This window comes from Bacillus cereus group sp. MYBK30-2, from assembly GCF_051915945.1.
GTDB lineage: Bacteria > Bacillota > Bacilli > Bacillales > Bacillaceae_G > Bacillus_A > Bacillus_A paramycoides.
Genome location: NZ_JBQAFR010000002.1, coordinates 230,687 through 288,357 on the forward strand (window position 1 = coordinate 230,687; position 57,671 = coordinate 288,357).

The window sequence follows — 57,671 nt, forward strand, 5'->3', positions numbered from 1 at the left end:
AGCCATGTGCCCTCATGCTTGCTTTTTTCGTCCGGCATTGTATATTTCCCTATTTTTTCTTGCGCCTCTACCTTCCCACTACCTTTCCCCTTTGTATTCTCATTACCTTTTTCCTGAGCACACCCACCAATAATTGATGCGGATAGAGCCGCTACCAAACAAAGCGTTACTATTTTTTTCATTTCTAAACCTCCTAATTTTCTCTACAACAATGTAAAGCTTCACATAGTGTGAAGCTCAAGCTTTTTTTCAATATAAAACAACATTTTTTACATCTGACATAATATTCCACACATCTAGCTTTTATATGATGTAACTTCTTAATAACGACCTAAATAAAAAATCGGTATGGACAATTGTCCATACCGATTTTTCATTATATAGCTACTACCTTTTTTCATTTCTATTACATATTAAACACTTAGTTTGCTGCTAACAAATCTTTTGCCATCTTTCTAAATTCTTGATTAAATGCATCGTTCATTCCATTTTGTACGTTTGAGAAAAGAATTACAAAAGTTCGTTTATCCCCATTAAAATTATTAAAAGTGTTCCAGCCAGCTAACACCCCGTGATTATGATTATAGTCTGGGTAAATGTAAAAACTAAATCCATATTTTCTAGCTGGTGATACAGTAAACATATCTGATAAGCTTTGTTTAGAAAGTAATTTACCATCTATAATTGCCTCATCTAACCTTTTCATATCATCAACCGTTGTATACATTTCACCACAACCATATAACCAACTCATTTTTAAGCGAGGCGTTGTTACTAACTCATTATTTTTTTTCGTATAACCTTCTGCTAAAAACATATCTCCAGGCAACGTTGCACCCATCCCAGATTCATGCATCCCAACAGGAGTAAAAATGTTTTCATTCACATATTCAGCGAGCGGTTTATTCGATATCTTTTCCACAATATACGCAAGCACCATATAATTATAGTCTGTATATCTCCATCCTGTACCGGCAGGAAATTCAAGCTTTTGAGATCCAATCCAAGTTACTAACTTTAAACGTGATGCTGCCTCAACTCTACCTTGTCCCTGCTCAGGTAATCCCGAAGTATGCGTTAGCAAATTTCTCAATGTAATATTTTTATCTGCTGGAAAGGACGGAATATATTTATTCACATTATCTTCTATATTTAATTTTCCTTTTTCTCTTAGCTGCAATATAGATATTGCAACTACTGTTTTTGTAATGGAACCGATGCGATATTTTGTTCTTGGCGTTGTAAAAATTTGATCTTTTACATTCGCATATCCATATCCTTTTCGTAAAACTACATTATTTTTATCAGCTACAAGGACCGTTCCATTAAATCCTTTATCTTTTAAATATTGATCTAGTTTTGCTGCTGCAATCTCATAACGTTTTTGCTGATTTGCATCGACTTTCGGTTTATCATTTTCAGTCTTATTCTCAAAATTTGAAAATGCCTTCAAATTATATTTCTTATCTATATTTGCATGTATGAGTGCAGCGACACTCCCACAAAAAATAGCAAAAATAAAGAAAGCAATTAGCCATTTCTTACACATATAGGGACCCTCTTTTATCCAGTTTCACGTTATACTTTTCCATTCTATTCTTATTCTATATCTATTAATCTCTAAACATTTTATAATTATACCATCTATCTAATATTCATCATATTAAACTAGATTCCTTTTTCTCACATTCAAATTTTGACTACTCTCTATTGTATTTCTTTTTTACAAAATTTCCACCTTACAATCGGATACATCTAACTTGAATTTCAATTTCTTATGTAACATTTGTTACACATTAGCAAAAGTGGAGGTGCAGATTTGAAAAATACTGATAAACGCAATCGTTTAGGCGATATGATGTTTCATTATCGAGTAACTAAAAATAACATGGTTTTAATTGAATATTGCGGAAAACTAATTATGACTTTAAAAGGAAATCACGCTGAAAAATTTTTGCACAAAATAAATCGAGCAAATAACGAAAACGAAAAACAACTTATTATGGCTAAAATTACCGGCAATTTCAAAAGAGGAAATGAACATAATTGAAATCGAATCTCATTTCTAAATTGATTATACAGCATATCAATTTAGAAATGTCAGTCACATGACATTTCTTTAGATTTTCTTCATAAAAAATTTACATTTTAATTTTTTCTTTTACATAAACTCACCGCTGCAATACTTAGTAATACAGCTATACTTAGCCATGCATATGTGTACCCTTTTCCATCTACAATATACCCAAAGAAAGCAGGCGTACAGATAATAGCAATTTGATTAAGCGTAAGCGCAAAACTCACTGTCAGGCCTACCGATTTCTCACTTGCAGACTCAGCTACTTCGACCATAAAAAGACTAAACCAACCGATTGCAAAGAACCCTAACATTCCACTTACTACAAATAATGCTCCAAGTGTCATTGTGTGAATACTCATTACAACAACTAAAATTAAGCAAAAAGAAATACATACACATATAAACAACGGTGTACGACGATCCCCTTTGTAATATGTATCACTTATTGTAGCTAATATAATTCGGCCTATCATTCCTGCAACTAGCATAATTGAAAATACTTGCCCCGCAAGAATAGGTGTGATCGATTTTTCAACAGCTAAAAATTTCATAAAATGTCCGACTAACACCATTTGCAATGAAATCATACAAACCCCTGTTATGAAAATTGGATACAGCTCTTTTTTACCTATCACTTTTTTTAACTGCGTCAAAAAAGAAAACCTTCCATTTTCTCGACTAGTCTGTTCACCGGCGTACGATTCCTTATAAAATAAAAAAAACAATAAGCCACCTACTATACATATAGTTGCAATAACATTTATCGTATAAGCTAAACTATATTTAATTGTAAACAAAGGGATTATTACTCCTGCTAATGCTCCGCCAATCGGTATACCTGCTTGCCTTATTCCCATAGCTAATCCGCGTATTTCTTTCGGAAACCATTTCAAGATTACTTTACTTCCCCCTGGCTGGGATACGCTATAAAAAGTCCCTATTAAAAGAAGGACAAATAATAGCCCAATAAATCCCCTTGCCGTATGAGCAAGTAAAAGTGCCCCTCCAAGTAATATAGAACTCGCTCCAATTAATATTCTTTCGTTATATCGATCAAGCATTCTTCCAACAAAAAGCATACAAAACAGCGGACCGATATTCACAGCACTTATTAACAAACCAACTTGCATATTCGAAAGTGCATATTTTTGTTTCCAAAACAACGCGAAAGCCCCAACACCATACGTTATAAGCGTGGATGTCGCCTGAACTACTGTTGCAAGAATTAGCATGATCCATTTATTAGAACTACTGTGTTTTTCAATTTTTTCTTCACTTAGCAACATTATCCCCCCCCATATCTCTTTCATTGTATGAAGGTTCTGATATCATGTAAAATAAACAATATTAATGAAATCCATCAAAAAAATTGATACCTTTTTCGGAGGGATTATAAATGGACATAAAAGATTTATCTGTTTTTTACGAAGTAGCGAAAGAAGGTAATATATCTCACGCTGCTAAAAACTTAAGCTATGTACAATCAGGTGTAACGATGCGCATAAAACAACTAGAAAGCGAATTAGGCGTACCATTATTTTATCGAAATGGCAAAGGCGTTATTTTAACTTCTAACGGGGAAATTTTATTAACATACGCAAAACAAATCATCCACTTAATGGATCAATCCATTAAAGCTGTCCAAAGTAACGGAACCGAGCCAAAAGGCACGTTAAAAATCGGATGTACAGAATCTACAACGGCCGTTCACATCCCTTCTATATTAACAACTTATTATGAAAAGTTTCCAGAAGTCGAATTCATTTTAGAAACACATACGACAGACCAATTAACTCAGCTCGTTTTAGAGCGAAAACTGGACGGGGCTCTTATCGCTGGAAATATTCAGCATACTGAACTTCATACAATTTTATTTCACGAGGAAGAATTAGTTCTCATTAGCAAGAACCCTTTATCTTCCCTTAAAGAGCTAGGCGAAATGAATTTACTCGCTTTTAGTCAAGGGTGTTATTACAGAAAACTATTAGAAAACTGGCTTCAAGAAGAAGGGATTTCACCTAAAAGAATACTAGAGTTTGGAACAATTGAAGCAATAATTGCCTGTGTAAAATCAGGTATGGGTACAGCTATTATGACGAAATCCATTATTCAAAATTACGAACATGATTTATCTTTAAATATATTACCAAATAACTTTAACAAGGTTCCTACTACCTTTATTACGCGAAAAGATATTTTTCACTCAGCTGCATTACAAAAATTTATGGAGATGATCAACAATGCGCGAAAAAAATACGTGGTATGAAACGAAGAACAAAAACTCTTATAAAAAGAATTGAAGACTCTACTAAAGCGTTTCCGTCCGCTTTCTATAACAGTGAATACTGGCATATGCCTTTACCAGTCTCACAAACTTTTATCGATTCTAATTTCTTGTTAATGCTTTTTCTGTCATTTTACTCACCGTCCATTTTATTTATATAATAGGAAGTGTTGTCTTCTGTAAGACGACACTTCCTTAAATACTTAAAAATTACATAATAAATTGTTCATTGCCTCTTCAAGTAATACGTTCGGTTTTAATACCTCGTTTTCCGTACGCCATCCTATAAATCCATCTGGCCTTATTACTACCGCTCCTCCATTTTCTATCCCATATAAATTTCTAAAATTATTACTTTGATCGATGAAATCACCAGTTAAACCAACCTGATACACTTTTATCTTTACTCCTAATCGAGATGAAACAACATTTGTAGCTTCAGTCCAAGCACTAGGCTCCGCTCCAGTAAGTAACACAAAGTTGCTACCGAATAGATCAAGTATAGAAACTTTCTTCCCTTCATACATCCCAAAAAAGTGTGGCGCACGTGTTCCCGGGCATCCATTCAAATCTACTATATCCATTCTATGCAGAGTATTACATTCGTCTATAATCGCCTTTGAACAATACTGATACCCAGCAGTAACAGCTAAACTATCCATATTACTCAAATTACTTTCATCTCTGCCCGCAGCACGAAATAATATACTACTCGCATGGTCCGTCGTTAATTTCGCAACAGGATATCTCTCTTCATGATACGTTGCTAACAATTTTGGGTTTGCTTTCCCTTTTAAAACAGCCGCTAATTTCCAAGCTAAATTATGCGCATCTTGTATTCCTGTATTTGAACCGAATCCTCCTGTTGGCGGCATAATATGTGCCGAGTCACCAACTAAAAAGATGCGATTGTCCTGAAATTTTACTGCTGTACTTTCACTCGCTTCCCACGGCAAAACACTTAATATTTCCGGCTTAATATCCATACTTCCAATTGCAGTTTGAATAATTTGTTTACAGCGTTCTATAGAGAAATCCTCTGGTCGTTCTCCTTTTACTGGATCATAAGCTACATGATAAATCCATTTATTTACGTTATCGACCGGAATAAGCGCACCAATTACTTCTGGATGTAGTATCATCGTAAAACCGAATGCGTCTCCTTTAATAAACTCACTCAAATCCGCTTCAAAATATATGTTCATATAATAACCACCGATTGTACCACGGCCCTTGGTTAAAATACCTAACTGTTCACGAATTTTACTTTTCGCCCCATCTGCTGCGATTACATAATCACATTGTATGATACTCTCTTTTTCTGTTTTTCGATCTCGAATAGTTGCTATTACTCCGTTTTCATTTTGTTCAAAAGAAACTAGTTCATGATAAAAAGATAGTTCTCCGCCTAATTTTTTCGCGTACTGTAACATCATCTCTTCTAAAGTAACTTGATAACAAGCAGTTTGTTTTGAGGGGCTAATCTCTTCCACTTTACGAACTAATTTTTCATTATTTTCAAACTGAATTGCCCTTATATGTTCCAACTCTTCATTATTTACTTCAGCTATCGTTTGAACCGCGATTCTCCCGTGACAATTCTCTAATGCTTTACCAGCTAATCTAATGCTTTTTTCTAGACCTAATTCTCGAAATAATTCCATTGTGCGAAATGTGATTCCACCCGCTTTCGGATGAATCGCAGTAGAAGGATGCCTTTCAATAAGCACATAATCAATGTTATGTTTTGCAAGAAATAATGCAGACGATAATCCTGATAATCCCCCTCCAACAATTAAAACTGGTACATGTTTCGATTTCATACATTTTCCCTCCACATATATTCTTCTGAGCTCAGTGACATAAATATAATCAAAAAAACAACAAAAATATAGACTTATATTTCATTTTGAATTATCATATAGATAGATTACGCCCCAAATTACTTTTATCCTTTAATACATATACAATTATAAAAATTGTATATGTATTAAAGGATAAAACAGAAGAACCTACTTTACGTCGAACTATTTTCTGACGTAGACATCGGAAATAATAAAAACATTATAAACGGTCGTAACCCTATAGGTCATATAGGGTTACGACCGTTTAATTGTTTCAGCAATACCTTCTCCTTTATAATTTTCACCGTCTATAGAAGACGCATTACTAGATCATTTTCTATTCTTTAAAACTTCATCCATTGTGGTATGTAAACCTTCTATTCCCTTTTCTATCCCCTATAATTTTCAACACATAAAATTTGATTCGTCTCGATTTTCTTTCTCAATATTGCATCGAATACATCAATCATGTAGCATTACCGTATCGATGTAATGGTTCATCATCTTAAACCTTTCGACTCATTATTGGAGGTAAAGTGATTTAAATGAATAAACAAGAACAATTAAATGTTATTAAAGAAGATTTTATTGATTGTCAAAAAGTATTAGTGGCAATTGGTGATGAAACACGTCAAGCTATTTTGTTAGTTTTAATGGAAACGGAATGTCAAACAGGATTACGTGTAGGAGAAATCACTAAACAAACACACCTTTCTCGACCAGCAGTATCACATCACCTTAAGATTTTACGAGAAGCCGGTATTATTTTAATGCGAAAAGAAGGTACAAAAAACTTTTATTATATTGATATACGTACAAAATTAGGTTTATTAAAAAATCTTGTATTAGATATTGAGAAGCTATTGCAAAACTTTTATTGAAAAAAGATACGGTATTCGGAGGTATAAGAAATGAAAGCAATGATAATTGATAAGTACGGAAAAGTCCCAATGCGTATGACAGAGATGCCCACTCCTGAAATAAATGAGTATGAGGTGCTCGCAGAAATTCATGCAGCTAGTATTAACCCAATTGATTTTAAAATACGCGATGGAAAAGTGAAGATGTTACTTAAGTATAAAATGCCTCTAACCCTCGGTAATGACTTTTCCGGTGTCATCGTAAAGGTTGGAGCAAAAGTGAATCATTTTAAAGTTGGTGATGAAATATATGCACGGCCAAGAAAAGATAAAATCGGTACTTTTGCGGAATATATAGCCATTCATGAGAATGATATAGCCTTAAAACCAAAAAATTTAAGTTTTGAAGAAGCTGCTTCGATTCCACTCGTTGGATTAACATCATACCAGGCCTTACATGACATCATTCAATTACAAAAAGGACAAAAAATTTTAATTCACGCTGGATCGGGTGGTGTTGGCACTTTTGCTATTCAGTTAGCAAAAATAATGGGTGCCCATGTTACAACAACTGCTAGTGAGGCTGGTGAGAATTTAGTAAAGTCTCTTGGTGCAGATGAAATTATTAATTACAAAACAGAAAAATTTGAAGATATACTAAAAAATTATGATGCGGTATTTGATACAATCGGAGGAACAACACTTGAAAAATCATTCGATATTATAAAGAGCGGAGGTAAAATTGTTTCCGTTTCAGGAATGCCGAATGCTCGATTCGGTAAAGAATTTGGTTCAGGATTTTTTAAAACACTCTTATTTTCATTAGCAAGCAATAAACTTACTTCACTCGAAAAAAAGCATAATGCTCAGTATTCATTTTTATTTATGAAGCCAAGTGGGGATCAATTACGTATAATTGCAAACTATATTGAATCTGGAAAAATCAAACCTGTAATCGATCGAGTTTTTCCTTTTGAAGATGCTCAAAAAGCAATGGAATATTCGGAGTCTGGAAGAGCAAAAGGAAAAATAATTATAAAAATCAAATAATAATTAAACAAAGCAAGTTTACTATGTAGTTATCTAAATAACGAATAGTAACAGAAACTCCATTTTGATCAATCTTTTGGAAAAATGGAGTTTTTGTATTTGCTGTTAAATAGACACAATGCAATGAAGTCCTTACAATAGATTTCAAGGGGAAATATCATATTATACTTTTCGTTAACTTTACAAAGAATACATAAGTACAAATACATAATTAAAAAATAAAAAAAAGGAGGAGATAAGATGACTAAAAATAATGAAGCTGGTTGGAATTTAGAAACTAGTTATGCTACATTACCACAATCATTTTATACAGAAATACCCCCAACTCCTGTGAGCTCACCGGAGTTAGTTAAACTAAACAATTCATTAACAATATCTCTTGGTTTTAATCCTGAGGAACTAAAAAAGGAAGCTGAAATTGCCATTCTCGCTGGTAATGCAATTCCAGAAGGAGCTCATCCACTAGCTCAAGCGTATGCTGGACACCAATTTGGCCATTTCAACATGTTAGGAGATGGTCGTGCTCTTTTAATCGGCGAACAAATTACTCCTTCAGGCGAACGTTTTGATATTCAGTTGAAAGGTTCTGGCCCTACTCCATATTCACGCCGTGGTGATGGCCGTGCTGCGCTCGGTCCTATGCTACGTGAGTATATTATTAGTGAAGCGATGTACGCACTTGATATTCCAACTACTCGCAGTTTAGCAGTAGTCTCAACTGGCGAACTAATCTATCGTGAAACAAAGTTACCTGGGGCGATTTTAACTAGGGTTGCAAGCAGTCATATACGTGTTGGAACATTCCAATACGCAGCAGCTCGCGGCTCAATCGAAGATCTCAAAGCTTTAGCTGATTATACGATAAAAAGACATTATCCAGAAGTTGAATCTCATGAAAATCCATACGTTTCATTATTACAAGAAGTTATTAAAAAACAAGCAAGCCTTATCGCAAAATGGCAGCTCGTCGGCTTCATTCACGGCGTAATGAACACTGACAATATAACGATTAGCGGTGAAACGATTGATTATGGTCCTTGTGCATTTATGGACAGTTATGACCAAGGAACAGTCTTTAGCTCTATTGACACACAAGGCCGCTATGCATATGGAAATCAACCATATATGGCTGCCTGGGATCTCGCTCGTTTAGCTGAATCTTTAATACCGGTATTACACGAAGATGAAGAAGATGCACTAAAAATTGCACAAGATGAAATTTCAAAATTTAGCGCGCAGTACGAAAACAATTGGTTCCTCGGCATGAAGAAGAAATTAGGACTATTTAGCAACGAAGAACAAGATCAACCACTTATTGAGAAACTTTTAAAAACGATGGAAAAACATAAAGCAGATTATACAAACACATTCCGTTCATTAACTGACAACACATTAGAAAGTGCACCTTTATTTGAAAGCCCTGAATTTAAAGAATGGTACGAGCTATGGCAATCTCGATTAGAAAGACAAAAAGAATCGAAAGATGATGCATACAAGTTGATGAAAAATAACAACCCAGTAATCATCCCTCGAAACCACCGAGTAGAAGAAGCACTAGAAGCAGCCGTTAAAGATGGAGACTATAGCGTAATGGAGAAACTTCTTCAAGCTTTATCAAATCCTTATGAATATTCTCCAGAACACGTGGATTACTGCACGCCTCCAGCGCCGACAAATCGCCCTTATAGGACTTTTTGTGGGACGTGATTGTAATTAAGAACACTGTTTCTAATTATATCAACTGTTAATAACAAACTTAAAAGGTGTTTTCAATATTGAAAACACCTTTTAAGTTAACTTATTTAATGTCCACCTTTAAATCAAAATTTTTCATTCTATATTTATCCACGTTCTGCTACTAAAAAATCTGGTCTTGCAGGTGCAGGCGTATCTCCATGAGCAGCATATTGTTTTGCGTCAAACTTTAATATTGAAAAATTTTCATGTGCCGCTTGTTTGGATTCAGCTAAGACACCTCCAATACTCAAAGATACAACACCAGCAACTGCTAATCCCATAATAGTTAATCCAATTTTTTTCATTATTTCAACGCTCCTTTGTCAAATATTCTTTTTCTTATTTCATAAGCCTTATAAAAATACTTTTCAGCCTGTTCTATATTGCCTTCTTTATGAAACTCTATTGCCAGCTTTTCAGCATATTCACAAATATATTCGGTTAAATTTTCTCTTTCAAAGTAAGAAAAACTTTCAAGCATAATATTTTCTATGTTTTCTGCTTTCAAACACTGACAAAATTCCTTTAGAATTAAAAAATGATATCTATATTCATCATTTTTTAATTCTTTGCAAACTCTCAACCCAATTTCAATTAACTCTTTTGCCTTTTCTATTTCTCCTAATTTATAATATTCTCCTGCCTCTATAAAAATAGCCTTATAATGATTTGGCATTTTTTTAGAAACCTCTGATAAGTGCCTAATAGCTAAAACTGAAAGGTTTTGACTCGCATACAATAATCCCAAATTATGTCTTGTTCTTAAAACTAGCGTTTCAGCATCATTTTTTTGCAATGTATTTAATGCTGAAACAATATACTCCTCCGCCCTTTCATGCTGTTTTAATTCTGAAAAAGATAAACCCAAAACATTTTCACATAGTGCTACATTCATTTCGTGCCCTGCATGTTTTGCAAAGATATCCTTTGCTTTCGAAGCATATTCAATAGCTGAATATGCTTGATATACTTGATATTTTAATGAAGAAACTCTGTAATTAAACTCTGCTTGTTCAATTTCATCTGGAATATGCTTTAGTAATCCTTCCGCCTTTTCAAAATAGTTACTGGCTTCACTATAATTTGTGAGAATTGTAGAATGTATGGCTTTAAACGAATAATAATAATACTCCAAAAATTCATTCTTCGGTTTAGGAAACGAATCTACTTTATCAAAAGAATTTTTTGAAATACCTATACCATCAATTAGCACTTTATATCGAAAATCTAAAAGATAATAGTGAAACGAAACATTTATATCTCCTTCGATAATATGACGCTTTTTATCAATCTCTTCCTTTAATTTTTTCGCTTCACTTACGCGTTGGGCTCTGATGTCTTGGTACCAATCATTCAGCATCTTGGTAATTAATTCATTACCCGTGATTTGTATATTCATTGAATCCCCTCTCCTTCTTTTTTAATTATTCTAAAAATAACACGATTCAATTATTTATATCCATATTTATATATATTTCTCAACAATTGATTAAAATTCAGCTTCTGAATTTATTTTTTGTCCACATTACAATCCTCTCTTATAACCTCTGAATATGAGTGTCCTTAAAATCCGTCTCATACTTCAATCCATACCCAAGCATTCGATCCATCCCAATATGTGCTATCCATATTAAACCGACCATTAAAATTGAATCCATCTTAAAATAGATCCCTATTAAAACAAGTAATATGGATATGATATATGTGTGAAATAGATTATAAATTTGTGCACCGACACGATTGTTTATCGTGTATGCTATCATTGCTAAATCAGGCGCCAAAAGTAATACGATAAATAATAACCAACTAAATCCACATAATGCATATATATAAATCGCAGCTAATAAAACGACCAATCCTTCAAGATGTATAATTCGTTTCTCCAAATTTCATCATCCCTTATCTTTTAGCTTAAAAACTTTATTTGGATTCAAAATATTTTGCGGATCAAGGGCTTTCTTTATTTTCTCCATTACCAATAATGCCGCCCCATGTTCTTCTTCTTGATACTTTAGTTTTCCTATCCCAACGCCATGCTCTCCCGTACACGTTCCACCACGTTTAAGAGCATACAGTACGATACTTTCGTTTATTTCGTCCGCCTTTTTCACTTCATCTTTATCGTTTGGATCAACCATTAAGAGCACGTGAAAATTCCCGTCTCCCACATGGCCAAGAATACCACCAACAAGACTAACTTTATCTAATGTCTCTTTCGCATGTTGTATTGCGCCAGCTAATTCAGAAATTGGTAAACAAACATCCGTACTCATTAGCTTTTTACCAGGATAACTATGAACGTAAGAGTATGCTAAATTATGTCTTGCATCCCATAATTTATTTCTCGCCGCTGTTTCAGTTTCAAAAGCAACTTCTCTACATTTATGATCAAAAACAATTTCTTTCGTAAATTCAATATCTTGTTTTAGCCCTGCTTCATTGCCATGAAACTCTATAAATAGCGTTGGTTCTTCTCTATAGTTTGTTTCGCTGTAATGGTTTACTTGTTTCATAGATAATTCATCAACAAGCTCGATTCTCGCAATTGGAATGCCAGCTTGCAATATATTTATAACAGCTTCTACTGCATCATTTATAGATGGAAACGACGCTCTCGCAGCCATAACATGTTCTGGTATACCGTATACTTTTAATGTTAACTCTGTAAAGCATCCAAGCGTACCTTCTGACCCTACAAAAATACCATTTAAATGATAACCTGATGATGACTTCGCCGCTAAATTGCCAGTATGTATCACTTGCCCATCGGCAAGAACTACTTCTAAATCACGAACTTGATCACGCATAACACCATATTTCACTGCTGTCGTTCCGCTCGCATTCGTAGCAGCCATTCCTCCTAATGTTGCATCTGCTCCAGGATCCACACTAAAAAACAGACCATACTTTTTCAATTCTTTATTAAGCTGAGAACGAGTCACTCCCGGTTGTACTTTCACAAGAAAATCTTTCTCTCTTATTTCAAGTATTTTGTTCATTAATGAAAAATCAACCGTAATCCCCTTTTCATAAGGAATTATATGCCCCTCTAAACTGGAGCCTACTCCAAATGGAACGACAGCCTTTCCATGCTGACTCGCTACTTTCATTATCTCTCTAACCTCTTCGGTCGTTTTTGGAAACACAACTACATCAGGTAAACTACTAGTATGGTAAGATTCATCTTTACTATGTAACTCTCTTACTGTCGTATTAACAACTACTCGATCTTCTGGAAGTACATCCTTTAATTCATTTACTAAATGTTCAATTGTTATTTCCATAACGAGCTCCCCTTTTATATTATTTACTTCACAATAATTATACCATTTTTATACAAAATAATCAGAATAGTAAGTTTACGTTACTTGTACATAAAAAAGAACTTGCAGCACACGCTACAAGTTCTTTTTTAACTACATTTTAAATGACTTCTTTATTAAAAGCATAAACCAAATTAATGTGAATGCCATCATCGAATGAGAGAATCCTACAATATAAGTTAATCCTTTAAAGTCCGCTCCATTTAGCTGAAGAAGTCCTCTCGCTGCCAGCGAACCTAACATTAAAGTTAATGCGATGTTATGTAAAACAAACCATTTATTAAATCCTTTCACTTCATGAAACGCGAATACTTTAGCTAATCCTAAAGCAATTAAAAAGAAGAAAAAGCCAAGCACAAGCGTGTGTGTGTGCAAAAGATTTAATAGTGTAGATCCTAAAATCCCTTTATATTTTCCATACTCTCTAGCGAATATTCCCGATAGTAAACCTATAATTAAATAAGTAAACGATGCATTATATAATTTCTTCATTATATACCTCCTTAAGTAGAATGTGTAGTGTGTCATATTTAGTAATAATGATAGTTATATAGTAAAAACTCCTAGTTTCCTAGGAGTCATTGTATAAGCATCTCACTCTTTCCAGTTAATTTTAATTATAAAATATCCTTTTATACAAAACAATCGAACTTTATGTGAACAAGTAGAACTCAATTAAAATAACTTGCACTTTTGTTTTGCACAATCCATACTAATTGTTATAACTTTTAAAGGTGGTGCAATAGATTGATAGTTCGTGAAACTGAACGCCTCATTCTTCGCTGGTTCGATGTTAAAGATGCTCCATTTATTCTCGAGTTAGTAAACGATCCTGCATGGATTCAGTTTATCGGTGATAAAGGGGTTAGAAACTTAGAAGATGCTAAAAATTATATTTTAAACGGTCCAGTCGATATGTATAACAAAATTGGCTTTGGCCTTTACTTAGTAGAACGAAAAGAAGATCTCACTCCACTTGGTATGTGTGGCCTTATTAAAAGAGATTCACTAGAAGATGTTGATATCGGCTTTGCCTTTTTAGAAAAATTCCGCTCAAAAGGGTATGGCTATGAATCAGCTGCTGCGGTAATGGAATACGGGAAAAATGAGCTGGGGCTTAAACGAATTGTAGCGATTACTTCTATAGATAATGCTAATTCAGGAAAGCTTTTAGAAAAAGTAGGATTGCGATTTGAGAAAATTATTTCAGGATCTGGAGAAGATTTAAAATTATTTGGGTATAACACGTAATAAAAAGGTCGCCATGAATGGCGACCTTTTTACTATTTCACTTCTACCGTATAATTCCCTAATCCTCCACCATATTGATATACATGTAAATAATACTTCCCTGGATACGTATAGTAGCTGCCTACTAATTTATTCCCTTGCGGCTGAGCATACGTAACATAATTATTTAAATCCGCTTCTGAATAAAGAACCCAGTTTACTCCGATATTATTTTCCTTCGTTACATTAAAATTTCTACTATTACTTATCCCTCTTTTTCACTATTATGATTTTAGCTTTATAAACGTAACTTCCGGTAACGATTGCATATGTTGAATGAATGTATTCTTTTCTTCTGCTGATATATTTTTTAGTTGCATTCCTACTTTATAGATTACGCCCTCCTCTTGCTGTAAAACATCAACTTCATATGAAAGGATTGGAATACCTTTCACTTGTAACGTTTCTAATATTTGTTGAACTGCTTCGTGTTTATTCATACACATTTGCACCGCTATGTTTTGCGGAAATAAAAATTGCACCTTAAAAATACGACTTACAATCTCTAAACCAATTAAAACGAGAATCGTCGCTCCAATCCCTACTACATACATACCTGCTCCAATTGCTAATCCAATTCCTGCAGTTGCCCATAAACCAGCCGCTGTCGTTAATCCTTTCACTGCCTGCTTTTGAATAATAATTGTGCCTGCACCTAGAAACCCCACTCCACTAACAACTTGTGCTGCAATACGACTCGGATCAAGAGACATATGATCTTCAAACATAATATCTGAAAAAGCATATTTCGAAACAACCATTATTAAAGCACTTCCTACCGCTACTAAGAAATGCGTTTTTAACCCTGCCTCTTTTGAACGAATTTCTCTTTCAATACCAATCATTGCTCCTAACAAACCAGCAACACCTATTCGTATAATAAAATCAATATCTAAACTCACGAGCACTTCCCCCTTTTATTCATTATAGAGAGATAAAACAAAAATTATCACATGTATCTATCCATCGATATAAAAGCATTTTATTAAAATATATTTAATATTCCAGTGAATTTATGTTAATATTTTAAATATTAACATAAAATAAAAAACAACCTACTTTTCATACGAAAAACTTTAATTTTTAAAGCCAAACTAATTTTCATTTAAAAACGGAATGTGGATTGCATGAAATGAGGTTGAGAAAGTCAGACAACGCTTTCATTTCATGCCGCAATTTTTGTGAAATAAAGCATAAATAAAAGGAGCTTACTAACAATGAACGTCTCTTTAATTACACCTACTACTGATTTACAAGAAGAATACTTAGAGTTTTATAACGAATGGAAAGATAGCGGTGAAACGATGATTCCATGGGTTATTTCAAAAGACCCTTCTAACTTCCCAGCTATGATTCAAGAATTACTCGATGCACATAACGGAATAAATATTCCTGAAACTTGGGTACCAGATTCTACTTATTGGCTCGTGACAGATGAAAATAGAGTTGTAGGAGTTGTTAATATACGTCATAGTTTAACTGATCATCTATTTAACGCTGGTGGTCATATCGGTTATGGCATTCGCCCTTCTGAAAGAAAAAAAGGTTATGCTACGAAGTTACTAGAGTTGTCACTAGAAAAAACGAAAGAATTAGACATCACGAAAGTACTTGTCGTTTGCGACGAAGTGAATACTGCTTCAGAGAAAACGATTTTACATAACGACGGTCTCCGTGATGAAGATTTTACTGAAGAAGATGGAAATGTTGTAAGAAGATATTGGATTGAGCTATGAATAACTCATCAAAAAAGAAACCAGAAAGTGATTAAACACTTTCTGGTTTCTTTTATACTACTTCTATTTCAAACTGTACTGTAATACCACTCGGATCTACTACCGTAAATCCATTTGTAGTTTCATTTATTTCATGTTGTTTTTCTATTAATCTTTCTTTTACTTCATCTAACGCTTCTTTATGCGGTAATACAATCGTATACACTTTTAGTCCAGTCGCATGTGCTGGTGGGTGCGGGTTATTTACCCCATTCCACGTATTCGCACCAATATGATGATGATAACCACCTGCCGAAATAAATAAGCAATCATCTTCACGCTGTTGTACTTCAAAACCTACTGTTTCTACATAAAACTCATGTGACTTTTCTACATCAGCTATTCGTAAATGTACGTGTCCAACGACAGTATCAGCAGGTAATCCATCAAACTCATAATTAACGAGCTTTGCTAGTTCTTTTAAATCAAGTGGCGTACTTCCTCCTGGTCCCTCTCCCCATTGATCTCGAGGACGGTCTGCATAAATCTCAATACCATTTCCCTCTAAATCTTGTAAATAAAACGCCTCACTATACGTATGATCACTTGCGCTATTAAATCTTGAAATTGGCAAAATTTCATTTGAATATGTATAACGCCCTTCTTGTTCAGCTGGACTATCAATTACCTTTTTATTGCGAATAACACCAAATAGTGCCGAAGCAAAAGCTGCACGAGTCGGAACTAAAAAGGCAACGTGATATATACCCGTCGTACGCGGTTCTTGCAGCACTGCATCTTCCAACTGCTCAAGAACCAGTAACGTATTCTTACCACCTTTTCCTGCTAAATATGCTTTATTCCCCTCTTGCTTAATTACTTCTAACCCTACTACATTCTCATAAAAAGCAATTTGACGCTCTAAATCTTTTACTTTAAATTCGACATGACCAATACGTGTTTTCGGATGAATTTGTACCATGAATAACTTCCTCTCCAGTTCCCCTTTAGTTTTTTATATAAGTTGATAGGCAATAGCCGCATTCAACAAATACACCTTAATTTTGTTTTTTTGTAGCATCAACTTTTAGCCATTTTTTTGATATGTCACTTAATGTTCCATCTTGCTCTAATTCTTTTAACGCTTTATTTATATCTTCTAACTTTTCGCTCTTTTTTGCAAATGGAAATGCAATCTCTCCCCATTCAAGTGGACCAAATCCAACTTTCACATTATCTAGTTTCGCCTTTGTTATTGTTGTTTCCACTTGAACTTTATCATTATAATAAGCATCGACGCGTCCAAGTCCTACTTCATTCAATTCCGCTGTCGGATCCTCTGAGAACGTTTTAATCGTAAAAGCATTATTTTTATTTAATACTTTTAGTTCTTGCTCTCCAGCTGTACCAAGCCCAACACCTACTGTCTTTCCTTTTAGATCCTCTAGCGATTTAATTGTATTATTATCTTTCTTCACCGCAAAAACAGAACCTGAATACACATATGGGATCGAAAAGTCATATTTCTTTTTTCTTTCCGGAGAAACTGATAGTTCATTTGCAATCGTATCAATACGGCCTGAATCTAATAAACCAAATAATCCTTCAAAATCAGAAACATTCCATTCTACTTTATATCCAGCTTTTTTAGCAGCCGCTTCAATAATTTCAGCATCAAAACCTTTTACTTTCTCACCTTCTTTAAATATAAATGGGCTACGCCCCGCGGAAGTTCCAACTTTCACTACTTTTTCATTTGTTTTTTCACTTGCTGCATTGGAACCACATGCAGACAAAGCTCCAACTGATAGTGTTAATGCTATTGTTAGTAATAATGACGATTTTCTCATAACTCTTCCTCCTAAATAACGAAATGATTGCCTTCTTCAGATGCATTTAATTGCCGTAAAAACTTTTTCGTCCGTTCATTTTGTGGGTTTTGGAAAATCTCTTCTGGCGTTCCCTGCTCTACGATAATTCCATCAGCCATAAAAATAACGCGATCAGCCACCTCTTTTGCAAAATTCATTTCATGTGTAACAATAACCATCGTTATATGCTGTCTTGCCAAGTCCTTAATAACTTGCAATACCTCATTAACTAATTCTGGATCAAGCGCTGAAGTCGGTTCATCAAACAATAATACAGCTGGATTTAAAGCCATTGCCCTAGCAATCCCTACTCTTTGCTGCTGCCCACCTGATAACATTGTTGGATAAAAACCTTCTTTATCAGCTAAGCCTACTTGTTTTAATATTTCTCTCGCTATTCCCTTTGCCTCTTCTTCACTTTTTTTCTGTACAACCGTTAATGGCGTTGTAATATTTTGCAATGCTGTTTTATTTTTAAATAAATTATAGTTTTGAAAAACCATAGCTGTTTTTTGACGTAATTGTATTATTTCTTTTTTATAAAGTTTCTTCGTATGAATCTCTAAATCTTCAATTCTAATACTGCCATCATCCGGTTGTTCTAATAAATTTAAACATCTCAGTAGTGTCGATTTCCCTGAACCAGAAGGTCCTATAATTACTACCACTTCCCCTTTTTTCACAGTAAGTGAAATTCCCTTTAACACTTCATTATGTTTGTAGGACTTATACAAATCACTTATCTCAATCACATATTTCACCTCATTTTTGCTATAAATACGGCGCATCAAGTTTCTTTTCTAACTTTTTCTGCCCCCAGCTAATTACGATTGTAATAATCCAATACACAATCGCTACCGCTAAATAACTTTCCATATAACGATACGATTGCGCCGCTAGCATTTTCGCTTGCGCTAAAATTTCAGCCACCCCAAGTGCAAAAGATAACGAAGATTCTTTTAACAATCCAACAAAATTATTTCCAAGTGACGGCACTGCTACACGAATAGCCTGCGGAAAGATAATTTGTCGCATCGCTTGTGCTTTTGTCATCCCTACTGATAAACAAGCATCCATTTGTCCTGATTCTACAGCATTTAATGAACCTCGAATTATCTCTGACAAATAAGCAGCATTATTCAAACTGAGACCAATTAAAGTTGCTTGCATAGCTGTAAGTACTGTAAAAGTCGGGAATATTTGTGGCAATCCGAAATACAACACAAACAATTGAACTAATAACGGTGTTCCTCTAAAGAAAGAAATATACACCCTTGCAATTGGATATAAAAATTTTGTTTTATTTTTTGTAATGATCGCCAAGCCAATCCCTATAACGAAAGAAATAATCATTGAAACAACAGTAATCCCTAAAGTTATGTATACATACTTAAATAATTGCGGAAAACTTTCTAAAAAATACGTTACATCAAATTTCACTCTATCCCCCCTCTCTAAACAAAAAACTCTTCTTACACATATAAGAAGAGTTGAATGTTAATCCATTTCCCCCATCTTCCAAACGCATATTGCGTTTGCTGGAATTAGCACAGTACTTTTGTAGCCTGTTGCTGAGATTTCATCGGGCCAGTCCCTCCATCTCTCTTGATAAGAAAACTAATAAATTTTTCCATTTATTGAGTTGTTATTATGAAGAATACAGTTAAATTAAAATAATGTCAATAGGAAAACTAAGAATTAAATCCAGACTTTTTTCGTACATACAAACAATACGTCATCAAAATTACTATTCTTAATAAACTGTACACAAAAAACCGGCACTTCTAACAAACTTAGAAATACCGGCTTCAAATCTTATATTTTTATAGCTTATGATATTTATTTCATCTTATGTACTTCAGCAACTAACTTTCCACCTTGTATACCCATATAAAGCTTAACAGGAGCATCATTCGTGTTTTCAAATACTAAGTCTAAATATGGATATGCAATTGTAGCATCTCTTCCTTGTGGAACATAACCTACTGTTTTAGAATGTGTAGTTCTCTCTACCATTGTCAAACCAGCTTGATCTGCTGCATTGAATAAAGTAGATGATGTTTGACAAACGCCACCACCATAACCATCTACTAATTTACCATCTACAATTTCTTTTCCTAATTGATATCCTTTATCTGGCGTTGTATCACCGATTAATGCATTAAAAGAGAAACGGTCTCCCTTCGCTAAAACAACCCCATTTACGCTCGCCGCAGATAAACGAATATTTTCAATTCGGCCACCTGTTGAGCCACCTAAATTCGTTTCATATCTACCAACTACAGTACCACTACCTTGCGCATCACTTAGTGTTGCAGTAGGTTTTTTCTCCACAATTGGTAACTGATAAGAAGAATCCCACATACCTACATTTAATAATTTATCTACTAATTCTTTTTCCATTAATTCATACGAAGGCGTTCCTTCTTGCCAAGTTCCATCAGGCGCTATACGTGAAGGAACCATCTTTTTATCGACGCTCTTCCCTACCTCACTAGCAACCTTCGTTACCGATTTTTTGAATTTCGCTTCATCTTCAAAATAGCCTAAGCTTGATAAATCTATTTTTTTCACTTCAGTGCCAGTACGACCATCCACTAAGCTAATGCTATCCTGTACTTCTGCCTTAGCTTCTACAACGTTTCCGCCGATATCACTTACTAATGCCACATCACTCACTTTTGTACCACAACCGCTTACTACAGCTATGCATAGCACCCCTACTAATATACCCTTTACTTTACGTAACAATATACTCTCCCCTTTTTCCCAACATCATTTCTTATGTATTATTTCATTTTTATGTATGTTTTGTTACAATCATTTTACAATATATTTAGAAAATGTTACAAGTTATTTTCACTCTATATAAATTACTCTTTTCTTTCCAAAATGTCTATACATATCCACATAAAAAATTTAAGCTCGATAGAATTGTAACCTTTATGTAACCCTTATATCCAGTATATACCATTAACCAAATTAAATACAATTATAAAACCTCCATGTTCTTAATTTTCCATAAATAATGAACCACTGAAACATTTATAGGTATTTGCCGTGCCATTACTCCGCTTTCGCACATACATTATGATGAATTTACCCCACTTTAAAGAAACGGAGGAGTTTATATGTATCCCTACAACCCATATGATCCATATAACCAATATGAATATCAACCTCAATACGATTTACAAGCACAATATATAGATCAAACAGAGCAAGTTAATCCATATGATCCAAATAGACAATTTCAACTTCCAATCTCTTTTCCTGGCACTGGAAACCGTCAACTAGGACGACGAGTAAATGAGCTTGAACAAAGAGTACGTCAACTAGAAAACACAGTTGAGCGACATACTCGTAGACTAAACCGCTTAAATCAGCGTTTACGTACAGTAGAAAACAGACTTAACATTCCATTTTCAGCATTAGAAGACGGCTTTTAATTTCGAAAATAAAAAATATATAAGGAAGGGACTCTCCCTTCCTTATATAAATTGACGAAAGTTTTTTCCATCTCTATACTGATAAGAGTTAACGAAATGAAACAAGGTGATAAATATGGATTTTGAAATAAATTTCCTTTCCTTTTATGTTGTACAAGTGGAAGGAAAAGGAGAAGCAGTTGATAAACGCTATAAGCATTTTCAAACATTAGATGCGGAAGAGTATGAAGATAGCTCTTTGAAAGAATTTTTGAATGGTGAATTATTAAAAATATCGAAACGAAAAGTAGAACGTCATGCAAAAACAGAACAAGCTCCAACAAAGATCGGTCGCTTTATTGTAGAAGAAGGACATGAATTAGATTCAAACCCTCACTACAACCTTTTTAATCGTATTCGTTTTGCAGAAACGAAAGAAAACTTCAAAGATATGAGCGAACCTCTCGTTTATACATATCTAGACACAAGCGCTGTACGTGGTGGTGTATTTTTAATCGCTCAAGCAAAACTACGCAAATATTTTGATGATCCATTCGTATTCGTTATGAAATGTGACTTCGAACCAAAAGTCGCTTCAATTTCTGATGAATCTACACTTATTCGTAACGTTGAAATGGCTATTACAACAAAGAATATGAAATCTATCCAATACCCATACATGCCTGAAGAAGGTATTGTCGAAGTAGGCGAACTAAAAATACACCAAGCATCACACGCCCGCTACTTTGAAGACTTCTTAAAATTCGTCGAGTACGAACGCTCTATGCCTGAAATTATGAAAACACAAGTAATGGACATGGTATACGACCAAATTGAAGATGTATTTGAAGAAGGTACAGAAGAACGCGAACAATTCGACCAAGCGATGGAAGTATGGGCTGCCAGTCCAAAACGTGAAATTATGGAACAATTTTCAACAGAAGAAGTAATGGAAGCTACTGCTCAGATCGTCGAGCACGCCCCTGAAGTGGAATTAAAGCTAAAAGCAGATCATATCTCTGTGAACGCGTTGCTTGCTGATTTCGGAGACCTGATTCATATCGCGAAGGTAAATGACAGATATGTACTCATGATTGAAGCAGACACACTTACGTTTGAAAAAGGTTTCTCTCCGATTGAGTTTCTGAAGCCTGATGAGTTGCAAGACGTGATTGAGCGGATTGAGAGAAAGCAGCAGTTTGGGTATGATCCGAGTGGGATTGAATAGAACTCTGAACGATCAACTGGCTTAAAAAATAAATACTAAAAAACTCCTATTTCTTTAAATGGAATAGGAGTTTTTACATTATTCATTAATACATTTCCCTTGTTAAAAAAAATGTTTAACCTCAACTTCTTTAATACCTTCGATTTTCCTTTACCGACTGAAATTATCTTCCTGCACCTTCCCCATCTCAGCCAAATACTTCAACTGCCTTTCCGCCTTTCTCACTGCTGTACGAAAATGATTTTGAAGAAGTACTACTACACTTTCACTTATATAATACCTTTCCGTTATACTTTCCCACGTGTCACTACTTTCAAATGTACTCCATACAAAAGGTCGCTCTGTATTTTTCCTCATTTCTTTAAATACCCATTTCCGCATCTTTTTTTTCGCTTTTTCTGTTAATTGACCGTTCTTTACTAATACAAGCTCACCATGCCTTTTGTACCGCTTATTAATATCCTTTTCACTATATACTTTAAGAAATATATTCGCTGTATTCTCAGCATCCGCTAAAGCACGATGTTGCCTACCTTCCCAAGTTAAGCCGAGCTGCTCTACTGCAAATTGCAAACTTGGCGTTTGTTCAAACAATTCTTCATACGCCTGGAAAACAAACTTTTGCAAATCAAACCTGCTTTCTCTTTCTATACAGGGACATTCCACTCCATGAAAATTACAATCTTGAGATAGAAAACGATAATCTTCTTTTCCCCATGAAATGAATGTATACTCATCCCCAACAAACTGAATAAATTTTTCTATAATTTGTGGGAACCTCCCCACTCCTACTAAATCCTGCTTTGTAATTCCAGTTAATTTTGTTGTATGACGAGTTAACTGGGCACTCGGTTTCACTAATTCTGAAAATTCACCAATTATCTTCATTGTACTTGCTTCTATTTTTACGGCTCCGATATCGACTATTTCTAACGGATCTTCTGATCTATATGGCCTAAAATTCCTTTCAATATCGAACACAATAAAATGTGTAGCGTTTTTCAATTTGTATACCTCTTTCTAGTTCCTTTTGGTGCCAAAGTTTAATTAGGACTTTGGCATCTTTTTCTAGCCTTTAGAAGTTTCACTTTATTTTCAGTATCTATTTATACATGCACTTTATACATGAAATACCCTTGATTAAAAAATGAAAATTCAGTTTTATTTTTACATGTAAATAGGAGGACACTCTCTCATTCAATAAAAACGCAAAAAAAAAGAAGGGCAAGCCCTTCTTTTTTTCATAATTACTTCTTGTTTACGTTAGTAGCTTGTGGTCCACGGTTACCTTGTTCTACTTCGAAAGTAACTTCTTGACCTTCTTCTAAAGTTTTGAAGCCGTCGCCTTGGATAGCTGAGAAATGAACGAATACGTCTTCTCCGCCTTCAACTTCGATGAAACCGAAACCTTTTTCTGAGTTAAACCATTTTACTTTACCGTTTTGCATGAAAAAAATCCTCCTACAATGTACCTATATGTACATATTCATTTTCAACCACTTTACAATAATACGTCAGACATTAAAAAACTGCAACCCCCCGAAGGAGATTTAACATTGCTATCCTCCTCGGAAGTTACAGCTCATTTAAATCTCTATATTATTAAAAGTAAAATGGTTTAAAGTAACTATATCATATCAATATAATAAAAGTAAAGTTTTTTTTAAGCTATACAACTTTTTTCTTCCACTGCATCGCTTTTGATTCACCTGACCCAGCTACAACATAGCCTTCTTTTTCATTAACAATGCGCCAACCATGCCCTTTAACCGAATCACATACTGTAACAATTCCTTCATCAAGAAGCACACGGCAAACTGTGCTAATTCCCGCCTTATTTTGCGTTGATGTTGTATATAACACATGTTGATCTACACTTAAGTCTAAATAGCTACTAGCTTTTTGCTCATTTTGACATGTATGCCAACATATTTTATCACTCTCAGCACTCTCATCTATTTTACAAAAAGAAATATTCCCGCTAATCCCCTTACAAGATCCACTTGCTGCTACTAAATAGGAATTGTGTATAATCAACGCAGAAATCATCTGATTTGTCGCTATTTTAATCCTTTTTAATTTACGTGTCTCTAAATTAAAAAGCCAAACACCACCATATTTAGCATGTATTTTTGTACCGATAAATAAGTAATGTTTATATAAAAATAATGAACGAATAGATGGTGCATTACTACCGTAATCAAGAAATGGATGAATAGTTTCCCAGGTGGAACCAAAATTTCTAGAATGGTACAGTGTTTTATCTCCATGAGCAATTACCGTTCCATTCTCATTACTACATACATTCCAGCTTGTTGCTTTCGTCGGGAAGCGCTGGACCGTCCACGTTTCTCCACCATTCGTACTACGAATAAAAACTCCTTCGTCTCCTACTCCGTAAACTACATTACCTTCGCTATGTAAATCTCGAATTCGTTTTTGAAACTCATTTAAAATCTGTTTCCATTCTCCATCTTGTTCAATGAATAAGCCATTATATGTAGTAGCTAACAAAAGTTTTCCATCCCTTAACTTTGTAATAGCCGTTGCACTTAACATTGTTTCCACGTTGACACTCCCATTCTTAGAACTTCTCTGCAAAAGCAATTGCAAAATTACTACATTTTTCAACGTCCTCTTCGTCTTCCGGAGCCAATTCAATTTTCAATCCTTCTTGTACAAGTTCTGCCCCGCATCCTACAAGACGTTCTTCAAAAATCGTTACAGCTTCACAAAATAGTTCGTACGCCGTATCACCTGATCCAAATACAGCTACTTTTTTACCCGATAAATCTATATTTTCTAACTCATCATGGAAGTCTTCCGCTTCAAATGGTAATTCACCATCGCCCCACGTATAAGATCCTAAAATAATTCCATCATAAGCTAACAATTCTTCAGCATCCATACCTTCCATCTCTTGCAATACTACTTCGTGATCAAAGGCATCTAAACTTACTTTAATTAAATCAGCTATACTCTCTGTATTTCCTGACATACTTGCATACGCTATTAAAATTTTCGCCACTTTGGCATCCCCCTCTTACAATAAATGATTCTTATTCTCATTATATTAATAATGAGAATCAATTTCAATTATTATTTTTCATCCGATTTATATCCTTTTCGTTTATGTTAAAAGAAATAGTATATCTGACTATTACCTTTTCATTTTGAGTATTAACATTCATATTCATCTATTGCCAAATCTGGTCTCTCAACTTATTGTATATACATCCTTTCACATTTAATATGTTGCATATATAATGTGAAAGGCCCTTTACACATTTCATTATTTTCAGGTAACAAACAATTTCGATCTTACAAAAAGAGGAGTCTTTATAATGAAAAAATTTTTTATTAGACTTTTAAAAATATCATCCCTTTTGACAGCACTATTATTAACAGTAGGTGCCATTATTCTATTCGGCACTTCATACGGCCATAATTTACGTGTCATCGCAGCGGAAAGTATTTTAACGTCTCAACATCCGCAATACGCAAAAATCACACTACTGTCTGATAATGAGTTAAATGATATTTCTCAATCCATTTCAAATCCAAAATGGAAAAATAGCGATTTTGCTAATATTAAACTTTCAAAACAAGAATTAGAGCGAAAGAAAAATTTACCACTAACTGTTTCGATTGAAACAGTTAAGAAAAAATATAGCGACCATTTTTTCGAAGGTAAATTAATGACTATTAGTAATCCATTAAATGTAAAACTCGTTACACAACAAGGTTCACAGGGAAAAGACGTTGGAGAAAAGATATATGTCATGGCAAAGCGAAATCATGCACTTGCTGCTGTAAATGCTAGTGGTTTTTGGGATGAAACGGGACATGGTGGTGGTAAAACAGGCATCGGTATTGTTATTGAAAACGGGAAAGTTATAAACACACCGAAAGACATTAATACCCCTACTCTCGTAAGTGGACTTACAAAATACGGACAAATGGTTTCAGGAGAGTTTTCTGCTAATCAACTGTTAAATAAAAATGTCGTTTCCGCTGCTGGCTTTATGCCTCAACTAATTGTAAATGGCGAAAAAATGATTACAAATGATGGCGGATGGGGCTATGGTCCCCGAAGTATTATGGCTCAGAAAAAAGATGGATCAATTATGTTTTTCATTATTGACGGAAGACAACCTCATAGTATCGGAGCTTCTTTAAGAGACTGCCAAGATATTCTTTATGAAAAAGGGGCCGTAAATGCAATGGCAATGGACGGAGGCTCGTCAGCGACATTGTACGCAATGGGAGATATTTTAAACATCCCTTCAACCTTATCTCATAAATCACGCTATTTACCAGACGCCTGGGTTGTTACCGCGAACCCTAAGCAACAAGTTCATGTAACAATAGACGGCAACCCAGCAAGCTCTCAAAAGATTTCCGAAATGACAGGATCTACTGCTGTAGCTATCAATAAATAAAAAAGAACGGATGACTATACAATCATCCGTTCTTTTTTATTACTTTTTAAAAATACCAAATGGCTTTCCAACTGGTAATACAACTTTTCCGAAGTGTGTATTTAACACTGCTGCTGCTGAACCATAGAAAGATAATAATGAAATACATAGTTCAGAATACGCTGCTAAATTATGCATTGCATGCGGCATAACACCTAATGTACTTAATGAAAGACCGATAAATAAGAAATCAATAAGGACGAAAATCATAAATAATACTTTATGTGTTTCCATTGCACCAATTGTCATAAAGATTGTAAAAATCAAGTATCCGATAAAGGCTACACCAAGCTGTTTTGAATCTGCAGCTTGTGCTAATTTTTCGCCAAATACTCCAAGTTGAATTAACCAAGTCATTCCAACGCCTAACCAAAATAGGCCGTACGCACCAAATGCTGTTGTACCGAACGTATTGTTATGCTTTGCATCGTGAATGCATGCAAATATTTGTGCAAATCCCCCTAAAAAGATTGCCCATGGTAATACAAGTGAAACGCCATCTGTTAAGCCTAACTTTTGAGATGATGCTACAAGTGTTACCATCGCTAATCCAAATAGACCAATTCCAGATGGATCTGCTGTTGTCATTTTCACATGATGTGTAGTAGTTTGATTGCTCATATAAACCTCCTGATTATAAACATACTCGAATACAATACTTAAATCAGAAGGCTATGTCAATGGTTTTTTTTGTATGTTGTCAGACCTTATATTCCATAATAATCGAATACACTTTTAGCCACCTCATAAGGTTTTACATTTATATGTAGCAACTCTTTTATCGGCATCCATACAGGAATATAACTCCCTCTATCTTTCAGCTCGAACTCCTCGCCTTTACCACTTCCGAACACTCCACCAGTAACATAGGCATCATAATAATACTCGGTACATTTATACTCCACCTTTGCGATAAGGTTTTTCACATATATATGTATCCCTAATTCTTCGTAAACCTCCCGTTTCGTTGCTTCTTCAGGTGTTTCTCCATCTTCAATTCCCCCACCTGGAAAAACATAATACAACTCATCTTCTCGAACACGTTTTATAAGAGCGATTTTACCATCCTGAATTATTATAGCTGCACCGCGATTTCTTCTCATATTATTACCTTAATACCAATTGCAACGGTTCCCCACTCTTTCTCTTGTTCTTTCGTATATATTTTGTATGTACTTTCCAACCTTTCCTCTATACTAACGTTTTCACGATCAAATAATTTTCCATCAATTTGTTCATACATTTCTTTAAAGCTCTCGTATCGCTTTATCTCCGTTACCTTTACAGCAATTATTTCCGCCGTCACAAGATTAGTAAATACAATTTCATCACCTTGTTTTATTTGTTGACGCTTTTTATCATACAATCTAACTTCAAATACTTTTTTGCCAGAACAAATAGATTGAAAAGGTTCATTATATAGTCCCATTTGATGTCTCATATTTTTTCCTCCTTATAATTTAGTTTAACATACAGCCTGTATTGTACGAGAACTTGTATATTTTTTCTCATGCAAGAATATCCACCTTCCTTCCCACTTGCATATACTGTTCCATATCCGTTACTGTCGTTGTAAATCGGTTCATAAAAGGCACACAATCATCTCATTTCATTTATAGTAAAAAGTGCTCTATACTATAAAATATAGACAAACTATACAATGTACGTTGTCCAACAAAATTCCGCACATACGAGAGGAGTTTATAAAACTATGCGCTACGTTATCATAACAGGAACTTCACAAGGTTTAGGGGAGGCAATCGCCGCGCAATTGTTAGAAGAAAACACAACAATCATCTCTATTTCTAGAAGAGCGAATAAAGAGCTTACAAAACTCGCAAAGCAAAAAAACAGCCATTGTATTTTCCATTCCTTAGATCTTCAAGATGTACATAATTTAGAAACTTACTTTAACGAAATCTTTTCATCTATTAAAAAAGACACTGTCTCATCTATTCATTTAATTAATAATGCAGGCACAGTTGCACCAATGAAACCCATCGAAAAATCAGAAAGTGAACTTTTAATTACGAACGTACACATTAATTTAATTGCACCGATGATCCTTACTTCCACTTTCATGAAACATACGAAAAATTGGAAAGTAGAAAAACGTGTTATAAATATTTCATCTGGCGCAGGAAAAAATCCTTATTTCGGATGGGGAGCTTATTGCACAACGAAAGCCGGTGTCAATATGTTTACACAGTGCGTAGCTACTGAAGAAGCGGAAAGAGAATTCCCTGTAAAAATCGTCGCTTTTGCACCAGGTGTTGTTGATACAAATATGCAAAAACAAATTCGCGGGGCTAACAAAGAGGATTTCACAAACTTAGATCGATTCACCGCATTAAAAGCAGAAGGAAAGCTACTGTCACCTGAATATGTTGCGAAAGCTATTCGTAATTTACTAGAAACTGAGGACTTCCCGCAAGGCGAGATTATTCGAATTGATGAATAACGAGAGCTGTATTTTGTAAAATACACATACTCTTGACTAAACATTGGATTTGAAATCTCGTATCGACAACTACTAAGTAATTGTCGATACGGGATTTTTCATCAAAAGAAAACGGACAATTTTTCACCCTTTTGTTTCTCACTTCTTCAACTACTGCCCTTATCTATTCATTTTTAAGTAATATGCTTCCTTAAGTATTGACTTTAAATTTTCTGCTCTTTTTGAGATAAAAGCTGTCCAAAATCTCTCTCCAGTCTCAATAACACGAATTATCTATCTATTACTTATGTATTCGGTTAAATAAAAAAGATAGTAGGGATAATCAATCCTTACTATCTGCTCTGCATTCTTGCCATTTGTATATATTCAATTAAAAATAAATCGTTTCATTCTATTCCTCTAAAAATATAAGTACAGACTCCATAATTTGCTCATAACCAATTTCTTGATAAATTTTATTAGATGTTGGATTCGCTAGATCGGTATATAATGTAGTCGTTTTGCAACCTTCATCTAACATACGTTGACTAAGTGCGGCTACACAATTAGATGCGTACCCTTTTTTCCGTTCTTCTTTCGGCGTATAAACGAAATTGACTGTTATATTATTTGTAGTTGGTCTCGTTTTTGCAGCTATAGAGATTAGTTTACCTTCCACTTCCAGACCGAATAGACGATTGGTAGTTATTAACGTATGTGCAGTTTGTTTTGCTTCTTCTTTCGTAGTAGGGAGCTTCACATCTTCACAAAATTGATATACCCATTTTTCTATTAATGGAAGTTCATCGCTATTTATTTCTCGAAAAATCCCATTCCCGTTCCACTTCTTCTTTACTCGTTTTAGTTCATACACACCTTGCTCCATCACAACAGTAGCTTTTTTCTGTTCTAATATCGCAATCTCTTCAGCTAATTTCTGTACGATTTTTTTATTACCGATCAATCCAGGAATATTTGGATATACTTTCGTTAACTCCTTTGCAAGTTCCACTATATCCTCTTCCGAAATTTCAGACGTAGCAACGATCATTTGTTTCTCCACTGTTTGAAGAAATACAATCGCCACTTCTTCTCCTTGTTTCGCTGCCGCCATAAATATCGGTTCTTGAACAACTTGTAATACGCCTAATATTAAATTATTTTCCTGCTCATTCTTTTCTAAAAATGGTATAACATCTTCTTTAAAACGAATAACCTCTTCATATACGTGCAATTGAATCATCGACAATCTCTTCCCTCAATTTTTATTTTAATTAAATATTGGCGATTAATTCATTAAATCCTTCTTTTACGATTCGATAATATTGGAAACTAATGTGTTTAAATCATTTTCAGCTCGTAAAATTCTCCGTTTTTCCTTTTCAAATATCTCTTCTTCACTCCGAAATGACTCTTTACGACTTTTAATCATACGCTCCATTTCTTTTTTACTCGGTCCACCGTATACATTTCTTTTTTGAATAAAAGCTTCTGGCGATATAATTTCTTTCCACTCTTCCTCTAATAAATTCACTTTCAAATTTTCTTGTAAGTATACATTTACGTCCTTGAAATTTAATTCATGCAACTCCTTTTTTTGCTCTAATGACATATTCGCTATAGTACTTGCTGCATGATGGGCATGCCGAAATGGAATTTCATAGTTTTTTGTTAAAGTATCTGCGAAATCTGTTATCGTTATTGCATGTTTATAGGAACGACTTTTTAACGTTTCCTCTTCTACTTTCATCGTTCGAATAACTGCATTCATAATACGAAAAACACGAATCGCATTTTCGATTCCTTTATATAAATACGGCTGCAAGTCATCCTCCGTATCAACAATATCACCAAATGGTGTATTATGAATCATTTGAAATACAGTAAATGCTTCACCTAAAGCGCTACTCGTAATAGCACGGGCATGTTCAATTGAAACTGGATTTCGTTTTTGCGGCATAATACTACTAATTTGCACATATGACTTTGCAACAGTAATACCGTCATACTCTTTCGTTGCCAATAATAAGAAGTCATGAATCCACCTACTCGTATTCGTCATAATTACCATAAGTAACGAACTAACTTCTAATAAATAATCTGCTCCAGCAACGGCGTCATATGAGTTTTCAATTACATTTGTAAATCCAAGCAACTGCGCCACTCGTTCTCTCTTAATCGGAAAACTTGTTGTAGAAAGGGCCGCAGCTCCCATTGGAGACTGATTTAAAAGATGGTACGTTCTTTTCATTCGTTCTAAGTCTCTTTGCATCGTATCGTAAATTGCTAAAGAATAATGACCAAATGTTGTCGGTTGCGCTGGTTGTGTATGTGTATATGCAGGCATTATTGTTTCCATATGCTCCTCAGCGAGTTGGAGCATACTTTCTTGCAACAATAAATGGTGCTCCATTAACCGCAATACATATTGCCGCAAACTCATACGATACATCGTTACGCCCATATCATTTCTACTTCTACCGATATGCATATTACTTACAAATTCACACTTTGCTTCTTGAACTATTAAATGTTCAACTAAGAAAAAAAGATCTTCATGTTGCTCCGTATATAGCAATTGATCCTTCGGAATTGCCTCTACCTTTTTTAGTGCTGTTAGTATAACTTTAGCTTCTTCTCTTTTCATTAACTTTTCTTCAGTTAACATAGTAATATGTGCCTTATGCACTTGAAACATATCTTTCAATAAGTAATTACGCTGAAAATCAAATACATGCTGTAATACACAATCCACATATGTTTTCCCAGGGAAATCAGCGCCTTCACTCTTTATAAACTCTTCTTTACTCTGTTTCATCACCTTTTCCCCTTTCGCCTAAGTATTACTACCCATCATACCCAGCGATAGCGAAAAAGTGCTTGTACACTAAAATAAACTCGGCGCTTATAGCACCGAGTTTATTTAATAACAGTCGCATCATACTTATCACTTTGCAACACTTGGAAATGTAAATTTGCCAAGTGTTTACGTATTTCAGCACTGTCATCTTCATTTAAATTATTTGCTAAGAAAACAATTTCTGTACAGTTTCCGCGTTTATCCATTGCATAAACTGCTTTAGTTACCGTCCATGGTGTATAGCCATTCTTTTGTCCAGCATGCCTGAATGTTTTACGATATTTCTTTGCACTCATATCTGTTTCAACGATATTCGCCCACACTTTTTCTTCAGCTTCTGTAAGGCCACCTTTATGATTTGCCTTTTGAAGCAATACCATATAATCATTTGCCGATGCGGCAGGTAATCTATCCGACCAAATTTTATCATATCGTTCCTCTAAATACAGGGGAATTTCCTGCTGTAATAATAATGGCCCCTTCTTTTTTAAGCGTTCATGAATAATCATGGCATACTCTCGATATTGCTCTTGAGACATTTCTTTTAACTTCTTCTCTATTTTATATTTCGGAACATGTAATTCTTTATGCAAATATCCTGGAATATATAAAGATGAAACAATCGGAAACAGTGGTTGGTGTGCAGGGAGCGCTAAGCTTTGTAAATTTCGATTAATATTATCTAACCCTAACACTTCCATTAAATATTCAGTATTTGCATTTGAACTGAACTTAACCATTCCTTTTGCAACTTCTTCTAAAGAAACCGCTCCTTCAGTTATCTTCCCCGTTTTCTGCAAATAATTTTGCCACCTGTCTTGTGCACCACCATCTGTATTTGGTACATAATAACGATTCACATCATTAATTGAGACGAAACTAGACGGATCAATTTTCCCCTCTGTAACTTGTTTCGTATATTCAAGCGCCACAATTAACTTCATCGTACTAGCAACTGGCAATACAACATTTGGATTTACAGAATAAACAACTTTATCATTTCTTTTTATTAGAAGTGCACTATTTTTTTCATCTTTATGTTCTTCAATAAAGGATGCTATATATTGCGCATCATCATTATTTGAACTCCAAACTTTTTTCACTAAAAAGTTACCTGATATTAGCAAAACAAAAATACCCACAATCACTGCGCATACTATAGTTTTTTTCAAGTAAAATTCCTCTCCTATTGTGTAGCTCTTCTCTATTTATCTCTTAATAACAAAATAATGAAGATGATTATTTAAATAATCATCTTCATTATTTTAACTTGTATTCTACTATTATGTCTACGTCATAATTTTCACAAAATCCTCAAGAAACTTTTTATAATGTAAAGACCAACCAATTTTCACCCAATTTTTCAATGCTTTCGAATCAGGCTGAGGACGAAAATCAGCGATACTTTCTCCTTTTGCAATTCCAACTATATCTACATCCACACGACGATACACGTAATCTAAAAGAGACGGATTCACCGCGACCATCATTGTTACAACGTCATGTACTGGACTTCCTGTTATTTTCGGATTTAATTTTTTATAAGCTTTATAATAATACGTAAAAATTGGTTCAATTAATTTATTAAAACTCGTTTTAGAGTGTTTCGTAATATATTTTACCATCTCTGGCGTAATAAGAGCTTCAGATGTAACGTTAAGCGGCACTAATGTCACATTTTTAGCATTTTGCATAACTAAATGTGACGCAATAGGATCACCATGAAAATTCGCCTCTGCGACTGGTGTAACATTGCCTGGCATTAAGAACGCACCGCCCATTATATAATATTCTTTCACATACTTCATCATCGGTTTTTCTAAAATAAAAGCTGTTGCCAATGTTGTTGACCTGCCAGCATCAACAATGATTAATTCTCCTTTATACTTTTCAAGAATATCGAAAAATGCACAAAAGGGTTTTATATTTGGTGAAAAAGCTTTTGGGGGTTTAATAGGTCCTAAGCCATCTGCACCGTGAATCTCTGGATAATACGTCACAAAATCCCCAGACAAAGGTATTTTAGCCCCATTAATAACAGGTATATCTTCCCGTCCTGCCAGTTGCAGCAAATACGCTGCGTTACTTGTTGCCTTTTCTTGCGTTACATTTCCATATCCCGTTACTACTCCAACAATATCAATATCAGGATGCAACAATCCATACATAATTGCTAAAGAGTCATCAATTCCCGGGTCTCCTAAAAATAATATTTTTTTCATAGACCTCAACTCCATCCCATCAATTGTTATTACTTTATGAATACATGACGGAATACAGAATGAAAAAGAAAAATTTTGTTATATACAAAAAAAAACGTAGAAACTTCATATTAGAAGTCCCTACGTTTTCCATTTTATCCCGCTACTTTTTTCATCGTAAGCGTACTACCAATTATATAAGCAATAAAAGCAAAGCATATCGGGAATACAACTGTATGTATACCGAATGGATTAGGGAAGCAAAGATGAATAAACATATAGGAACCTACTCCAACTAAAATAGAAGCGAGAGCTCCAGTTGCATTTCCCTTTCTCCAATATAAACCTAACACAATCGGCCAAATGAACGCCGCTTCTAAACCACCGAAGGAAAATAAATTTAACCAAATTAAAAAATCTGGTGGCTTAATAGCTGCAGCATATACGAGTAATCCTACGATACCAGTAATCCATAGACTACCTTTCTTTATCGTACTATCCGCTGCCTCTTTATTTATGTAATTCACATATATATCCTTAATAATTGACGAACTTACAAGTAATAATAATGAGTTTACAGTAGACATTATTGCTGCCATTGGTGCAGCTAAGAAAACTCCAGCTAACCAAGGTGGCAACACTTCCATCGCTAATAGCGGCATTACTTTATCTGGTACCGTTATACCTGGAAGTACTACTCGTGCAAATACACCCGTTAAATGCATACCAATCATAATTGTACCAACGACAACCGTTCCAATGATTAGTGCCTGGTGCATAGCTTTTGAATTTTTATAAGACATAGCACGCACACTAATTTGTGGTAATCCAACGACACCAATTCCAATTAAAATCCAAAATGATGTGACATATGCTTTTGTTAAACTACCGTCCGCACCGAATGGTGTTATTAGCTTTGGATTAATTTGAACGAGTTCATGCATTATCTTTTCAACCCCGCCACCAGCAATGATAGTAGCAATTAAAATGATTGTTGTTCCGGCTAACATAATGATTCCTAATAATGTATCTGATAAAGCGACTGCACGAAATCCACCAATTAACACGTACACAAGTACAGAAAATGTAAATAAAAATAGTGCCGTTGTATAGGAAAGTCCTGTTAGTGACTCAATTAATCGTCCGCCACCAACCCACTGAGCTACTGTTGCTGAAAACAAAAAGATTATAATACATAATGCTGAAAGAACAACTACCGCCTTATTATTGTATCTTCCCTTTAAATAATCAATAAGCGTAATTGCCTCCATCTTCCTAGCGATAATAGCAAACTTTTTGCCAATAACCGTTAAAACGATATATCCTGTTACAACTTGAATCGCCGATAATAACACCCATCCAAGCCCCATATTGTAAGCAATACCAGGCCCACCAATAAAGCTACTTGCACTACCGTACGTAGCTATCATCGTCATAGCTAATAATAAGCCGCCAAGCTCACGCCCACCAAGAAAATATTCTTGCAAAAATTTATTATTAGCAGTTGCTTGTACACGTCTTGATGCAAATACACCAATTAAAAACACAACGATAAAAGAAATTATCATTGGAATTATTACATACCAATTCATCTATCATTCCTCACTTTTTTCTTCCTCATCGAGTGAAATATCTTGAAATAAAAAACGAACAACTAAAATAAGCAAAATAACTATTACGATAAATCCAACGATACAGCTATAAAAAAACCATGCCGGAAAGCCTAATACATATGTATATTCACTCGGATCCTTACTACCAAGCCCATAAGCAAATCCATACCATATTATAAAATTAATAATAGCTAGTCCAAGACCAATTAACGCTTCTCTATGGGCAATTCGAAAGCGTGGATCATCATGATAATCCTTCATTTTCCCCCTCCTCTCACGAGGTATAATTGTACCACTGTTCTTCTAGTTTTTCCTACTAGAAAACAAAAACGCGCAGGATTTTTTGTAATTATATAGAATACAATGTTTCATTACATATTTTTTACATTTGTAACACAAATGAAATTTGAATTTTCTGTATTTGTTATTTATGATTTTAAGTAGAGGCTTTTCATCTAGTTCCCACATCCTTGATTTCGGAATAAACGCCGTCTCGTACTGCGTTTACATTATATTTTCAAGGGGGTTATACAATGAGTCAACTAGCTGTAAATCTTCATGAAAAGGTAGAGAAATTTCTTCAAGGTACAAAGAAACTATATGTGAACGGAGCGTTTATCGAAAGCGCTTCCGGAAAAACATTTAAAACTCCTAACCCAGCAACCGGTGAAACTCTAGCTGTCGTTTCTGAAGCTGGTCGCGAAGATATTCATAAAGCTGTCGTAGCAGCTCGAATGGCTTTCGACGAAGGTCCTTGGTCACGTATGAGCGCCTCTGAACGAAGTCGTCTTATGTACAAGCTTGCTGATTTAATGGAAGAACATAAAGAAGAGCTTGCACAGCTCGAAACGTTAGATAACGGAAAACCAATCCGTGAAACAATGACAGCAGACGTCCCGCTTGCAATTGAACATATGCGTTATTACGCTGGCTGGGCTACAAAAATCGTTGGGCAAACAATCCCTGTTTCCGGTGAGTACTTTAACTATACACGCCATGAAGCAGTTGGTGTTGTCGGCCAAATTATCCCATGGAACTTCCCACTTCTTATGGCAATGTGGAAAATGGGAGCCGCTCTTGCAACAGGATGTACAATCGTCCTAAAACCTGCTGAACAAACTCCACTATCCGCTCTATACTTAGCTGAATTATTTGAAGAAGCTGGATTCCCGAAAGGCGTTGTCAACATCGTTCCTGGATTCGGGGAAACAGCTGGACAAGCTCTCGTTAATCATCCACTTGTTGATAAAATCGCATTTACAGGCTCCACTCCAGTCGGAAAACAAATTATGAGACAAGCATCTGAATCATTGAAACGCGTTACATTAGAGCTTGGTGGTAAATCACCAAACATTATTTTACCAGACGCTGACTTATCTCGAGCAATTCCAGCTGCACTTTCTGGTGTTATGTTTAACCAAGGACAAGTGTGTTGTGCTGGATCACGCTTATTTATTCCGAAGAAAATGTACGATAATGTCATGGCTGATCTCGTTCTATATTCTAAAAAATTAAATCAAGGCGCTGGATTAAATCCAGAAACTACAATCGGTCCTCTCGTTTCTGAAGAACAGCAAAAACGCGTAATGGGCTATATTGAAAAAGGAATTGAAGAAGGTGCCGAAGTACTTTGCGGAGGAAACAAGCCATTCGATCAAGGATATTTCGTTTCTCCAACAGTATTTGCTGACGTAAATGATGAGATGACAATCGCTAAAGAAGAAATTTTCGGTCCAGTTATTTCTGCATTACCATTCAATGATATTGACGAGGTAATTGAACGTGCGAACAAATCACAATTCGGTTTAGCGGCTGGCGTATGGACAGAAAACGTAAAAACTGCACATTATATCGCAAGTAAAGTTCGTGCAGGTACAGTATGGGTAAACTGTTATAACGTCTTTGATGCAGCATCTCCGTTTGGTGGCTTTAAACAATCTGGACTTGGCCGTGAAATGGGATCTTATGCGCTAAACAACTATACAGAAGTGAAGAGCGTTTGGATCAACTTAAACTAACGAGAAAGAACCTGACTGGATAAGTCAGGTTCTTTTCATTATGTATTTCATTTAAACTTGCAATCCGCCGCTAACATGTAATACCTCTCCTGTAATGTACGACGCATACTCCGATGCTAAAAAGGCAGCTGCGTTTGCAATATCCTCCGGTGTTCCGATTCTTCCAACCGGAATCGCTCCAACCATTTTCTCTTTTACTTTATCCGGTATTGTTTTGGTCATATTTGTATCCATAAATCCTGGACAAATCGCATTACATGTAATACCAAAACTTCCAACCTCTTTCGCTGCTGTTTTTGTTAAACCTACGACCCCTGCTTTTGTAGCCGCATAATTTGCTTGTCCAATATTTCCTTCCCTACTAATAGAAGAAATATTAATAACCCGTCCATACTGTTGTTGTCTCATATAAAGAAGCGCTGGCTGCATACAATAAAAAACGCCAGTTAAATTAACTTGTAATACTTGTTCCCAAGCAGACTTCTCCATTTTATGTAACATTGCATCTTTTGTAATTCCAGCATTATTCACTAAAATATGTAATGCACCAAATTTTTGAACCGCATACTCAATTAATGATTTCGCTTCACTTTGATTACTCACGTCACATCGATATAAGCTCACTTCATATCCTTCATCCGATAACTCACGTGTCGTTTCTTGTAACTTCTCTTCATTTACATCACTAATTAATACTTTAGCCCCAAGCTTCGCATAAACTCTTGCGATTTCTTTTCCAATCCCCTGCGCAGCACCTGTTACAACAGCTGTTTTCCCATTTAAAAGGTCCATTCCTATCCCCCATTTCTATTCGTTATACTGTATATTTCGGCTCTTTGCTTTCCAAATCCTCTTTGTATAAAAAAGTCTATTTGTGTCAAACTAACTTTGCAACACCGCATAAAACACAAGGAGATTGTGTCAAATGAAAAAAAAGAATGTAGATCAAAACAAAGCTACTGATGGCATTGATGTTGAGTTTTCTCGTGAACTCGCTGACCACAATGACTTAGAAGCAAACGCACGTGCAGATGCCGCTGATGCACGTCAAAAACGCCAGTCAACTGAAAAATAAGGCACTACAATGTTCCTTATTCTTTTCAACAGGGACCTACTACCCCAAAAATAAACCGAGGCTACTCTCGGTTTATTTTTTATATTTTTTTATATAATGTGCTAAAGCAAGCAACGGGTATATGTGTCCATAACTATGATAACGAATATAAAATCCCCCCGGTAACCCTGTACCAGTAGGATATTTTTCATTCATAGTAGGCTTCGTGAGCAAATATGAAATTCCTTTTCGAATAATCGGTGTTTCTTTATCATTGTAAGAAATGAGCGCATCAAGTGCCCAGGCCGTTTGTGACGACGTACTAAAGGGCAAAGAAATAAATCTTTTATCTACACTACTTTGACATGATTCTCCCCAACCTCCGTCTGCATGCTGTACATGCTCGAGCCATGATGCTGCTTTTTTTAATGACGTATGAGTCGAAGAAATTCCTAATGCACGTAAGCCTGTCATCGCTGCCCATGTACCATATATATAGCATATCCCCCATTTCCCATACCAGGATCCATTCTGTTCCTGTACATCCATTAGCCATTTTACAGCTTTCTTTTTTTGCTCCTCTGGCAATTCATTCGGCGCATATGTGCCGAAAAATTCTAACACCCTACCTGTAATATCTGGTGTAGACGGATCTGTTATCATATCACTCGCGTTTTCAATCGGCAAATTTGCTAATATACGGCTCGTTACCCCTCGTTCAAAAGCTCCCCAGCCTCCATCACTGTTTTGTAATCCTTTTACCCATTCTACGCCTCTTCCCCACGCACTATCTACTTTACCATTCCCTCTACTTCGTGCTAATGCTCTAAGAGCAGCTGTTGTATCGTCTACATCAGGAATCGTCGTATTAACATCTGAAAATCCCCAACCGCCAGCTACGAGTAAAGGTGCATGTACGCTCCAATCTACTTTTTTACTATGCTGTCTTTGCAATAAATACTCTGTCGCCCTTTGAATCATCTTATTTTCATTTGTAACATTGGCCTCTTGTAATGAATAGCTGAGTAAAGCGGTATCCCATACGGTAGAAGGAGAATTTTGCAAGTGACTCCCCCTTTCCATCTTACATGCATAAGACTTCAATCCTGTTACAGCCTTCTCAATAACAGGAGACTGAATAGAGTGTCCTAATGCAAGCAAAGCATAAATCATATAAAACGTAGCACTCGCGTAACTATACAAAGTTCCATTTTCATCAATACGTTCTTTCATAAAGCGCTCTACTTCTTCGTATCCTTTATGATGTAAAGAAAGCGGATATGATATTACCTTTTTCACATCGCCCAATAATGTTTGAAACAGCGGTGACCGCTCCTCTCGAAACCATTGTCCACCCCCGCCTGCAATATGATTTAAATTTGGCAATAACTTTTTCTCTATACGAAATCTCTTATTCATACAAATCATCATCGGAATTAAATGTATCCGTGCTGAGCTGCTTAGCTCAAATATACTGAGGGGGGAGTCATCTTGTAAAAATAAGATCGGTGTTGGGAAGTGAAAAAGAGCAGGATAATCATATTCCCCGTGAATAGCTAATAAAAATTTCGTCATAAAATGAGCACGAGAAACTCCACCGCGTTCCTTAATAAATATTTCAGCTCGCCTCATATTCACATCTTCTTTCGAATACTTTCTCGAAGCAAGTAAAGCAACATATGCTTGAATTGTGGCAGATAAATTCCCTCCAGGCTCATCTTCATATAATTTCCATGTTCCTTCATTTGTTTGGAGGGATGCTAACCTTTTCACAAATGGTTCTATTTCATCATCTCGCCCTAACAATTTAAGTAAAAAAATCATATGACAATCCGTTAACGGAGCCCCTTCAAAACAAAATCTCCACGTTCCATCTTGCCTTTGCATCGTTTGAAGTGCAGTCGTTCTCCGCTCAATTTCATCACGCACCTTGTCATATAGTAGCACTCTACTCACCCACCCTTTCTAAGTCCGTATACGATATTCGAAAAGCCAGCTAAATATGTATGGAAATAAAGAAAAGCAGAATGTGTGTAGTACACATTCTGCTTACAAACAATATCCAACCCCGACAAAAATTCCTAATAGCGCCCCGACAACAACTTGATACGGTGTATGTCCAACGAGCTCATTTAACTTTTTATAATCTGTTTGCCTGCCGTGAAAAAAATCATTCAATATTTTCGCTTGCTTACTTACCGCAAGTCTTACTCCCGAAGCATCATACATAACAATAATGGCAAAAATAGCGGCAACCGCGAACATTGAACTTTCCACCCCTTCTACAACTCCGACACCTGTAGCAAGTGCCGTAACAGTCGAGGCATGTGAACTTGGCATTCCACCTGAAGCGAAAAACTTTGCAAAATCAAACTCGCCGGTTTTTACTAATTTAAAAACAACTTTCGTTAACTGCGCTAAAAACCACGAAATTATAGCTGCCATAAGCGGATCATTATGTAAAATTGTTTCCATGTTTTTCAGCTCCTCACTGACTATAATGGACTTCTATATAATTATAATTATAAAGAAAAATGCGTAGAAAATACTACGCATTATGATACTTTTGCTGATTTATTTTTAATAAATTTCGGTTGTTTCTGTAGTAAAAACTTTGTTTTCGCTATCGAAAAGACAAATAACGCAACCCATATACAGAAAAATGCGATCATATGAGTAGATGTGAAATGTTCACCAAAAACGAATACACCTAAAATTAAACTAATAGTCGGTGCAATATATTGTAAAAACCCTATCATATAGAGCGGAATAAGCTGTGCCCCTTTAGCGAAATAAAAGAGTGGTAATGCTGTGACAATACCTGCTCCTATTAAAAGAAACGTTGATGTAACCGAAATGGAACCGAACGAACCAAAGCCATGCACTCCTGTCATAAACAAATAGATAAGCGCAAATGGCGTCACTATCATCGTTTCCATTGTAAGCCCAATTGTCGCGTCATAATTTAATAATTTTTTTGTTAATCCATATAATCCAAATGAAAAAGCAAGTGAAAGAGAAACCCATGGAATAGATCCGAAACGTACTGTTAAAATAACAACGCCTACTCCGGCTAAACCAACCGCAACATATTGCCAAAAATTAAGCTTCTCTTTTAAAACAACTGTACCAAGTAAAATACTTATAAGTGGATTAATATAATAACCAAGACTTGCTTCGATTACATGGTTATGATTTACGGCCCATATGTATACAAACCAGTTTCCACTAATGAGTACCGAAGCAATTGTTAATGACATTAATAATTTAGGTCGTTTAAAAAGGGTCACTAACTCCCCACCAAACTGACGAAACCTCTTCGTTACTCCTAAAACTAACAACATAAAAACAAATGCCCAAACAATGCGGTGCGCTAAAATTTCGTCTACCGGAACTTCCTCCACCCATTTCCAATAAATCGGAAGGACTCCCCACATCGTATACGCACCCGCCGCATATATAATCCCCTGCTTTTGTTGTGCTGTTTGACTCCCCATCTTCCTTGTTCTCCTCTTCTCTTTTTTTCTTCATTATAAGTTCTTACATGCTTACTTTACCAATATCCAATCTGCATTTCTTTCGACATTCCTCTTGCCAATCCCTTATATGTATAAAAACATGCCAACTGTTACAATAACGAGCACTGGAATACCGAAGACAAATTTACTTTTATGTGTCTTATGATGAAACATATACATACCAATCCAAGCTCCAACCGCTCCTCCAGCTGCAGCTGATAAAAATAACGTACTTTCTGGCGTTCTCCACTGTTTCTTCTTTGCTTTTCGCTTATCAAGCCCCATCATACTACATGCAATAACATTGATAATTATAAAATAAATCCATTTCATTTCTTTCTCTCCCTAAAAAAATTCGCTTTATGTTAACACGAAAATAAGATGCACACAATTTAAAAATGGCTATAGGTTAAAAATAAACCTTTTTTAACCTACAACCATAATTTTAATGCTTACACTCTATTTCTAATATTACTATGTTTTTTTGCGTATATAAAATAGATAAAAATACCTACAATAACCCAAATTGCAAAACTGATTAAAGTGGTTTTAGAGAGATTTAATGCTAAATATAAACAACTTACTATCGCAAGTATAGGTAAGAATGGAACGAAAGGAGCACGGAACGGTCTTTTCAGATTAGGATGTGTCTTCCTTAATACAATTACAGCTATAGATACAAATATAAACGCTGTTATCGTTCCCACATTCACTAAATTTGCCAACAAATTCAAGTCCAATAAACCTGCTAATAAAGCCGCAAGAATACCCGTAATCCATGTATTAAAAAATCGTGTTTGAAAACGTTTATGAACGCTTGAAAATCTTTTTGGTAGCAAGCCATCTCGGCTCATCGAGTAAGATACTCGAACAAATGCAAACATAGCAACTAACAGCACTGTCGTTAAACCAGCTATCGCTCCAACTGATAATAGACCAGCAATTCTATCCTCTCCCACAATACGCAAAGCATATGCAACTGGATCAGCTACATTCAGATCCGTAAACGGAACCATTCCAGTTAACACGAATGAAACACCAACATAAAGAATCGTACAAATACATAAAGAGACAAGTAATCCAATTGGAACGTTACGTTGTGGGCGTTTCACTTCCTCTGCTGCTGTTGCAACTGCATCGAAACCTAAAAAGGCAAAAAATACAGTAGCAGCCCCTCCAATAACACCATGATATCCAAAAGGAAGAAACGGCTGCCAATTCTCTGGTTTTACATATTTCGCTCCTACAATAATAAATACTAAAATAACAGCCAGTTTAATAATAACCATTATATTATTTATACGTGCACTTTCTTTCACACCACGACTTAACAAAAATGTAACAACTAAAATAATAATAACCGCTGGCAAGTCAATAATTCCGCCATTCCCCATCCCTGGTGCTGAAGCAACGATTGTCGGAATATGAATATTAAACCCTAGTAGCAATGATTGGAAATAGGCTGACCATCCCGCCGCCACTGCAGAAGTAGCTAATAAGTACTCTAGCATTACACACCAGCCAACTATAAAAGCAAAAATCTCACCTAATGTCATATACGTATACGAATACACACTTCCTGAGACCGGGACTGTAGATGCAAATTCAGCATAACAAAAGGCTACACATGCACATACAATTGCAGCTAACATAAAAGATAATACAATTGCTGGACCAGCATGTTTCGCTGCTACAATACCTGTTAAAACGAAAATTCCTGTACCGATAATTGCTCCAATTCCTAAAAGAGTTAGGTCAATTGCTCCTAAAGTTTGATTCAATACTTTTTTCTTTTCTTCATCCATTGCTTTCTTTATTAATAAACTCATTCGTAGAAACCTCTTTTTCAAAATTATCCCTTACTTATTACACTCTTTATTACTGTTGCTATTACACATTAATAATATTCATGCTTTACTATCACTCCCTATATAAACTCCACAAATTACACGCTTTAAAATCAGAAAAATCAATCTTCTAAAAACGCGCTTGTTAACAGGCATGTTTTTAGAAGATTGATTGAATTTATCACACGATTAATTATATTGTCAACAATATAATTAATTCACTTAAATTGAATAATTATAAATGTAATGATATCTCGAAATATAAAATACAATTTATAAACATTGTTATTTTCCATTTTTACACACTTTATATTATTTGAGAATTGATTTTTATACATCAAATTTAATGTAGATATTGCATACAACTACAATTAAACCAGATAATTCGTTATATTGAAGTAATCACCTAGATTTATAGACTGATCAACTTTCCCACGCATTACACACAGTATTTTCACTAAAAAAAATAAAAAAGCGCAGATTTTCATCTGCACTTTTCATTCTTCCACTTTATTTTCTACATTATTATTTTCGATGTGTTCCTTTTGAGCTTCTTCTTGCATCTCTGCTGAAATCATTCCATAATAAATTTCTGGATATAATCCAAATATTTGATATACACTTCCTAAAAACGGCATCGGAATCCCTCTTTTCTAAAGTTGTATTGCCATTCTTAAGGATTCCCTTTTCATTCATTATACATTCGTTTTTGGCACTTCTTCATCGTGAACGTGTAATAAATTTTGCCATTTTTTATAAGGTGCACTATTTGGATCCACATACCCTTTCGCATACGAACGATCCCACAATTGTTTAATAAACATCTCTTTCTCTTTCTTCGCAACCATATCTGCACCCGTTCCGTAATAATTTTGGAAATACAGCTCAATTTCATCAAGGAATAGCCTTAACAACTCGTCGGATGTCTCTTCTAACGTCGGGTCATATTTTGCCTCACGGTCATACATTAAAATCATATCTAAAATATTATGAACATGCTCTTTACGAAGCCATCTTATATCTTGGGCGCCTAATACAAATGCATGTGTATATAAATGTCCACCTTGTATCATAGCTTTTTCTTGTTCTTCTTCAAATCGTGACAAGATGTTTTCATAAATAAACGGATTATGGAGCAATGCTCTGTGCAATTTATAACTTTCGCTTGATATATTTTTCCCCATCGACTGAATTAAAAAGCTACGCCCGACACCGTTATATTGATACACGAACTGTCCATCAACAGCAACTAAACTAATCCAACGATACATATACGCGTATAGAAGAGCGCGATTACACTTATCGTAGTCTAACTTCGTTTGTGTTGCATTCAAGTCTGGCATAAATGCTGGTAAGTGCCAATACTTATCTAAATGCGGCGTCAAACTAGACTTTTTACTATTTAATTTGTTCACACGGCGATAATACGATTGAAAGTAGTCACCTTTATCATTCATAAAACCATTTGCAATATGCCCAGATGAAAGCTTAGGAAAATCTTGTAGCGATAATCCGTAATGAGCACGATAACAAATCACTTCAAATGGTGAAAATGCCTCGTTTACCGTATCTTTTTCTTTAAACATTTCTTGCAGTAACTCTTCTTGCAATTCTTGTTTTAAAGAAGGGTGTACGCCCCAATATTGTAACTCTCTATGATGAGAAACTTTCGGAACGAACGGACTTGCTAAATGGAAAAGATCTTCAATTTTTTCACGAACGTATTCATCACGATCACGTTTCTTGAAATCTGCTTCTTTTCGCAACGCTTCAACGATATTAAGCTCTAACTTGTCACGATAGCGCACTTGAAGTTCGTCATAACAATAACTCAATATATGTTCACGATAGAAGTCTTCAACCTTTTTCGACTGAATTTCTTCAGTTTTTGCATCACGACAATATTCCCCGTACAAACTCATATAAATTTCTGCTGATATATCTTTCGGTAATACACCTAAATTTAAATGTTGCTGCATATCTTGCCAAATCTTTTCTTGCAATTTCTCTTCAGCTAACACATATACATTCGTCGGATTCGTTTTCCCTTCAAATTCTTTACTTCGCTTTTGAATTTCAAACAATAAATTTTCACGTGTTTCTTGTAAATTATCAAAGAATCTTTCCCAATATTGAATCATTTTATTAACCGCTTGATATAGCGACTGGTACACGAGTTCTAACAACATTTCTTTGCGATACTCACTTAATTTGTGTACATATTGCGTTACGATATCTTCAAATTCTTTTTTGAACAAACGCTGCTGATTATAAAACGTTTTCCCAAACCAACCTTGTTGCTGGGCAATTTCAACGCGGCGAACAGCCGTTACAGTTCCATCAATATTACTCACATTAAATTTCTTATCGTAGTTTTGAATTAAATTACGCTTTTGTTCATTATTTTCATGTAGTCGATTCATCTTCTCTACTAACTGCTTACGAATTTCATACAGCATGAAACGTGCTGCTACTGGATGAACAGGATCGGTTTTCTTTAAAAACCATGTATTTAATTGGTAAGACTGTCCCTCTGAGCCACTTGGTGTAAAGCGGTCTGATTCGATCATGTCATATAAAAGGGTAGTAACATGCTCATGTACACGGCTTGGAATCGCATAAGCATATAAACGAACCGCATGATCAACTCTCGCTACTTCACCCTTCATTTGTTCCATCATTTTAAGCTTTGCAGCCGATATTTTGCACTCATGCTGCAGGCGGTTTAATTCCTCATCTTTTTGCACTGTACGGTGTACATAACTCTCTACAGCATCTAAAAACAATTTTGATTTTGCAACACCGAGCTTTCCGCCCTCTGCCCCTTCACGCGTTTCATTGTACATTTGTCTATAAAAAATATGAGCTTGTTCTGGACGAGTAGCAAGATGTTCTAAATCTTCTAGATAACTTTTACCACGCTCCGGCTTTTCGCGCTGCATACCACGTTTTACATCTTGATCGTATCTTTGCTTCTTCTCTTGAAACAGTTGATCTAAATGAAGCCACGATTCATCTAAACCTTGCACCGCCCATTTTAATGCACAATATTTCAAAACATGCTCATACGGATAAATAAGTTTTGCCGTTCCTGCTCCGCAATATCTACCTTTCCCACTTGATTCTGCTAATTGCTGGATTTGATTATCTTCTTGTGCAAAATGATTTGTGGACATCGGACTAAATAACTGTAAATAAATCGTGTTTGCCATTTGCTCCATATAATCCGATAAATTGTGCAAATGGTGCCCATGTAAATTTTCATAATCATATAAGAAACAATAATTATACGGTAAATGATGCTGCTTAATCGTATGATTCGTTCTTCCATCTTCATCCACTTGATCAGGACGATATTCTAATTCAATCGTTACACCGCCGCGTTTTGATAATTCCCCAGTAGACCCGAGCGTAATAGCATGCAGCTCTTTTAAAGATGCATAGCCGTTCGCTTGCACAGTTTCAAATTCTTTCGCACTAACCGTTCTCGTCTTAACTAAAACATCTGGCATTAAAAATGCACCACGTATTAAAATGTTATGATGCTGCAATTTTTTCCGAAGCATTTCACGTAAATATAATGCGATTTGTAAAAACATCCCTGAACCTGTTCCACCAGCTAGTGACGTTACAATAATAACTCGCACACCATATTCCGTCTGATCGCTTGTAACCGGAAAAATCTTCTCAATTTCTTGCCAAAAAGATGTCAGCTTATCTTCTTTCATCGCTGCACGTAGCGCTAACCGAGAGATAACCCGTAACTGTCCTGCTCCTTCTGTTAACGGTTTATCAAGTATAGTCGGGTCCATCGGGAACCATTCCGGAATCGTTGGATCTCCCGCAATATACTCTCTCGGTGTTTTACTCGAACTCGTTTGCGTCTTAAACTTCCGAATATGATCAAATTTACTCAATGTATTCACATCTGTATCAAATACATGCATCGCTACCTTTTTACGACGCTCCTCAGGTAACTTTTCATATATTTGGTGTGTGACAGTACTACCGATTCCACCTAAGCCAATTAAAATTGTTGGAACTTGTAATGTCATGTGAACCACCTTCCTATTCGTGCTTGTTTGAATAGAAGGATTAAGAGAGCCGAGCCTCCACCGCCCCTCTTATACCCCATCTACTATTCACATTCATACCGGTAAATCTCCTTACCATATCCTCTATCAATTATTAAAATTTCATTTGGATACAATGTTTTATGCTCCATTCCCACTTCTTCCTCTGTAATAAACATCCCGTCAATAATCATCCCAACTACTTGCGATTCTTTCGCTACAAATATAGATTTCGATCCTTTTTTCGCTATTAATGTTACAGATTGCACAGTCTTTCTTTCTGCTCGAAATGGAATGCCAAAATAGTGTTTCCACCATTTATTTCTAAGTAACTCAGGTTCAGATTGGTAAAGCCAATCTTTCGCCACTTCTTGATCCCATTCGTAATATAATAATGCTTTCCGGTGAAACCTCGGACGAACAATCCATCCTAAAATAATAATTCCTACTATTAAAAGTAATAACGTGATAGGAATTACACATTTAAAAATGAGCGCATACTTCTCAAAAAACGGCGCATTTTCAATGTGAAGTGAAATCTTTTCTTTTACTTCTTGTAATTTTGAATCATTGATCGTGATGGTAGCTTCTACGGTGCCTGTATCTGTAAAATTGAATGTGTCGGAGTAATAAGGACGAGGATAAACGTAAATTTGATTACCATGCTGTTTTAATTCGTAGTTGATCGATTGATTAGATGTGACACCAGTAGATTTTAATAGTTTCTTTACAGCCTCTTCTGTCATCGGTTTATCATCTAACTGGGGCTGTAAAATAAATGGTTTACTATTTTCTAAATTTGTTACTTTTTCTTCATAATCTTTCGTAACAGTTTGAAGTGATAATTTCTGTTTTTCAGCTGTATCAATTTTGAATTCTTTCGTCTGCCTATAAAATCCCTTTATATTCATATGAACTTTCCCGCGTACTAACTCTTTTCCAACTTTTATTTCGTAATAAAACACATGCCTTTTATCGTCCCACTTCATCGGATATTGCTTCCCGTCTATTTCTACTTCTGCTTCAAAATAAGAAGACTGAATTGGTAGCTCAGTAGGTTTTGCTTCAATAACTGCCGTTACACCTTCGTACATTTTCTCAACAGTTTTTCTATCTTTATCATCTTTGTCATACGTAGAAACAGTATAATTAAGTGCCGGTTCAACAAGTACTTGTAACCCTTCTTTCTCAATGTCTTGATCCACTTCTATCGTATATGCCCCTGGCTTAATCACTTCCTGATTCGCCGTACTTACATGCACTATATTTCCGAATAATTTAGCTTCTCCTGGCGCATGTATGGAAAAAGAAGATTGTAGCTGTAACGGTTTAGAGATTTGCACAACTTGATAGTTAGACAAAGAAGGCGATTGTCGTACAAGTGTCATACGCTTTAATGGAAACGGTGTTGTAATCTCCACTTTTTTTCCGGATATTTTCGTTTTCACAATCGATTCAACAGAAGAAAATGGATCGCGATTTGCAACTAATGCTGCCACTTGATTCACACTTTTTACAATACCATCCTCTCCACTAGATGGCATCGTAACACCATTTATCTCTTTCTTCCATATTTCTTTAAAAGTATTTAGCTGCTCTTTTTCTTGCTGTCCTAAATCTTCTTCCATCGTTATTAAGACTGGATGTAAAGAAATCTTTTTTAAGTCCATTTCTTTCCTAAACTGTGCTAACTTCTGTGTAATTTGTTCTTTTCCGCCAACCTTATCTTTTTCTAAATCATTAAATGCCCCGTCAGTTAATACAATAAGCCAAAATTCACGTTTCCCATCTATATCCGCTTCCTTTTTTATTGATTGCATTGCCGTTTCTACTGCGCTAAACGGAGTATTTAAATACGTTTTCCACGCTCCAATTCCATCAATTTCTGTTTGCCTTTTATCCTTTGTTAAAGCAATATTTAGCGGATCGTTCGGTCGGCTCATTGGAACGTAAGAAAATTTATCTTTCTCGTCTAATAGTGCAACTAAACTTTGCAAAGCATAATTGGCATACTTCCAGCGATCGTTATTTCTCATGCTGCCCGAATCATCATATACAAGTGAAACGACCCTTTCCTTTGCCTCCTCTCCTTTTGCAAAAGTCCAAAAAGGATGTAACCATATAAATAGAAAAATCATGAATGTGGCACAAATTCGAATTTTCATGATGAGGCTTCGCCACCTTTGTAGACAAATTCCTATGTTTAAATTTATGAGAGGAAACAAGATATATGACTTGTATTTTAGGACAACAGTTCACAACAATAACATTATGTAATAAAAGTTAAAATATCCCATTTTATATTTCGAGTTTTTTCCTTATTATATATTCGAAATAACACATAGCTTTCATACTTTTCCCCTTATAAATTCCACCATTAAAGTTTGATTTTCTACTCAATACAAAAAATAAAGAGCACGCTACTACTAGCGCGCTCTTTATTTCTTCACATATACTTCAACAATCGGAGTTTCCTTCTGATCTGCATGTAAACGTATATTCTCTTCACCCGCATTATAAATGCTAGCTAACAGCATAACCGTTAACAAATTAGGTATCTTCGCATCGCTTCCATATTTTCTTTCAAGTGCTTCTTTATATTCAAAATCTAAATCACCCTGCACATATGTATATACCTCAAAACCATCTTCCAAATTACAAACTACTGTATCTATAATATCTGCCCCTACTTGTTTCTTCATTTCACCTCGCAATGCTTCTATAAATTCTTCCCAAGGAACTTCGTACGTCTGAAATTGATCTGTAGATTTCATTTCATTTCCTCCTCACTATATATCCTTTTCATATATTTCCCCTTTCTTATAACAATTATAATAGGTAGGTCATTCATACAAGCCGCACTTGTCCCCCTTACATATCGTATTACTGTAATGCGAAGGAGGAAAGAACATGCATAGACAAAAATGTTATGACACATGCCAACGTTATTTCGGAAAAGTGGTTCGAATTGAAGATCTTGATGGTCGTATCCATTTAGGAAAAATAATAGACGTGACAAATGATTCTGTTTGGATCGAGCCGGTACAAAGACGTTCATCTTTTGATACAGGATTTGGATACAATGACGCATATTCAGACGGTGGTTGTGATATTTGCGGCGGTCTTAGTAGATGTGACAGCTGCGGCTTCGGATTTGACGGTAGCTGGGGCGGCGGTGGTGGTGGCGATGGTTGCAGAGGTGGTTGCGGCGGCGGTGGTGGTGGCTGGGGTGGCGGCTGGGGTGGCGGCTGGGGCTTTGAACTCGGATTTGGTTTTATTTTTGGAATTACTTTGGCTGCATTATTTTTCATCTAACATAAAAAAAGAGTTGGCTTTCTTTTGCCAACTCTTTCTCTCTATTTTTCACATATAAAAATACGATGCCCTAAAATATGCTGATACATAAGCAGTACTTGTTCGTGTTGCACCCACGCCTCATACAATTCTTCTGGAATAAACGGTGATACATTCCACTCCGGCTCTTCCATATGTCCTGCAACTGTTTCTGCAATGGTACCGCCACTCGCAATTGTAATTTTTTTAAAATTTGCTGCTTTAAATAAATGAATCCACTCATCCTCAGTTAATAATTCTTTCATTCCATATAATTGTACGATTTTTTCTTCCTCATTTTTCCCAATATGGCTTTCGATAATCATTTCAATCACAACAAGCTTTCCATCCTGCTGCAATACACGATAACATTCCGGAATAACCTTTTCTTTATTCGTAAAAGCGAGTATAGATTCTCCGAGTACAAGCTCAAATGAATCATTTAAACAAGGCAATCTTGCTACATCTCCTTGAATTAATTGTATATCTAAACCTTCAAACAACCATCTATCTTTCGCTTTTTGAATCATAATTTCATTCTTTTCAACTGCTGTTACTTTATAACCAAATGCTTTTGTCATATACGCCGCTGTTTTCCCCGTGCCACAACCTATCTCAAGAACATTCGCTCCCTGTCTAAGTAGCAATTGAGATAACAATTGTCTCGTTAACGTAAAGCCACCAGGATGGGCACTCCCTATTCCGTAATAAGCTAGAAAGTCGATGTACGTATTTCGTTTCATGGGATTCTCCCTTTTTTATTTTATATATTCCAGGAAGGAAGAAAAGTGCATAGAAAAAGGGCGCATTGTGCGCCCTCTCTCTTACTTATCATCAGAAATATATGCCCATTTGTAGCTGTAATCTCCACCAACTGGATGGTGAATAATACCTTTTACTTTTGGTCTTTGAACGATAGCGTCACCACGTTGATATAATGGTGCAATTGCAGCATCTTCAAGTAACATTTTCTCAGCTTTCAGTAAGCCATCCCAACGCTCTTTCGTTTTCGTTAATAATTCGCCCTTCCCTTTTTCTACAATTTCATCATATTTCGGATTTGAATATCCTGTTTGGTTATGAGTGCCATTTGTAACAAACATATCAATAAATGTCATTGGATCTAAGTAGTCAGGTCCCCAACCAGCATAAGATAAATCATAGTCTTGATCTGTTTCTAGCTTTAATTTTTGTTTAAACGGCTGGTTTTTCAAATTCACTGTTAATCCTGGTAAGTTCTTCTCAAGCTCTCCTTTTAAGAATTCTCCTACTTTTTTCGCGTTATCGCTATCATAGTTTAATAACTCTACCGTTACTTGGTCTTTTCCAAGTTCTTTTTTCGCTTTTTCCCAATGCTCTTTTGCCTTTTTCACATCTGTTTTTAAAATATCTCCGTTATCTTTACGGAAGTCTTTTCCATCTGGACTTTTCGCAAATTCTTTTGGTACTAAGTAATCTGCAGGTGTAGATCCGTCATTTAAAATAACATTTGTTAAGCCTTTTTTATCATACGCCATCGCAATCGCTAAGCGTAAATCTTTGCTCTTTAATACTGTATCTTGACCACCACGTTTTTGGTTCAAACGTAAGAAGTACGTTGAAGGTGTTTTTTGTGTAAAGAAATCCGGATTTGATTTATATTTGTCAACAAATTCAGATGCAAGTGCCGCACGATCAATTTGTCCACTTTCATATAAGTTTACACGTGTACCGCTATCTTTTACGACATTAAAGTTAATTTCTTCTAATTTAACTGTTTTATTATCCCAGTATTGTGCATTTTTCTTTAACTTCCAACCTTGTTCATGTTGCCAACTTGCTAATGTAAACGGCCCGTTATATAACGTTGTATCTGCTTCTAAACCGTATTTTTCTCCTTTTTCTTTTACGAATTTTTCATTTAACGGATAGAATGTTCCGAATGAAGTTAATTCTACAAAGTAAGGAACTGGATTTTCTAATTCTACTTCTAATGTGTAATCATCTACAGCTTTTACACCTAAAGTATCAAGCTCTGCTTTTCCTTCATTAATTGCTTTTGCGTTCTTTAAATCAAACATAATGTATGCATATTCCGCTGCTGTATTTTTATCTACTGCACGTTTCCAAGCAAACACGAAATCTTTTGCTGTTACAGGTTCTCCATTTGACCATTTTGCATTTTTATTTAATGTAAATGTATATTTTTTACCATCATCACTCTTTTTATATGATTCAGCAACCCCTGGTGTTGCTTTATTATCTTTATCAAGTCGATATAAACCTTCCATTACGTTGTTTAAAGCAAGAAACGATACTTGGTCTGTCGCTTTTGAAGAATCCATAGATGGAATCTCTTGGCTATCTGTTAAATTAAGTACTTGCTTTGCTGCTAATTTTCCGCTTTCTTTTTCACCACTTTTTGGCGTTGTGCTTGCCTTATCTTTATCACCTGATCCTGAGCAAGCTGTTAGTGCCATACTCATTACTAAAACTGGTGCTACAACCGCTGTTAATTTTTTCATCTTTTTTCTCTTCATTTTTTGTACCCTCCCCAATTATATGTACGCTACTAACTTTGAGAGATTTTCTATCAACTTTAGTTATCAGAAAATTCTTATTAATTAATATTCTACTATTTTTTCGAGTTTTGTAAAGTGTTTTATGAATTTTCTAAAAACTTATTTTTTTATGATAGTAACTTGTTATTTTGCTATTACTACTATATGAATTATCCCCCATCTACTATATGTAAACATACCACCTCTTATTCTTCTCTATTGCTAAGTTCTATATTTTTTTATCAATATGAAATCTCTACTTAAACATTGATCTAACCAACTACCGCATTCCTTCTAATATCCTACAGTAGAAATTTGAAAATAATCTCAAATTTCATGGGCCCTATTCTCTTATATATACTAAAAAAAGCATTTCAAAAGCAGCTTAGCCACTATTGAAATGCTTTCATATTATTTTTTCCCGCCATCCTCAGTTACATACGCCCACTTAAAGCTATATTCTGGACTGATGTTGTGTTTCACAATTCCTTTTACATTCGGTTTCATTACATACGCTCTTCCTGTTTGATATAAAGGAACTAACCCTGCATCTTCTTCAAGGAATAATTTTTCTGCTTTTCCTAACGTTTCCCAACGCTTCTTCGCATCACCCATTAATTCATTACCTGCTTTTTCTACCATTTCATCGTATTTTGGGTTTGAATAACTCATTTGGTTGTATGGGCTCTTCGATTCAAACATATCAATAAATGTCATTGGATCCGCATAGTCTGGACTCCAACCTGCATAAGAGATTTCATAATCTTGTGCAGTCTCTAATTTTAATTTTTGTTTGAACGGCTGAATTTTCGTATTAATCGTTACACCCTTTAAATTTTTCTCAATTTGATCTTTAACATAATCAGCAATCTTTTTCGCAGTTCCATCATCATAGCTTAGTAATTCAATTGTAACTTGGTCTTTTCCAAGTTCTTTTTTCGCTGCTTCCCATGCAGCTGCACCTTTTTTCGGATCATATTTCAGACCATTTTTAAATGTATCTTGGTAATCTTTACCGTCAGGTCCTGTCGCAAGCCCTTTCGGAACCAATTGATCCGTTGCTTTTGATCCATTATTTAAAATTACATTCGCCAATCCTTTTTTATCAACTGATAATGCAATTGCTTCACGAAGCTTTTTGCTCTTTAACGGTGTATCTTGTCCGTTACGTTTTTGATTTAAACGTAAGAAGAATGTACTTGCTTCTGAATACTCACCGTATTCATCTTTATTCGATTTATATTTATCTACGAATTCTCCTGATAGTAATGTAAAGTCAATCGACCCTGTATCATATAAATTTACTTTTGTAGCTACTTCTTTTACAACACTGTAATTAATTTCTTCTAATTTCACAGTCTTGTTATCCCAATACTTATCATTTTTCTTCAACTGCCATCCTTGTTCATGTTTCCATGAAGACATAACGAACGGCCCGTTATACACCGTTGTATCCGCTTCTAAACCGTACTTATCTCCTTTTTCTTTTACGAATTTTTCATTTAACGGATAATATGACGGGAATGCTAATAAATTTAAGAAGTACGGTACTGGTTTTTCTAATTCTACTTCTAGCGTGTAATCATCTACCGCCTTTGCTCCTAATTCAGTTGCAGGTTTTTCTCCTTTATTAATCGCTTCTGCATTTTTAATATAGTAAGCGATAAACGCATATTCTGCAGCTGTATTTTTATCAAGTAAGCGCTGCCATGCGAATACGAAATCTTTTGCTGTTACAGGATCACCATTCGACCATTTCGCATCTTTACGTAGTTTAAATGTATATTTTTTGCCATCCTCACTTTTCGTACTAGATTCTGCCGCAGCTGGGATTGGCTTATTATCTTTATCAAGACGATATAAACCTTCCATCGTATTCCCTAAAATTTGTGCCCCTAACGTATCTGTAGATTTAGAAGTATCCATCGTCGGAATTTCTTGGTTTTCTGTACGATTTAACACTTGCTTCGCAGCATATTTAATATCTGACTTTTTATCTTCCCCACCACTAGACGTCGTAGTCGTTTTCTTCTCCCCGCCAGATCCAGAACACGCTGTCAACGCAACGCTCATTGCTAAAACTGGTACTACAACTGCTGTTAACTTTTTCATTTTTTTTCTCTTCATTTTTGTATCCTCCCTAATTATATGTACAATACCAATCCTTGAGAGATCCCTTACCACCAATTAATTTTCAGAAAATTATAACTAATATTATTCTACTCTTTTTTTCACGTTTGTAAATAGTTTTATTTTAAATATTCTGATTTTAATCTTTGTAATTTAGTATGATTTATCCCCCATCTACTATATTTATTCCTTATTCTTCTCTATTTACCTATGCTATAAATTAGGATTTTAAGCTCAATAAAAAAAGCATTTCAAAAGCAGCTTAGCTACTTTGAAATGCTTTTTCAACTCTATTATTTTTCAGTTACATATGCCCACTTAAAGCTAAATTCTGGACTGATATTATGTTTTACTACTCCCTTTACATTTGGTTGTAAAACATAAGAATCCCCACGTTGATATAAAGGTACAATCGCTACATCTTGTTCAAGTAATAATTTTTCAGCTTTCCCTAACTCTTCCCAACGTTTTTTCGCATCACCCATTAATTCAGTACCAGATTTTTTGATCATTTCATCATATTTAGGATCAGAGAAGCTCATTTGGTTATGAGAATGCTTAGACTCAAACATATCTAAGAATGTCATTGGATCTGCGTAGTCAGGATTCCAACCACCATATGAAATATCATAGTCTTGCTCAGTTTCTAATTTTAGTTTTTGCTTAAATGGTTGAAGTTTAATATTTACTGTTACGCCTTTTAAGTTTTTCTCAATCTGATCTTTCACATATTCTCCAACTTTTTTAGCATTACCAGTATCATAGTTTAAGAATTCAATTGTAACTTGATCTTTTCCAAGCTCTTTTTTCGCTTCTTCCCAAGCCGCTGCTGCTTTCTTCGCATCTGGTTTTA

General features: G+C 35.3%; 56 protein-coding genes, 2 pseudogenes and 1 riboswitch (2 of these 59 running past the window's edge). Of the genes and pseudogenes, 15 read left to right on the forward strand and 43 right to left on the reverse strand.

The genetic code is table 11. The features are described 5' to 3' along the window. Positions 1–182, reverse strand: the 5' end (the start) of a protein-coding gene (locus ACTFQM_RS12735) for an agmatine deiminase family protein (RefSeq protein WP_440034631.1). Its footprint begins 976 nt before the window's first position; 182 of the gene's 1,158 nt are visible here — the first part of the coding sequence; its start codon is at positions 180–182; its stop codon lies beyond the left edge, outside the window. A 239-nt stretch (positions 183–421) separates the two neighbouring features. Next, positions 422–1,549, reverse strand: coding sequence for a serine hydrolase domain-containing protein (locus tag ACTFQM_RS12740; RefSeq protein WP_440034633.1), 1,128 nt, complete (start codon positions 1,547–1,549; stop codon positions 422–424). 270 nt (positions 1,550–1,819) lie between these two features. Here ACTFQM_RS12740 and ACTFQM_RS12745 point away from each other — a divergent pair, with 270 nt between their 5' ends. Beyond that, a complete protein-coding gene (locus ACTFQM_RS12745) occupies positions 1,820–2,050 on the forward strand; it encodes a hypothetical protein (protein ID WP_440034635.1) in 231 nt (76 codons plus the stop codon). Positions 2,051–2,148: 98 nt separating this feature from the next. On the opposite strand, the gene ACTFQM_RS12750 is transcribed toward ACTFQM_RS12745, so the two are convergent. Continuing rightward, entirely contained in the window at positions 2,149–3,363 is a 1,215-nt protein-coding gene (locus ACTFQM_RS12750; RefSeq protein ID WP_440035773.1) for an MFS transporter, read from the reverse strand. Between the two features lie 113 nt (positions 3,364–3,476). Between ACTFQM_RS12750 and ACTFQM_RS12755 the strand changes: the two genes are divergently transcribed. Then, on the forward strand, positions 3,477–4,346 hold the full coding sequence (locus ACTFQM_RS12755) for a LysR family transcriptional regulator (protein WP_440034637.1): 870 nt from the start codon (positions 3,477–3,479) through the stop codon (positions 4,344–4,346). After that, positions 4,343–4,471 (forward strand): annotated as a pseudogene (locus tag ACTFQM_RS12760) (DUF3916 domain-containing protein); the annotation flags it as partial. The gene ACTFQM_RS12755 and the pseudogene ACTFQM_RS12760, both read left to right, overlap by 4 nt. A gap of 96 nt (positions 4,472–4,567) precedes the next feature. Here the strand turns inward: ACTFQM_RS12760 and ACTFQM_RS12765 are convergent. Continuing rightward, entirely contained in the window at positions 4,568–6,187 is a 1,620-nt protein-coding gene (locus ACTFQM_RS12765) for an FAD-dependent oxidoreductase (RefSeq protein ID WP_440034639.1), read from the reverse strand. Positions 6,188–6,753: 566 nt separating this feature from the next. On the opposite strand from ACTFQM_RS12765, the gene ACTFQM_RS12770 reads away from it, so the two are divergent. From ACTFQM_RS12770 to ACTFQM_RS12780, 3 genes are all read left to right on the forward strand, one after another. After that, positions 6,754–7,089: an ArsR/SmtB family transcription factor gene (locus ACTFQM_RS12770; protein ID WP_025148134.1), complete on the forward strand. Its 336-nt coding sequence runs from the start codon at positions 6,754–6,756 to the stop codon at positions 7,087–7,089. 30 nt (positions 7,090–7,119) lie between these two features. Then, a complete protein-coding gene (locus ACTFQM_RS12775) occupies positions 7,120–8,118 on the forward strand; it encodes an NADP-dependent oxidoreductase (RefSeq protein WP_440034643.1) in 999 nt (332 codons plus the stop codon). A 240-nt stretch (positions 8,119–8,358) separates the two neighbouring features. Then, on the forward strand, positions 8,359–9,825 hold the full coding sequence (locus ACTFQM_RS12780; RefSeq protein WP_440034645.1) for a protein adenylyltransferase SelO: 1,467 nt from the start codon (positions 8,359–8,361) through the stop codon (positions 9,823–9,825). A gap of 134 nt (positions 9,826–9,959) precedes the next feature. Here the strand turns inward: ACTFQM_RS12780 and ACTFQM_RS12785 are convergent, their stop codons facing one another. From ACTFQM_RS12785 to ACTFQM_RS12805, 5 genes are all read right to left on the reverse strand, one after another. Then, on the reverse strand, positions 9,960–10,160 hold the full coding sequence (locus ACTFQM_RS12785; RefSeq protein WP_265622652.1) for a hypothetical protein: 201 nt from the start codon (positions 10,158–10,160) through the stop codon (positions 9,960–9,962). Further along, positions 10,160–11,254, reverse strand: a complete 1,095-nt coding sequence (locus ACTFQM_RS12790) for a tetratricopeptide repeat protein (protein WP_440034648.1) — start codon at positions 11,252–11,254, stop codon at positions 10,160–10,162. The genes ACTFQM_RS12785 and ACTFQM_RS12790 overlap by 1 nt, the downstream gene beginning before the upstream one ends. Before the next feature lie 139 nt (positions 11,255–11,393). Further along, positions 11,394–11,741 carry a DUF4260 domain-containing protein gene (locus ACTFQM_RS12795; RefSeq protein ID WP_440034650.1) on the reverse strand — a complete coding sequence of 116 codons (348 nt, stop codon included), beginning with the start codon at positions 11,739–11,741 and terminating at the stop codon, positions 11,394–11,396. A gap of 6 nt (positions 11,742–11,747) precedes the next feature. Continuing rightward, positions 11,748–13,139 (reverse strand): FAD-binding oxidoreductase, encoded by a 1,392-nt coding sequence (locus ACTFQM_RS12800; RefSeq protein ID WP_242270516.1) that lies wholly within the window; start codon positions 13,137–13,139, stop codon positions 11,748–11,750. A 132-nt stretch (positions 13,140–13,271) separates the two neighbouring features. Continuing rightward, complete coding sequence (locus ACTFQM_RS12805) at positions 13,272–13,670, reverse strand: DUF2871 family protein (RefSeq protein ID WP_025148126.1); 399 nt, start codon at positions 13,668–13,670, stop codon at positions 13,272–13,274. Between the two features lie 255 nt (positions 13,671–13,925). Between ACTFQM_RS12805 and ACTFQM_RS12810 the strand changes: the two genes are divergently transcribed. Continuing rightward, positions 13,926–14,429 (forward strand): GNAT family N-acetyltransferase, encoded by a 504-nt coding sequence (locus tag ACTFQM_RS12810; protein ID WP_440034653.1) that lies wholly within the window; start codon positions 13,926–13,928, stop codon positions 14,427–14,429. 32 nt (positions 14,430–14,461) lie between these two features. Here ACTFQM_RS12810 and ACTFQM_RS12815 read toward each other — a convergent pair. Together ACTFQM_RS12815 and ACTFQM_RS12820 are read right to left on the reverse strand one after the other, a co-directional pair. Next, a pseudogene (locus tag ACTFQM_RS12815) lies at positions 14,462–14,656 on the reverse strand (pre-peptidase C-terminal domain-containing protein); the annotation flags it as partial. Positions 14,657–14,692: 36 nt separating this feature from the next. Continuing rightward, a complete protein-coding gene (locus ACTFQM_RS12820; RefSeq protein ID WP_400559343.1) occupies positions 14,693–15,370 on the reverse strand; it encodes an MgtC/SapB family protein in 678 nt (225 codons plus the stop codon). Between the two features lie 315 nt (positions 15,371–15,685). Here ACTFQM_RS12820 and ACTFQM_RS12825 point away from each other — a divergent pair, with 315 nt between their 5' ends. Beyond that, positions 15,686–16,204, forward strand: a complete 519-nt coding sequence (locus ACTFQM_RS12825; RefSeq protein WP_071718036.1) for a GNAT family N-acetyltransferase — start codon at positions 15,686–15,688, stop codon at positions 16,202–16,204. A 52-nt stretch (positions 16,205–16,256) separates the two neighbouring features. On the opposite strand, the gene ACTFQM_RS12830 is transcribed toward ACTFQM_RS12825, so the two are convergent. The 5 genes from ACTFQM_RS12830 to ACTFQM_RS12850 all read right to left on the reverse strand — a co-directional run bounded on the left by ACTFQM_RS12830 (position 16,257) and on the right by ACTFQM_RS12850 (position 20,805). Then, positions 16,257–17,165 carry a VOC family protein gene (locus tag ACTFQM_RS12830; RefSeq protein ID WP_440034655.1) on the reverse strand — a complete coding sequence of 303 codons (909 nt, stop codon included), beginning with the start codon at positions 17,163–17,165 and terminating at the stop codon, positions 16,257–16,259. A gap of 76 nt (positions 17,166–17,241) precedes the next feature. Further along, a complete protein-coding gene (locus tag ACTFQM_RS12835) occupies positions 17,242–18,033 on the reverse strand; it encodes an amino acid ABC transporter substrate-binding protein (RefSeq protein ID WP_440034657.1) in 792 nt (263 codons plus the stop codon). 11 nt (positions 18,034–18,044) lie between these two features. Further along, entirely contained in the window at positions 18,045–18,806 is a 762-nt protein-coding gene (locus tag ACTFQM_RS12840; RefSeq protein ID WP_440034659.1) for an amino acid ABC transporter ATP-binding protein, read from the reverse strand. Between the two features lie 19 nt (positions 18,807–18,825). After that, entirely contained in the window at positions 18,826–19,494 is a 669-nt protein-coding gene (locus ACTFQM_RS12845) for an amino acid ABC transporter permease (RefSeq protein ID WP_242270531.1), read from the reverse strand. Between the two features lie 68 nt (positions 19,495–19,562). Next, a riboswitch (SAM riboswitch) is annotated at positions 19,563–19,669 on the reverse strand. 224 nt (positions 19,670–19,893) lie between these two features. Further along, positions 19,894–20,805 carry a VanW family protein gene (locus ACTFQM_RS12850; protein ID WP_440034662.1) on the reverse strand — a complete coding sequence of 304 codons (912 nt, stop codon included), beginning with the start codon at positions 20,803–20,805 and terminating at the stop codon, positions 19,894–19,896. Between the two features lie 380 nt (positions 20,806–21,185). On the opposite strand from ACTFQM_RS12850, the gene ACTFQM_RS12855 reads away from it, so the two are divergent. After that, a complete protein-coding gene (locus ACTFQM_RS12855) occupies positions 21,186–21,503 on the forward strand; it encodes a hypothetical protein (protein WP_440034663.1) in 318 nt (105 codons plus the stop codon). Between the two features lie 115 nt (positions 21,504–21,618). Next, complete coding sequence (locus tag ACTFQM_RS12860; protein WP_440034664.1) at positions 21,619–22,710, forward strand: DUF3900 domain-containing protein; 1,092 nt, start codon at positions 21,619–21,621, stop codon at positions 22,708–22,710. 150 nt (positions 22,711–22,860) lie between these two features. Here the strand turns inward: ACTFQM_RS12860 and ACTFQM_RS12865 are convergent, their stop codons facing one another. The 4 genes from ACTFQM_RS12865 to ACTFQM_RS12880 all read right to left on the reverse strand — a co-directional run bounded on the left by ACTFQM_RS12865 (position 22,861) and on the right by ACTFQM_RS12880 (position 25,738). Continuing rightward, positions 22,861–23,715, reverse strand: a complete 855-nt coding sequence (locus ACTFQM_RS12865; RefSeq protein WP_440034666.1) for an exonuclease — start codon at positions 23,713–23,715, stop codon at positions 22,861–22,863. A 242-nt stretch (positions 23,716–23,957) separates the two neighbouring features. Further along, on the reverse strand, positions 23,958–24,158 hold the full coding sequence (gene cspB, locus ACTFQM_RS12870) for a cold shock-like protein CspB (RefSeq protein WP_001179148.1): 201 nt from the start codon (positions 24,156–24,158) through the stop codon (positions 23,958–23,960). Between the two features lie 220 nt (positions 24,159–24,378). After that, on the reverse strand, positions 24,379–25,278 hold the full coding sequence (locus ACTFQM_RS12875) for a WD40/YVTN/BNR-like repeat-containing protein (protein ID WP_071718041.1): 900 nt from the start codon (positions 25,276–25,278) through the stop codon (positions 24,379–24,381). Between the two features lie 16 nt (positions 25,279–25,294). Further along, positions 25,295–25,738, reverse strand: a complete 444-nt coding sequence (locus tag ACTFQM_RS12880) for a flavodoxin (protein WP_048371306.1) — start codon at positions 25,736–25,738, stop codon at positions 25,295–25,297. A 316-nt stretch (positions 25,739–26,054) separates the two neighbouring features. On the opposite strand from ACTFQM_RS12880, the gene ACTFQM_RS12885 reads away from it, so the two are divergent. After that, a complete protein-coding gene (locus tag ACTFQM_RS12885) occupies positions 26,055–27,152 on the forward strand; it encodes a phosphodiester glycosidase family protein (protein ID WP_440034669.1) in 1,098 nt (365 codons plus the stop codon). 39 nt (positions 27,153–27,191) lie between these two features. Here ACTFQM_RS12885 and ACTFQM_RS12890 read toward each other — a convergent pair whose 3' ends face one another. From ACTFQM_RS12890 to ACTFQM_RS12900, 3 genes are all read right to left on the reverse strand, one after another. Beyond that, entirely contained in the window at positions 27,192–27,812 is a 621-nt protein-coding gene (locus tag ACTFQM_RS12890; RefSeq protein ID WP_000070936.1) for an acetate uptake transporter, read from the reverse strand. A gap of 86 nt (positions 27,813–27,898) precedes the next feature. Further along, complete coding sequence (locus ACTFQM_RS12895) at positions 27,899–28,294, reverse strand: NUDIX hydrolase (RefSeq protein ID WP_440034671.1); 396 nt, start codon at positions 28,292–28,294, stop codon at positions 27,899–27,901. Then, positions 28,291–28,632, reverse strand: a complete 342-nt coding sequence (locus ACTFQM_RS12900) for an ASCH domain-containing protein (protein ID WP_025148112.1) — start codon at positions 28,630–28,632, stop codon at positions 28,291–28,293. The genes ACTFQM_RS12895 and ACTFQM_RS12900 overlap by 4 nt, the downstream gene beginning before the upstream one ends. Positions 28,633–28,902: 270 nt before the next feature. On the opposite strand from ACTFQM_RS12900, the gene ACTFQM_RS12905 reads away from it, so the two are divergent. Beyond that, positions 28,903–29,652, forward strand: a complete 750-nt coding sequence (locus tag ACTFQM_RS12905; protein ID WP_440034672.1) for a (S)-benzoin forming benzil reductase — start codon at positions 28,903–28,905, stop codon at positions 29,650–29,652. A 391-nt stretch (positions 29,653–30,043) separates the two neighbouring features. Here the strand turns inward: ACTFQM_RS12905 and ACTFQM_RS12910 are convergent, their stop codons facing one another. The 6 genes from ACTFQM_RS12910 to ACTFQM_RS12935 all read right to left on the reverse strand — a co-directional run bounded on the left by ACTFQM_RS12910 (position 30,044) and on the right by ACTFQM_RS12935 (position 36,566). Beyond that, positions 30,044–30,880 (reverse strand): GNAT family N-acetyltransferase, encoded by an 837-nt coding sequence (locus ACTFQM_RS12910; protein ID WP_440034673.1) that lies wholly within the window; start codon positions 30,878–30,880, stop codon positions 30,044–30,046. A 60-nt stretch (positions 30,881–30,940) separates the two neighbouring features. Next, entirely contained in the window at positions 30,941–32,449 is a 1,509-nt protein-coding gene (gene argH / locus ACTFQM_RS12915; RefSeq protein ID WP_440034674.1) for an argininosuccinate lyase, read from the reverse strand. A 101-nt stretch (positions 32,450–32,550) separates the two neighbouring features. Next, positions 32,551–33,663 (reverse strand): serine hydrolase, encoded by a 1,113-nt coding sequence (locus ACTFQM_RS12920; protein WP_002172848.1) that lies wholly within the window; start codon positions 33,661–33,663, stop codon positions 32,551–32,553. A 117-nt stretch (positions 33,664–33,780) separates the two neighbouring features. Further along, on the reverse strand, positions 33,781–34,713 hold the full coding sequence (locus tag ACTFQM_RS12925) for a nucleoside hydrolase (RefSeq protein ID WP_440034676.1): 933 nt from the start codon (positions 34,711–34,713) through the stop codon (positions 33,781–33,783). Between the two features lie 134 nt (positions 34,714–34,847). Continuing rightward, on the reverse strand, positions 34,848–36,284 hold the full coding sequence (gene panF / locus ACTFQM_RS12930) for a sodium/pantothenate symporter (protein WP_400528174.1): 1,437 nt from the start codon (positions 36,282–36,284) through the stop codon (positions 34,848–34,850). Positions 36,285–36,287: 3 nt separating this feature from the next. Beyond that, entirely contained in the window at positions 36,288–36,566 is a 279-nt protein-coding gene (locus ACTFQM_RS12935; protein WP_002172851.1) for a YhdT family protein, read from the reverse strand. Between the two features lie 272 nt (positions 36,567–36,838). Here ACTFQM_RS12935 and dhaS point away from each other — a divergent pair, with 272 nt between their 5' ends. After that, positions 36,839–38,323, forward strand: a complete 1,485-nt coding sequence (gene dhaS / locus ACTFQM_RS12940) for an aldehyde dehydrogenase DhaS (RefSeq protein ID WP_048371327.1) — start codon at positions 36,839–36,841, stop codon at positions 38,321–38,323. A 51-nt stretch (positions 38,324–38,374) separates the two neighbouring features. Here the strand turns inward: dhaS and fabG are convergent, their stop codons facing one another. Continuing rightward, positions 38,375–39,115, reverse strand: coding sequence for a 3-oxoacyl-ACP reductase FabG (fabG, locus tag ACTFQM_RS12945; RefSeq protein ID WP_440034678.1), 741 nt, complete (start codon positions 39,113–39,115; stop codon positions 38,375–38,377). A gap of 133 nt (positions 39,116–39,248) precedes the next feature. Between fabG and ACTFQM_RS12950 the strand changes: the two genes are divergently transcribed. Further along, positions 39,249–39,398, forward strand: coding sequence for a YfhD family protein (locus tag ACTFQM_RS12950; RefSeq protein ID WP_002172854.1), 150 nt, complete (start codon positions 39,249–39,251; stop codon positions 39,396–39,398). Positions 39,399–39,470: 72 nt separating this feature from the next. On the opposite strand, the gene ACTFQM_RS12955 is transcribed toward ACTFQM_RS12950, so the two are convergent. The 9 genes from ACTFQM_RS12955 to ACTFQM_RS12995 all read right to left on the reverse strand — a co-directional run bounded on the left by ACTFQM_RS12955 (position 39,471) and on the right by ACTFQM_RS12995 (position 51,589). Further along, on the reverse strand, positions 39,471–41,324 hold the full coding sequence (locus tag ACTFQM_RS12955) for a terpene cyclase/mutase family protein (protein WP_440034680.1): 1,854 nt from the start codon (positions 41,322–41,324) through the stop codon (positions 39,471–39,473). 102 nt (positions 41,325–41,426) lie between these two features. Then, complete coding sequence (locus ACTFQM_RS12960; protein ID WP_400528180.1) at positions 41,427–41,852, reverse strand: divergent PAP2 family protein; 426 nt, start codon at positions 41,850–41,852, stop codon at positions 41,427–41,429. Positions 41,853–41,932: 80 nt separating this feature from the next. After that, entirely contained in the window at positions 41,933–42,874 is a 942-nt protein-coding gene (gene rarD / locus ACTFQM_RS12965) for an EamA family transporter RarD (protein ID WP_440034681.1), read from the reverse strand. A 105-nt stretch (positions 42,875–42,979) separates the two neighbouring features. Continuing rightward, the gene (locus tag ACTFQM_RS12970) at positions 42,980–43,228 is read right to left on the reverse strand and encodes a DUF1294 domain-containing protein (protein WP_440034683.1); all 249 of its coding nucleotides are present in this window, start codon (positions 43,226–43,228) and stop codon (positions 42,980–42,982) included. Positions 43,229–43,347: 119 nt separating this feature from the next. Continuing rightward, positions 43,348–44,724, reverse strand: a complete 1,377-nt coding sequence (locus ACTFQM_RS12975) for an APC family permease (RefSeq protein WP_440034686.1) — start codon at positions 44,722–44,724, stop codon at positions 43,348–43,350. A 515-nt stretch (positions 44,725–45,239) separates the two neighbouring features. Next, the gene (locus tag ACTFQM_RS12980; protein WP_440034689.1) at positions 45,240–45,380 is read right to left on the reverse strand and encodes a phosphonate ABC transporter permease; all 141 of its coding nucleotides are present in this window, start codon (positions 45,378–45,380) and stop codon (positions 45,240–45,242) included. A 57-nt stretch (positions 45,381–45,437) separates the two neighbouring features. Beyond that, entirely contained in the window at positions 45,438–48,797 is a 3,360-nt protein-coding gene (locus ACTFQM_RS12985) for a tubulin-like doman-containing protein (protein WP_048371339.1), read from the reverse strand. Between the two features lie 83 nt (positions 48,798–48,880). Next, on the reverse strand, positions 48,881–50,980 hold the full coding sequence (locus ACTFQM_RS12990; RefSeq protein WP_440034691.1) for a vWA domain-containing protein: 2,100 nt from the start codon (positions 50,978–50,980) through the stop codon (positions 48,881–48,883). Between the two features lie 273 nt (positions 50,981–51,253). Then, complete coding sequence (locus ACTFQM_RS12995; protein WP_440034692.1) at positions 51,254–51,589, reverse strand: hypothetical protein; 336 nt, start codon at positions 51,587–51,589, stop codon at positions 51,254–51,256. A gap of 136 nt (positions 51,590–51,725) precedes the next feature. Here ACTFQM_RS12995 and ACTFQM_RS13000 point away from each other — a divergent pair, with 136 nt between their 5' ends. After that, the gene (locus ACTFQM_RS13000) at positions 51,726–52,130 is read left to right on the forward strand and encodes a hypothetical protein (RefSeq protein WP_440034694.1); all 405 of its coding nucleotides are present in this window, start codon (positions 51,726–51,728) and stop codon (positions 52,128–52,130) included. 41 nt (positions 52,131–52,171) lie between these two features. Here ACTFQM_RS13000 and ACTFQM_RS13005 read toward each other — a convergent pair whose 3' ends face one another. From ACTFQM_RS13005 to ACTFQM_RS13020, 4 genes are all read right to left on the reverse strand, one after another. Beyond that, positions 52,172–52,891 carry a class I SAM-dependent methyltransferase gene (locus ACTFQM_RS13005; RefSeq protein ID WP_440034696.1) on the reverse strand — a complete coding sequence of 240 codons (720 nt, stop codon included), beginning with the start codon at positions 52,889–52,891 and terminating at the stop codon, positions 52,172–52,174. An 81-nt stretch (positions 52,892–52,972) separates the two neighbouring features. Beyond that, the gene (locus ACTFQM_RS13010; RefSeq protein ID WP_440034698.1) at positions 52,973–54,667 is read right to left on the reverse strand and encodes a peptide ABC transporter substrate-binding protein; all 1,695 of its coding nucleotides are present in this window, start codon (positions 54,665–54,667) and stop codon (positions 52,973–52,975) included. Between the two features lie 432 nt (positions 54,668–55,099). After that, positions 55,100–56,815, reverse strand: coding sequence for a peptide ABC transporter substrate-binding protein (locus tag ACTFQM_RS13015; RefSeq protein ID WP_440034700.1), 1,716 nt, complete (start codon positions 56,813–56,815; stop codon positions 55,100–55,102). Between the two features lie 296 nt (positions 56,816–57,111). Next, a protein-coding gene (locus ACTFQM_RS13020; RefSeq protein ID WP_440034702.1) for a peptide ABC transporter substrate-binding protein crosses the window boundary here: on the reverse strand, positions 57,112–57,671 show its end. Its footprint extends 1,138 nt past the window's final position; the window shows 560 of its 1,698 coding nt (coding positions 1,139–1,698); the start codon falls outside the window, past its right edge; the stop codon is at positions 57,112–57,114.

What these genes read in the sequence shown, in the direction of transcription:
- ACTFQM_RS12860 (WP_440034664.1), top strand. Translation starts at nt 21,619, where the DNA reads ATGGATTTTGAAATAAATTTCCTTTCCTTTTATGTTGTACAAGTGGAA.
- ACTFQM_RS12985 (WP_048371339.1), bottom strand. Translation starts at nt 48,797, where the DNA reads ATGACATTACAAGTTCCAACAATTTTAATTGGCTTAGGTGGAATCGGT.
- ACTFQM_RS13005 (WP_440034696.1), bottom strand. Translation starts at nt 52,891, where the DNA reads ATGAAACGAAATACGTACATCGACTTTCTAGCTTATTACGGAATAGGG.
- ACTFQM_RS12980 (WP_440034689.1), bottom strand. Translation starts at nt 45,380, where the DNA reads ATGCCGTTTTTAGGAAGTGTATATCAAATATTTGGATTATATCCAGAA.
- ACTFQM_RS12825 (WP_071718036.1), top strand. Translation starts at nt 15,686, where the DNA reads ATGAACGTCTCTTTAATTACACCTACTACTGATTTACAAGAAGAATAC.
- ACTFQM_RS12900 (WP_025148112.1), bottom strand. Translation starts at nt 28,632, where the DNA reads ATGAGACATCAAATGGGACTATATAATGAACCTTTTCAATCTATTTGT.
- ACTFQM_RS12950 (WP_002172854.1), top strand. Translation starts at nt 39,249, where the DNA reads ATGAAAAAAAAGAATGTAGATCAAAACAAAGCTACTGATGGCATTGAT.
- ACTFQM_RS12755 (WP_440034637.1), top strand. Translation starts at nt 3,477, where the DNA reads ATGGACATAAAAGATTTATCTGTTTTTTACGAAGTAGCGAAAGAAGGT.
- ACTFQM_RS12800 (WP_242270516.1), bottom strand. Translation starts at nt 13,139, where the DNA reads ATGGAAATAACAATTGAACATTTAGTAAATGAATTAAAGGATGTACTT.
- ACTFQM_RS12990 (WP_440034691.1), bottom strand. Translation starts at nt 50,980, where the DNA reads ATGAAAATTCGAATTTGTGCCACATTCATGATTTTTCTATTTATATGG.
- ACTFQM_RS13000 (WP_440034694.1), top strand. Translation starts at nt 51,726, where the DNA reads ATGCATAGACAAAAATGTTATGACACATGCCAACGTTATTTCGGAAAA.
- fabG (WP_440034678.1), bottom strand. Translation starts at nt 39,115, where the DNA reads ATGGACCTTTTAAATGGGAAAACAGCTGTTGTAACAGGTGCTGCGCAG.
- dhaS (WP_048371327.1), top strand. Translation starts at nt 36,839, where the DNA reads ATGAGTCAACTAGCTGTAAATCTTCATGAAAAGGTAGAGAAATTTCTT.
- ACTFQM_RS12835 (WP_440034657.1), bottom strand. Translation starts at nt 18,033, where the DNA reads ATGAGAAAATCGTCATTATTACTAACAATAGCATTAACACTATCAGTT.
- ACTFQM_RS12925 (WP_440034676.1), bottom strand. Translation starts at nt 34,713, where the DNA reads ATGAAAAAAATATTATTTTTAGGAGACCCGGGAATTGATGACTCTTTA.
- argH (WP_440034674.1), bottom strand. Translation starts at nt 32,449, where the DNA reads ATGAAACAGAGTAAAGAAGAGTTTATAAAGAGTGAAGGCGCTGATTTC.
- ACTFQM_RS13010 (WP_440034698.1), bottom strand. Translation starts at nt 54,667, where the DNA reads ATGAAGAGAAAAAAGATGAAAAAATTAACAGCGGTTGTAGCACCAGTT.
- ACTFQM_RS12995 (WP_440034692.1), bottom strand. Translation starts at nt 51,589, where the DNA reads ATGAAATCTACAGATCAATTTCAGACGTACGAAGTTCCTTGGGAAGAA.
- ACTFQM_RS12780 (WP_440034645.1), top strand. Translation starts at nt 8,359, where the DNA reads ATGACTAAAAATAATGAAGCTGGTTGGAATTTAGAAACTAGTTATGCT.
- ACTFQM_RS12960 (WP_400528180.1), bottom strand. Translation starts at nt 41,852, where the DNA reads ATGGAAACAATTTTACATAATGATCCGCTTATGGCAGCTATAATTTCG.
- cspB (WP_001179148.1), bottom strand. Translation starts at nt 24,158, where the DNA reads ATGCAAAACGGTAAAGTAAAATGGTTTAACTCAGAAAAAGGTTTCGGT.
- ACTFQM_RS12765 (WP_440034639.1), bottom strand. Translation starts at nt 6,187, where the DNA reads ATGAAATCGAAACATGTACCAGTTTTAATTGTTGGAGGGGGATTATCA.
- ACTFQM_RS12785 (WP_265622652.1), bottom strand. Translation starts at nt 10,160, where the DNA reads ATGAAAAAAATTGGATTAACTATTATGGGATTAGCAGTTGCTGGTGTT.
- ACTFQM_RS12895 (WP_440034671.1), bottom strand. Translation starts at nt 28,294, where the DNA reads ATGAGAAGAAATCGCGGTGCAGCTATAATAATTCAGGATGGTAAAATC.
- ACTFQM_RS12775 (WP_440034643.1), top strand. Translation starts at nt 7,120, where the DNA reads ATGAAAGCAATGATAATTGATAAGTACGGAAAAGTCCCAATGCGTATG.
- rarD (WP_440034681.1), bottom strand. Translation starts at nt 42,874, where the DNA reads ATGGGGAGTCAAACAGCACAACAAAAGCAGGGGATTATATATGCGGCG.
- ACTFQM_RS12855 (WP_440034663.1), top strand. Translation starts at nt 21,186, where the DNA reads ATGTATCCCTACAACCCATATGATCCATATAACCAATATGAATATCAA.
- ACTFQM_RS12975 (WP_440034686.1), bottom strand. Translation starts at nt 44,724, where the DNA reads ATGAGTTTATTAATAAAGAAAGCAATGGATGAAGAAAAGAAAAAAGTA.
- ACTFQM_RS12885 (WP_440034669.1), top strand. Translation starts at nt 26,055, where the DNA reads ATGAAAAAATTTTTTATTAGACTTTTAAAAATATCATCCCTTTTGACA.
- ACTFQM_RS12970 (WP_440034683.1), bottom strand. Translation starts at nt 43,228, where the DNA reads ATGAAATGGATTTATTTTATAATTATCAATGTTATTGCATGTAGTATG.
- ACTFQM_RS12770 (WP_025148134.1), top strand. Translation starts at nt 6,754, where the DNA reads ATGAATAAACAAGAACAATTAAATGTTATTAAAGAAGATTTTATTGAT.
- ACTFQM_RS12905 (WP_440034672.1), top strand. Translation starts at nt 28,903, where the DNA reads ATGCGCTACGTTATCATAACAGGAACTTCACAAGGTTTAGGGGAGGCA.
- ACTFQM_RS12890 (WP_000070936.1), bottom strand. Translation starts at nt 27,812, where the DNA reads ATGAGCAATCAAACTACTACACATCATGTGAAAATGACAACAGCAGAT.
- ACTFQM_RS12740 (WP_440034633.1), bottom strand. Translation starts at nt 1,549, where the DNA reads ATGTGTAAGAAATGGCTAATTGCTTTCTTTATTTTTGCTATTTTTTGT.
- ACTFQM_RS12790 (WP_440034648.1), bottom strand. Translation starts at nt 11,254, where the DNA reads ATGAATATACAAATCACGGGTAATGAATTAATTACCAAGATGCTGAAT.
- ACTFQM_RS12830 (WP_440034655.1), bottom strand. Translation starts at nt 17,165, where the DNA reads ATGGTACAAATTCATCCGAAAACACGTATTGGTCATGTCGAATTTAAA.
- ACTFQM_RS13015 (WP_440034700.1), bottom strand. Translation starts at nt 56,815, where the DNA reads ATGAAGAGAAAAAAAATGAAAAAGTTAACAGCAGTTGTAGTACCAGTT.
- ACTFQM_RS12935 (WP_002172851.1), bottom strand. Translation starts at nt 36,566, where the DNA reads ATGAAGGATTATCATGATGATCCACGCTTTCGAATTGCCCATAGAGAA.
- panF (WP_400528174.1), bottom strand. Translation starts at nt 36,284, where the DNA reads ATGAATTGGTATGTAATAATTCCAATGATAATTTCTTTTATCGTTGTG.
- ACTFQM_RS12805 (WP_025148126.1), bottom strand. Translation starts at nt 13,670, where the DNA reads ATGAAGAAATTATATAATGCATCGTTTACTTATTTAATTATAGGTTTA.